The sequence below is a fragment of the Legionella sp. JM-2024 genome, from assembly GCF_055389095.1.
The window spans coordinates 397501-455171 of sequence record NZ_AP039388.1 but is presented as its reverse complement, the minus strand read 5'-3'; the positions used below and the strand labels follow the sequence as shown (position 1 = coordinate 455171).

The following is a 57671-nucleotide window of genomic DNA, read 5'->3' as shown; positions in this document are numbered from 1 at the left end:
TTAAGAAATAAAAATTATCTTACTACTGAAGAGCTCAATGAATTACATTTAAAGGCCAAAAAGGGAACTGTTACTATAGAAAACATCATTAAAAGTTCAAATTCCTATTTCAGGCTATTCTTACAAACACCTGCTATGTACTCCCTCTATAGAGAAATGACTAATAAATTGAATGAGTTTATCAGTACTTCTCATGACGCAGTAATGAATAATCTGGATCAATTCCGATCTAAAATTTTTACTCCCATGTTGATGGAGGCTGATGAGTGGGAAGATAAATTAGGCCTGATGCCAGGAACTATCTCTGGGCCATTAAAAACAATAATTGATGAATATTACAAAGGTTTATTACATCCTCTGGAGCTACATTCAAAAACACATATTCAAATGATATGTGATAAAGCCCCAATAGAACAAAGAATAAAAATCACCAATAAAAAACTTGAAAGTGCAACTCAACATTTAGATAAATTAGAAAAAAATTATAAACACATCATTAAATTATATGAGCTTACTCAAAGCTTGAATAACTTTAAGGGCGGTTTTTTGCCTGCCTCACCTTCGGTCATAAAATTCACTGAAGAACAATTAATTCAAACCTATAAAAAGGCTTTATATAAATTAGTAAAACTACAAAAACGATTACCGCCGAATAGCGACCCAGATCCTAAAGATTATGAGTTAGATACTCTTTTAAATTCAGGTCTTAAAGAATATGAACCCAAATTAACTCTTCTCAAGAGTCTAATTACCTCAAGTTATCATCACTATCTGGGCTTAAAAGCGACCTACCAGATGAAGACGAATATTGCCACAGAAAAATTAAAATATCTCAATGAATTAAAATTAACTCAGGAAAAAGCAGATCTTCTCTATATCGAAGAATACACTACCGAATCATTTAACAAACAAATGAATGCCTTGTGTAACCGACATATAGGCTTACAATATACTGATAAGGAATATCGCACTAAACTCAGAGAATATTTACTGTCATTCAAAGACGATATTATTAAAAAATCCAAATTTAAAGATGATATTAATTTAACTATAAAAAAATTACTTAAAGAAAAAATCAAAAATTTTGAAAAAGATAATTTTGTTAAATATTACCACCTTGACGCCGTTAGAGTTGCTTTAGCTCAATTTAAAAACTATTTCAGTCTTTCAACCCTGGCTATTGAACGAAATAATTCCATATTTGAAAGTGAAGAAACCCTGGCAAAAAAGACGGAACTTATCAATAAGTTGGTTGATATTAGTGAAAATGAAACACTTGCTATAGATGAACGTGTAAAACAAATATCGGTTCAGGTGAAGAATCCTAATTTTGAAAGAATTATCCTGGATTATAAACGCGAAGATTATTTCAGCTGGAATTACTTAAAACAGTGTATCTTGTCCTTATTGGAAGTTCTTTACTTATATACACCGGACAGGAAAAAATTATTTAATAATTTGCAAAGCTCGGTCGACACCAAACCCAAAATTAATGAACTTACCAAACGTTTTGGATTATTTGCCGAAGCTGAGCCTGCAAAGATTACTCCTGCAAAATCAGTAGATAAAGATGAAACTGGAGACCTATCTCCAACTGTTTCACCTGCATAAAAATATTTTGCGTTGATATCCAATGTATCATAATTTCATTCAGACTCATGTCAGATACTAAATGCGGCTGTTGCTTCTAAACCTTCTGTAATAAAAGTCTCTACTTCGGCAAAATGCTTTAAATTATCAGGGTTTGCCAACAAAGTCTTATATCCCAACTCTTTGGCGGGACTTAAATACTCTTCAATATCATCGACCAATAAAATAGCTTCATGAGGTAAATAACTGTATTTCTCCTGATGTACTGTTTGAATAACTTGCGCCTTGGTTGCTACTTCCTTTCTAACAAGCATCCCTTCCTCTATAACCATTTTGCTAATAAAAAACAGAGAGTCTTTTTTAAATCCTCCAAGACCAGAATGGAATCCATCGACACCCGCAATAAAATCAGTCATTAAATCAATACAAGATTGAAGATCAGGGCGACCACTAACAAAATAGAGAGGTATATCACACTGAATCGCACGTTGTACTAAACTTCTGAATTTTTCTTTATCCAGATGCGTGGCACCAATTGAACCATCCGGCTGAATATCATACTCACCATTGGCTTTCATTGCAGGTAGAGCAACAGTCCCATCAAAATCAAGAAAAATAACTTTTTTGGGCAACCGACCTAAATCTTTCATTAGAAAAAATGATGAATACATTTTTCTTTCCTCCTGAATATCCGCATCCTAATTTATTCAAGAAAATCATTGGGATTGATGATATGGATTTTCCAGAGTATCCGATTATGCTATTTGAAACAATAGACACCATAGTTTATTGAGCACACAATATCGCTGAATTAACTTTCTACAGGTAATTTGTATAAGCTATTTTTCGGAAATAAAAAACAAGATGATTGTTTAATAGTCATTGATTTCCTATAATTCAACTCCCTGTATAATAACAAGAAGAAGGTATTTTCATATGAAAAAATGGATGGGACTGGCTGCAAGTAGTCTTTTAATGATGAATGCATACGCAAACGAATCATTTTGTGGATATAAAGATTTCTTTCATTTAAGTGATAAAACACACCCAGGTATTTATGTAGTAAGTGGCTATAATGATTCCGATGTCATATTGCAGATTGTCGGTCCCCGCAGTTTTGTAATCAGAGATGGTTTTGATTGTCGTGCCGGTTATGCTCATGTCACCGTGGCTTACGATACTGCTAATTGGTGTGTACTGGATATTAATGACGGTCCATTTATGAATCACCCTGTAGTTAGTGCTTCCTGTAATGGCATTCGCTATATAAATACCACTTATGATGGGTTTGGAAGTTACTCCTATTCTATTAATCTTGAATAGAAATTAGCTAATTCAAGCTCTATATTCGACATAAGAAGAAATCTGCTTTCTTATGTCGAACATTCCGTAATGAGATTCAAAAGTTATTATCCAGTCTTAATAATTATTTTGTATGATGCTTTTTAATAAATCATTTCAAAATATAAGTAGCTTTACCCCTTTTCAAATTGACTTACTTTTTCAGTTCTCACATTAATTCAGTATATAACGAGTTGCTTGCTCAGCAATCATCATTGCAGGAGCATTAGTATTACCCGAGACAACTTGTGGCATAATAGAAGCGTCTGCAATAACCAAGCCTTCTATCCCATGAACATGAAGTTGTGGATTCACTACTGACATTTCATCATTGCCCATACGACAACTCCCTACAGGATGATAAACTGTATCGGTACGTTGTCTGATTAAATGAATAAGCTCTTCGTCTGATCGTGCTTGATATAGAGGTTTCGCTTTATAAGGAAAGAAAAGGCTATGCTCCATAATTTCCATACTCATTTTATAAGCTCGCTTCATAATTTCGATGTCGTCTTCATGGGATAAAAAATTAGGATCTATTGCCGGCGCATGCAGTGGATTTGCAGATTTCAATTGGATTCGACCACGACTTTTAGGACGTAATACACAAAAATGAAGCGACATACCTCTAGAAAAATGCCAAGTATGGCAATGATTATCCACTATCCCTGGAACAAAATGTAACTGAATGTCCGGCCTGGCATTGTTATGATTAGAAGATAAAAAGCCTCCTGCCTCTGCAAAATTGGATGTCATCAATCCTATAGCATCTTTTTTATACAAGCGGAATGCTTTGAACATATCCCATAGGCCAGTGGGATTTAAACCTAGAAGTTCTGGGTGCTTTGATTTATAGATATGTACATAATCAGGATGATCGTGAAAATTTTCTCCGACCCCGGGTAATTCATGAACACAATGTATCCCATGTTTTGATAACTCATCTCGTGGACCAATTCCAGACAATAAAAGCAAATGTGGGGAATTGATTGCGCCCGCACTTAAGATAACCTTTTTATTTGCTCTGAACTCGATTACTTTCCCTTTATGCTTGACTTGAACCCCTTGGCAACACTTACCATCAATCAACAACTTCAACACATGACTTTTTGTTAATACTTTTAGATTTGATCTAGGCAAAACAGGATCTAAAAAAGCATCCGCTGCTGAATGTCTTTTGCCTTCTTTTTGCGTGACCTGATAGAAACCAACTCCAAATTGATCAGCCCCGTTAAAATCAAGATTTTCCTTGTAACCACAGGCTACTCCAGCCTTTACAAATATTTTCGATGCGGGGTTTGGACTTATTAAATTATTAACTGATAATTCGCCCTCTTGACCGTGATAAGTGTCATGGATAGTACAATTTTGTTCAATTTTTTTAAAGATTGGTAAGACGGAATCATATGCCCAATCTTTTGAAGTAGTCTGAGCCCATTCGTCATAATCCTCTCGCTGCCCACGAATATAGATCATAGCATTGATTGCACTAGAACCACCAAGAGCTTTTCCTCTTGGTTGATATCCTCGTCGATTATTAAGCCCGGGCTGTGGTTCAGTATAATAATGCCAGTTCTTTAACCAAAATGGCATAGTTAGTACCGTAAAAAATGGGATTTGAATCAGGGGCGATTTGTTGCTACCTCCAGCTTCCAACAATAATACTTTATTTGCTGGATCCTCACTTAATCTTGACGCTAAAACACATCCTGAGCTACCACCCCCGACAATAATATAATCAAATTCCATATTAAATCCTTAAAATAATAGGGCATTATTCATCGCTTCATAAAAACATTCTGTAAATATTGAAGCGATGAAAAACTATATCGGGATACTTAAAATATCCATCGAACATCCAGCGAAGTGGCAAGCTAAACTAATTCAAATACTTAGCCTAGAGACATTGAGGGCAAATACCATAAATATTTAGAGCATGATCTGTCATTTTAAAATGAGCACGTTCAGCAATTGTTTTTTGCCTTTGCTCTATTACTTCATCTACAAACTCCTCTACACGCCCACATTTAACACAAACCAGATGATCATGATGCTCACCCTGAGACAACTCAAATACAGAGTGCCCCCCCTCAAAATTATGACGAGCCACTAATCCGGCTGCCTCAAATTGGGTAAGTACTCTATAAACAGTAGCTAGACCAACATCCTCTCCTGATTCCAATAAAGCCTTATAGACTGCTTCTGCACTTAAATGATGATTGCGTGATTGTTCCAATATTTGCAATACTTTAATACGGGGCAATGTGATTTTTAATCCCGCATCCTTTAACTGCTGACTTTCTTCCACTTGCGCTCCTTAACAGTAATGAATTCCGAACCTTAATCATTTTTTCGTCAAAATCACTCTGTTTAACAAAAACATGGGGCCGTTCCTGCTCTTAACGCCCATATATGACTTTTGAATGTTTTTAAAAACCAGCTTTACCAAACAATAACAAATGTCAAATTCCACATTAGGACAGGTGCCTTTCAATAAATGACATGTTATTATGGCGAAATTTTTCATAGTAGGCAAAAAAATGCGAATAATAACTTTTTTTATTTGTTTCATTTTAACATTAACCTTAACACAATGCGCATCATATGATTTCTCGAGACGCATTATTCAACAAGGTAATTTATTGCCTCAATCAAAAATTGCCCGATTAAAAATAGGAATGAGTAAAAATGACGTTGCAATTTTAATGGGCACCAGTTTGATGAGTCCGACGTTTAACGATAACCGATGGGATTATGCATACACCAGGCGTCGAGGAAAAGGAAGTATAGAAATCCGTACTGTTGTTTTATACTTTGCTAAAGGTTCTCTAATACGGATAGAGCATAGACCATAATCTCTAAACCTTTCGCATAAGCTATAATTTTTGTTTTACAGCAAAACGCGAAGTGTTTCGATGAGTCAAAATTTATTAATCATAGAAACACTTACAATGATGTTATAAAGGCAAAAATGCAGATTACATAAATGGCTTATCATTATAAATAAGTGAGGTTTGTCTCTTTAAAAAAACCTAATCCCTTCTATTTTTTTAATTGCGCCAAGTGGCGGCGTTTCTCTTTAGGATCTCGTACCAAAGGCCTATAAATCTCAATCCTATCCCCGTCTTTGAGCACTAAGTCCATAGAAACTTGTTTCCCATAAATTCCTACAGGTAATCCTTTTGTTTCAGGATGGGTAGAATAGATATTTGATTCAGTTAATGCCTTTTCAACTGTAGTACCCTGTTTTAAATCCATTTGGCAATGTAAGAAACTATTTCTTCCATTGGCAATATACACTAATTCAACTTTTACCATAAATGACCTCGGCTCTTTCGCAAAATGCATCAACCATTTTATCTGTTATCTGATCAAATATAGGTCCAAGGAGCATGGAAAATATTCTTCCAGCAAACTCAAACTCCAAATCAAATGAAATTTGGCAGCCTTTATCCATCTCATCAAAACGCCAAAACCCCTCCAGATGACTAAAAGGTCCATCAACTAAACGAATTTCAATCATCTTATTAGCTTGTAGTCGATTACGAGTAGTGAATGACTTACTCATTCCAGCAGCGCCAATGACTAGAGTAGCTTGCACCTCATCATTATCACGGTGAAGTATCTTGCTTTCTGTACAATAAGGTAAAAATTCAGAATAATGTTCGACATCATTAACCAATCCATACATTTGCTCACAAGAATAAGGCACTGTTCGTGATCTTTTTACTACTGTCATTGTAAAACTCCTTGAACCTGCTTATTAAGCCAAAGGCTGAGGTCTTTAATTTCTTCAAAACATATGGAATGTTCCATGGGGTACTGATGAAAAGAGACGTCCATATACCCTTTATCTAGCAACCAATCCTTACTATGTTGAGTCCATTTTGGTAGTACTAAAGGATCAAATTGTCCTCCCCCCATAAAGATTGGGGTATTTTTATCCAGTTGTGGCTTACTGTGTTTCGCTAAGGGTAAATAAGCTGATAATGCAATAATCCCTCCCAATCGACCAGCCATATGAAGGGCCGTATGCAAAGCCATAGCCCCACCTTGAGAAAAACCAGCTAAAAAAATCTGATGACGTTTAAAACCATAATTAAATTGAGCATCTATTACTTTACGAATTAATGACTCTGATTCCTCTATCCCGTCTTTATCCTCTTTGTTTACTAATTCCAATCCATAAATATCATACCACGCCGGCATAACCATGCCTCCATTTAAGGTAACTGGTCGTGCAGGCGCATCAAGAAACACATGCCTTAAAGCCACATCCTGGATAGTGAGCTGATCAGCTAAACCCATCATGTCTGATGCATCAGCTCCCAATCCATGCATCCAAATGACGCATGCTTGTGCTTTCTCCAAGGGTTCTTTCATATAAACGCTCAAAACAAATTCTCCAAACAAAAATAGAAATTATCGCCAATGCAAGAGAGCAGTGCAAGTTTAGCATTTAAAAATATAATGAACAAATATTTAACATGATGTTCTTGTATGTGTCACATAATGTTCTTGTTAAAATCGCGTCCAAATAAAGGATTAAATTAAGCTGGTAGAGAAGAGCAATCACCTTCTCTTCCCCATTTAGAAACACATCTTGCCATATTTAGAGAAGTATAGGACGCTACGCCTTCCTTTAGAAGGCTTTCCATGATAATCCATTTTAAATTGACTATTAGAATACCAAGTGTAAAATGTTTTGGCCAAATAAATTCGATAGGTAATATCATGCCCAATATTAAAATAAGTGGGATAGGAAAATATTTACCTCGAAAATTAGTTTCATCTATAGAATTAGATAAAAATCTTAATTTACCCTAGGTTCTGTTGTTGGAATGATCCTGGAGTACTAACAATACATTGAAAACAGCACCGCATCCAATCCAGATTTTATCCTGAAATGGACTGTTTATAAGAGGAGAAATCAATGAACGTACTAGTGACTGGGGGCCGAGCTCCAGCAAGCATGGATGTCATGCGCAGCCTGATTCATCAAGGGTATACCGTTTATAGTGCTGACAGTATGAATTTTCCTCTCGGACGCTTTGTAAAAGGATTACAAAAACATTTCACTCTTCCTAAACCCAATACGCAACTTCAACAGTTCATTCAAGCACTTAAAACAATAATCATTGAATATCAAATTGATCTACTAATTCCCACCTGTGAAGAAATTTTCTTTATCAGTCAGGGATATGAAGAGTTGTCACAACATGCTCGCCTATTCTGCGAACCATTTTTACGACTTAATGCGTTACATAACAAATTTATTTTTAATCAACTTGCTCTAGATTATGGATTAGATGCCCCACAAAGTTGGCTTTTAACAACTGATGAAGACAAAGCCAGAGTCCCATTAAACCAAGACATCCTATTGAAGCCTGTTTATTCTCGTTTTGGCTCTCATTTAATAATTAAACCATCACCTCAAGCCATTACCGAGCTAAAGCTCACTGTTCCTTATGTGGCCCAACTCTTCATTACTGGTAAAGAATACTGCAGTTATGTCATAGCGGAAAAAGGCAAGATCCTGGTTCAAACAACCTATCATCCTAAATATACTTCTGGTCCGGCGGCAGGGATTTATTTTGAATCCGCAAATATAGAAGCAATCACTCATTTTGTTACAATTTTTTGCAAAAAATATTGCTTTAGTGGCCAAATTGCCTTTGACTTTATAGTGAGAGAAGGAAAGGCTTTTGCTTTAGAATGCAATCCAAGAATTACCAGCGGATTTCATCTGATTTCGGAGCAAATAAACTGGTCTACGCTCTTGCAAGGTCAAGAACAAAACTGTCTAATGCCCAAACACCCCTATATGCTCGGTCTGGCAATGAAACTTCAAGGACTCCATTATTTTTTAAAAAACCCCAAAGGATTTATTAATGATTATAAAATGGCTCATGACGTATTAAAAAGCAAAGATTATCCATGGCTAGGTCTAAAAAGTTTCATAACCATTACCAATATTTTTTGCCGCATGATTAAGGAAAAAAAGAATTTCCATTGTGCTTCGACGGATGATATTGAATTTAACGGTGAGCAATAAATAATGACTTTTAATGATAAAAGTATCTTATATAGCAATCCTTTTATACATGGGTTGAGCAAAGAATGGATATTGAATGTTGAAACCAGAATGACCACTGAAGAAATGGGGGGATTTCTATTCCCAGCCACCTTAAATGATACGGAATATAATTCCTCTTATGTTTGCTCGCCTTACAACGCACTGATTACATACAGCAAAGATGAACTGTTTAAAATTAATAATAGACTGTTACGTTTATGTTTAATTCTATTAATTAATTCCATAGGTGGGCTGCTCAGGCTGGGTAAGGTTAATAAAAATTATTTTATCAATAATTTCTTATTGTCAACTAATCCCTACCCAAATTGGCATGGGGACGGAGCGAAAGAGCAATTAAAGCGTGCCATAGAGAAATATCCTCAACATGCCATCATGTATCGCTCATTAAACGAACACACCAATAATGATTTAATTGAAAATTTAAAAAAAGAAGGTTTTATCCTGGCAGCCTCACGACAGGTTTATATTTTTGATGCTAGTTTCTACGAATTCATTAATCGCAATAATACTCGAAATGATCGCCGTGCCTTGGCTAAAAGTGAATATGAGCTGGTTCTTCATGACCAAATCAGAGAATCAGATTATCCCGATATTGTAAGACTTTATAATTTATTATATTTAGAAAAATACTCTAAACATAATCCGCAATTTAGTTTAAAGCTTATAGCTTATTGGCATCAAAATCGATTATTAACCATGATGGGGCTTCGTGATAAACAAGGGGTATTACAAGGAATAGTAGGATTATTTGAAAGTGAACAAGTCATTACTGCACCACTTGTCGGATATAATACTAAATTGCCCAAATATAAATCACTCTATCGGATCCTGATTTATCTGATCCTTGATTATAGTAATAAACAAAATCGTTGCTTAAACCTAAGCTCAGGCGCGTCTCATTTCAAATTATTAAGAGGGGGCCAACCATTCATAGAATACACGGCCGCGTATATAAAACATTTACCCTTATATCGTAGAATTACCTGGAGAGCCATACAAATTTTACTCAATACAGTTTTCGTTCCGCTTCTCAAAAGGTATAAATTATGATTATAGAACGACTAAAACATCAATGGATGCCTATTACTACAGTAAAAAAAATATCAAGTAAACCACAACGATTCGTTTTGCTTGGTATCCCTATTGTAATCTATAAAATTAATAATCAAATAATAGCACTACAAGATAGATGCCCACATCGCGGTGCCCCTCTCTCATCGGGAAAGTTGGAAGGTGTATTATTACAATGCCCTTATCATGGCTGGCGTTTTAATCAATCAGGCAAATGCATTAAAATCCCTGGTCTGGAAAAAAAAATAAACCTTGCAGATAAAAACGTACCTGCTTATCCGACCCAAATTTATATGGGATTGGTCTTTGTTTGTCTCAATAAAAATGAAACAACGCTGCCGCTTTATAATATATCGGTATTGAATTCCAGGAAATATAGCTCTTATTTAATACAATTTGAATTAGAAGGGGATATTTTGAATATCATAGAAAATACCCTTGATGCTACCCATACACATTATATTCATGCAGGCCTGCTCAGACATGACAATAAAAGACAAACTATAAAAGCCAATTTAAAAGTCAATGAACACTTTGCTGAAGTTTATTATGAAGATAAACAAAAACAATCAGGCCTAATCAGTTCGCTTTTTGAAAGAAACCGAAAATCATCCGTAGGACGATTCCATTTTCCTTTAATAGTTGAACTTGAATATTATAGTAAGGAGTATTTAACGGCTTCATTTACTTTTTATCTAAGTCCCATAACCGAGAAAAAACACCGCGCATTCCTGTTAATCAGTTACAGATATCATTGGTTGACAAGTTGGGTAAAAAAACTTACGTTCCTTCCTTTTATCAAAATGGCATTAAAGCAAGATATTTCTATTTTGACAAAACAAGAAAATAATAGTATCTATTTTCCATCAGCACCATATAAATCAACCGAATTGGATTTGTTACGCCCCCATATAGAACGGATTTTTGAAAATAAAGCACAGATTTATCAAAAAACGATTTCTTTAAATATTTAGATAACGTCCCTAATTATATACCATTGTGTATGAAGCGAACCCATTATCAGACAATAAGCAAAACATTTCTCATTTTGCTCTTATAATTAAACAAGAAACCAAACACTACTAAACAACTCGAAAATGCCATCAATTTCATTAAAAAAATGTAAAAAATATTAACAATACTTGATTTTTAATGTATAAAATTTTATCATAGTGCTTGTTTGGTAAATTATTATGCTGTTTTATGAGTATTTTATTCTTAGCAAGAAAACTGGTCTCTGATTATGGGCTCATTGAGCAAGTTCGGGAAAATCAAAATCGTAATCAATTTAGTTATCGATTCTATTCTCCCAAGCCTGACTTCAATAGTTCGAATATAAACAATTTATATGGATCCCCAGGTTCAGGTGTTATTTCACAAAAAAGCACCCTTTTATACTGGTATAGAGATGGAAAAAACAGTTACATTATTGAATCAACCAATGGATTAACGAAAGACGAGCTAGATACTTTGCATCCATTACTCATGGACGACCAGCATTCCTTGACTGAAATCATTGAAGCATCTGATAACCACAATTTATCTTTAAAATGACATCCAATCCCTAGTGCTTAATTTCAGAACAACTAGCCTATAGATCATGTTCATTCTAAGGTTCTATCAGATCCATAGTGCAATTCAAGATGAGATAATTTTGTTTATAATATAGACAAAGTATGATTTTGCCCTGTAGTATGACTAAGGTAACCTGCATTAAGTCAGAAAATAAGAATTATCAATCTTTGAGTTTCACTCCAAATCTCATATAATTAAAATTTAATCTTATATTAGTGCTTAATGAAACACTCTTATTTAGTTTTATTATTCTTGGTTGCCACAATCCCATTCTGTTTGTCTGCCTGTGGGCAAAAAGGTCCTTTGTATTTACCTAAACAAGAAGCAAAAACGACTGATGATCCAAAGAGATAGAGATTACAAATGGGAATAAAATTTACCAAAATGCATGGTTTAGGCAACGATTTTATTGTACTTGATGGAATCAACCAGCCTATTCAATTAACTCCCGAACGGATCAGAGAGCTAGCCCATCGCCACACTGGAATTGGCTTTGACCAATGTTTATTATTAGAGCCTAGCCAACACGAAGGAATTGATTTTAATTACCGAATCTTTAATGCCGATGGACAAGAGGTAGGGCAATGCGGTAATGGAGCACGATGTATAGCTCTTTTCGCCAAACATTATGGTTTAACCGTAAAAAGCAAATTAACTGTAGCAACAAAAACCACACTCATGGACTTAATCATTAATGAAGATAATTCTGTAAGCGTCAATATGGGTGTGCCAAAACTAGTTCCAAGCGAAATCCCCTTTCTTAGTGATGAACAATTAGATGAGTACTCGCTTAAATTAAATAACGGTAAGTCAGTCAAGCTTCATACAATAGGGTTAGGTAACCCACATGCTGTATTATTGGTTAAAGATATAGAAACAACCCCAGTAGATAGTTTGGGACAACAGATTAGTCTTCACCAACAATTCCCAGAACAAGCCAATGTAGGATTCATGCAAATTATTAATCCTGAAAAAATCAATTTACGTGTTTACGAACGTGGTTGCGGTGAAACGATTGCCTGTGGCAGCGGCGCTGTTGCAGCAGCAGCAATAGGACGCTTATTTTACAATCTTTCTGCAAATATTACGGTTCATTTGCCGGGGGGTGATTTAAATATCTATTGGCCTGATTGCAATAATGCTATTGTATTAACGGGTCCTGCTACTTTTGTTTATGAAGCTGTACTACTTTCATAGCAAAATTCACAAAATTAAAACAACTATTGAATTTTTTTTTCAAACAGTTATTCTGAATTAATCCACACATGGGAAAGTTCCATTAAAGGAACCCTGAATATTACTTTCCCGGCCTAATGTGAATAATAGACTTCTTCAGAAACTCGCTGCAGTGAGTGAAGTGCGAGAAGAAACGGAGCGCAGAACCGGATTGTGCACGACAGTACATGAGGATTCGGGCACCGTATCGGCGAAGCAATTCATCACCGCAGTAGAGCTTCCAAAGAAGTCTAATGGACATAAAATTGATAGAAGAGTTTTGACGTATGGGTCAAGGAGGATCTGGTGGTTGATTTTGATAAGCCTATCTCAGAAAAGGAAATTCTCGCCAGCTTGTTACTTATCGCAGATTTAAAAAAACAATCATCCGATGAAACTCTGTCTTGGGAACAAGCCTTAGAATCTTTTTTTACCCTAGATAATCCAATTACTAAAACTAATGTATTAATAAAATGGCTCAGTCAATTAAATGATGATCAGCTTCAATCTTCCTTGGAAATACATCTCCTGTTGAAACATATTGCTGATCAAGGATTGCTACCTTATACCTTTAAGAAGATTCTAACTATGCGAGAAAATTTTACAACTTCACAAATCACTTGGCTTTGTGATCATTGCCTTACAGTTGCACCAGTCCAAACCATTTTATCTGATATTATCAAACTCGGCTCATGGAGCTGGCTGGAGAATCATATGAAAAAAAATGAACCATTAAATTTTGATTTATTACAAATAGCAATATTAAATAAAGATTATTTAGCCAGTATCAATAAAAGCAAAGAAAGCCAACTTGATTTTATATATGCCCTAAACGCCAATCAATTTAACCACCTTCAAATACTCGAATTGATTGCCTTAGTTCAAGACAGCCAGGTCAAGTCATTATTAATTATCTGCTTATTAAGCCAAAAAGAATATTTGGACAGTTTAAAAGATGAATCATTTTTGGTTCATTTAAATACAAATGATTTTCACTCGCCTTCTCGTCTTAATACCTTGGTTCACCAATTAGACAAAAATTGTTTGACTATGGCCCAAATTGAACTCCTCCGACCCGAAGCTTGCGCCACGTTGCTCTGTTCCATTCCTCACTTTCATCAATTATCAGAAAAACAAGTTGAAAAAATACTACTTAAATATCCTAAACCTAATATGATTGCATATTGGTTAAATCACTATTCATCTATGCCAAATTCACATTTTATTCTAGCCCATCTGATGAAATTGGTAGATGTTCATGTCGTTGATGAACTCAGTAAAATGGATGCCGTAAAAAAGGAAGCCATCATCACTAATATGATTGAGCATCTGGAATTATTTGATCCAATACATCCTCTGTTGATAAATCAAGATGAAGAAAAACGACTCATTTTTGCTATTCAGCGCTATCTTTACGGCCATCATCACGAATCTTATGTCAATTATATAAAACAATTAGTTTATAGATTATTAAATATCAATTACCAATTCTCTCCGCAAACTATGCAACTTCTTATTTCTTTAAATAACATAGAAGAATTTAGAGAGCTAAATAATAAAATTGCACATTTGACAAATTATTACTTAAGAGCGTCCGCCCAATCTGGTGATACCAGTTTATTTTATAATGATTCTCGAATAAATATTACGAGTATGACTCAGCTGGTTCAATTAGCTCCCTCATTGCCCACTAAATCAAAAGAAAAGAGTTTTTTAAGTAGTTTGCTCTGTGGTATCAAAATAGGCGACACTTCTATTGAAGAGGTTTCTACGATAAAGCCTTCCAATGATATACCGGAACACTCTTTAGTGAAGAAATTAATAGAGAACAAAAGGACTGTAAAATCCCTTGACTATTTCTTAATGCATTTTAAAGGAGACTATAAACAGCTTTCCAAAATAATTAATGATTATTTAAGTTACTACGCTCAAGAAGGTTGCACGGGAACTCACAGGCGTTCGCTTTATCATTTAGTGGTTCTTATGTCCCTTAATGATATTTCAACACCACTCAGAGAAGCGATATTTACATCTTTTTTAAATTACCCCGAATTATATGATGAGCAAATTAGCTACTCTTTACTCGTATATGATGCCAAAAGAACCATCCGTTATTTTGGTATGCAAGAAGGTGAAAATAACTATACCAAAATTATAGATTTGTGCGATTCCGCTTTAAAAAAATTAAATCCAAATAAACACAAAGAAATTGTTAGCATAGCAACAAAAGCTTTAGTAGAAGCGAAACTGGAATTAAGTTTTAGTGAAGGTTCCGGATTTATTGCTCAATTGATTAGACGACTGAAAAGATGCTGGTATTATGGCTGGACTGGTTTTTTTTCACCCAATCCACCTACATTTGTTGTTCCGATGGATAACCCGGTAAAACCGGCCGAGAATAAAGAGGAGCCCAATCTCCAGCAAAGGAAGTACTTTACTAATTATAAACCTGAAACAACTCTGGAGATTATGCTCAAGGATCTGAAATCGGGTTACACACAACAAAAACTTAATGAACTGATTGAGGCATTAAGTGTCTTTTCAATGCAAAAAAACCCTAAACATGAGCTTAAAATCCGAATGGAACTCCATCACTTATTTCATCAACTTTTGTTAGAAAGCAAAAATGATCTAATCTTAGACTCCTGGCTAGCAAAGAATCAACAATTTTTAATTAAAAACCGTTTTCGTTTATTCGAAATGTTGCTTATAAAAGATTCTCGAGCTGAAATGGAATCCTTTCTTAAGGAGATTGATGAAGACTCTACCCACTTCACTTCCATTCGTAATGAATTTACCAATGCTTTACCTGAGTTGAATCCCATTAATAGTGAACCGGTATCATCAAATAAAGTCACAGGACCAACTATTATAGATACTGCGACCGAGCTTGCCACTAACTTAAAAAACACATTACATAGTTTGGGCGGTTTCTTTTCCAGTAATATAATGTCAACCTTTTATCCAAATCGCCACACGTCGTCCCATCATACCACGTCAACTGGAATTTCGCCTTAATTTGTCTTCCGGCTGCACGCAGTCGGATTATTTTATCTATCCTAACTATAAAGCATCATTTGAGAATTCGGATTTCTTTTACTAACATGACTTTCTAAATGACTAAATTAAAAACTTTTTAAACGAAGAAATTGGGGTTTTTCGTAAGTCATGACTAAATTCAACAGATATAGTTTTTGTGTATTGACCTGACAAGAGTAATAAACCTAAAATAAAAGTATTAATTAAACTTTTGGCTAAATAATGGATGAAAGACGGCAATATTTCCGAGTAAAAAATAATGGAGAGATTCATGCCAGCTTATTTAATAATTCGCTTGATGTAGTTGATATCTCATCTAAAGGTGCTTTAGTAGTTAAAAATAACATTGATATTCCAAAAACAGGAACAGTTACATTACAAATTCATAATTTTATGATGGAACTTAGTTATGAACTTCTCCAAGTTGAAGATGAAAAATTGATTCTTCTTTTTAACAAAGAAGAAGAAATTAATAAATTATTTGTGGTGTTAAAGCGACTAAGAGACGAACGAAACAAGAAAATATAATATCAAGATTCAATCATCCTTTCTAAATCCAGAAGCACTCTGAATACCTCCGGTATTTCAAAGGTGCATTCGTCTTACAAGATACAAAAAATACGTAATCATTCATAAGCCGTGTTTAAAAATAGAGTTCATATACTGCACAGTATAGCTGGTTATTTTACGTGTCAACTATATTCGAACAAGGAAGCGGATGTATAATAACCCAGCGTGAGCAGTATATACCCATATGGTATAATTAACCGAACAAATCAGTTAAGGTTAACATTAAAAGACGCTATATTTAACAAGGGCGCCAACGACTAAGAAAATACAGCTTTTCAGGAGAGTTTCCAACGCCTATGCATCCAATTCCACTGTTCAGGATGCTTCAAAATAATCTTTTCCAAAGCCTGATTATATGCCAAGGTATTATGATATAAGGATTCTTGTGTTGTTTTATAATCTTTCCAAGAGATGGGATCATGGAACTCTAAAACATGCTTACCATTGGGCAACCTATAACTGGCTGCTGGTATTACTGGAATACCAGTATGACGAGATATTGTAGCCAGGCTTCTGTATGTACCTGCTTTTTTTCCAAAAAACTCTACTGCTATTCCATCTCTATTGACTAATGATGCATGCTGATCTAATACAAAAATTACAGCATGATTTTTTTCTAGAGCCATGCAAACTTGTTCCAGAGAGTTTTTTTTGGGAATAACATTTAAGCCTGCTTGATAGTAATTTTTAAACATAATTTGCTCAATGAACTTAAAGCGCAAGGTACGTCTAATGAAATGAAATTGCCCTTTGAATTCTTTGAAATTTAACACGCCACCCAAGGGAGCAAACTCCCAATTACCAAAATGACCAGTAACAACCAAAACACCTTTTTGCTGTGCTACGACTGCTAACATCTTTTCATGGCCAATTACTTCGACTCGATCTCGTAATTTTTTTTCACTGATAAATCTTAGTTGTATCGCTTCTTTTAAAGACGTTGCAAGATGTGAATAATAAGATTTTACTAAATGCTTCTTTTGAGACTTATTAAGTCGATTGTTATAAACTTGGTTAATATTTGAAAAAATTAATCGGCGTCTATATGGGAAAAACAAATAGATGAGGCGACCAGCTATCGTAATTGGTAATGCTTTGATTTGTTGAGCTAAACTATCCACAGGCTTTGATCACCAAACAGGCATTCATACTGGCAAACCCTCTATTGATCATCATAGCATAAGGTTTAGAATTTATGGCTCGATGCTCTCGAGTTATTGACAACCCTTCACACGCTGATGCAATTTGTTGCAAATTAGCGATACCTGGTACACACCTGGTTTCAAGAGCATAGGTGGTCAACACAGCATCCAGGATACCAGAAGCACATAGAGTATGTCCCATAGACCATTTAAATGCAGTAGCAGGAATCTCATATTGATTAAATACCGATTTAATGGCTTCGGCTTCACTATCATCTGATTTACTGTTTCCATTGCCATGTGTTACTACAAGACCTATTTCATCAGGATTCACTTCTGATGCTATCAATGTTTGTTCCATTAAGGCTGTCAAATGTTGGCCATCTGCTTCAATGGAAAATAATCCTGCTGCTTCACTGGCTGATAAACCACCAATTATCTCACCATAGCAAGCCGCTGCACGAGATTTGGCACTGGTTTCACTTTCCAAAACTAAGGCAGCCGCACCTTCAGCAAGAATAGTACCATCATGATCTTTATCAAATGGTTTCAAATGACGATGGCTCACAACACCTAATTTTTCATAATAAAATAATGCTTGAGGTTCTGTGCCTATATCATAGGCCACAACAACAGCACGCTCAGCTTGCCCGCTACGAATGGCATGATATGCCTCTAAAAGAGCTTGCGTGCCACCTACAGCATGATTCGTCACATTATGATTTGGACCTTTAAAACCGTAAGTTATTCCTGTATAAGCAAGAACATTGTTAGGCAAAATCCTTAATAGCCACATTGGATGTACTTCATCAAACAACTGACCTCCAAAACTACGCATATCTCCATGAGTCTTAGCGAGCAAAGGTAAAAAGTCATATTGTTGAAAGTACTTATTCCCTGGAGAACCAACATAAACTGCTGTTTGCTCATTAAATAAATCAGCGTTATCAAGACTATCCCTATGAGCAATCATTTTGCTATGCTCTACGGCTTGCACTGCTGCATTAATCCCCATTGCATCCTGCCGGGAAATCACTTTTATCAATTTTCTATCAGGTAACATCTTGGCGGGTTGAAAATCCTTGATTTCCCCACCTAAACGATGTGACCATTTGGACAAGTCCCAATAATTAATCGCGTCAATTGCGCATTGACCTGCCAGTACGGTATTCCAAGTTTCATCGGCTGTAGCACCAGAAGCAGTTAAGGCACTGCGACCTGTGATAAATACTCTATTAGCTTGACTCATTTATCTGCCTCTTCAAATTCTGGATGCTTAAATAACAAACAGCTATTGGAACCTCCAAAACCAAATGAATTAGATAATACTACCCCTAACGATTTTTCACGAGGTCCATCAACAACATAATCCAAATCACATTCAGGATCAGGATTTGCTAAATTTGCTGTTTTAGGAATTTGTGCTTGCTCTATTGACTTAACAGACAGCACCGCTTCAAGAGCACCAGCAGCGGCAATTAAGTGACCGGTTTGGCTCTTGGTGGAACTGACGGGTAAATTTGCAGTTCTCTCTCCAAACACAACCTTGATTGCATTGGTTTCGCTCAAATCATTCATTTTGGTTGATGTACCGTGTGCGTTAATATAATCCACATCTCGTGGTTGCACTCCTGCATCCACAAGTGCTCGTTCAATTGCCTGGATAGCACCATCACCATTTGGGTGTGAATCGGTAATCCGATAGGAACTCAAAGAATTTCCTTCTCCAGCTAATTCAGCATAAATTCTTGCTCCACGTGCTTTTGCTTTACTCCATTCTTCAAGAATCAAAAATGCAGCACCCTCTCCTAATACAAAACCATTACGTGTTGCATCAAAAGGTCTACTCGCTGTTTGCGGAGTATCATTATAAGTTGATAGAGCTCCTAAAAGACAAAAGCTTGATAAACCCAATGGATTAATCATAGAATCAAATCCACCAGCCAACATGTAATCTGCTTCGCCTCGGCGAATAACCTGCATGGCCAACCCTAATGCTTGACCACCCGAAGCACAAGCCGTATGAACTGAAGAGGCATAACCAGTAATTCCATAATGCTGTATTAACAAAGACAGACCAGAGTTTGAGGTGGTTTTGCCAAAATCAACTAACTTATAAAAATCCCTTGTATTGGCTTGCAACTTTCCCCAATCAATCTCACCATCTTCAGCACAAGTTTGTTGAAAACGTTGCAAATAGTCAAACTCAGAAGTCATCATTCCACTGCCAGTGACTATTCCCCAACGTGCTGATGTCTGTTTGGTAGGTAATATAGAAGCGTCCTCAAAAGCCTGGCGCGCGGCCTCCAAAGCAAAATGAGTAAATGACATGGCAAAGCGGGTATGTTTACCAGACAAAGACACATCAGGTGCGAAATTCTTTACTTCCGCTGCAATATATGCAGGAAAAGCACTGGCATCAAATTGTTTAATCACATCAACTCCGGAATGCCCTGCAATTAAAGTATTCCAAGTAGTGGACACATCATTCCCTAGCGGTGAAACAGCTCCTAAACCTGTAATAGCAACTCGTCGTTTCATAATCTCATTAACCCTTGGAGATAAGCACTACATCGACAACACAAACCCTCTTGCCATCAACCTCACACCTATATGACAGTATTAGCTCTTGTTCAGTCTGTTGCTTAACTTTGACATGGCAAATAACTACATCTCCAGGCTGAACAAACTCATTCATTTTAATTTTTCGTAATTCACTCACTTGATAGGCCTTATCATACCCTGCTCTAGCAATAAATTTCTTAGCTAAATTCAATTGGCATTCCAAAAGTACAGTCATCGGCAAAACTGGTTTGTTAGGAAAATGATCCGGGAAATACGATGCCGCACGAGTTATCCTTTTTTCAGCCATCATGCTTACACCAGGTTCATATGCAAGGATTCTATCAAATTGCATGGAAGAGTTAATACGTTCATAATCAGATCGAATCTCTTCTTTCAAAATATCCAAATTCGTATTAGCAGAAACAGAAAACCAATCACCTGGTCGGTAAATCTCTAAATACTGCTGTCTGATCTCATCTGATCCAATAAAATCTGCCATAGGCAGCAAAGGGCCTAAAGCACCTTCAATAGTAAAAACAACATCATTACCTACTTTCGCAATGCTATGATATTGAACTGCCCTATCATCAAGTGCGTCAATATTTGATTCAAGCAATAGCGTTTCACCAACATAAGCTGGACGATGCAGCCGTGCACTGGAAACCACGCCGGCTACTGGCCTTAAGGTAAATTTATTGTGCTGCATCACATTCCATGCAGCCAATTGCCCTAGTGTTTCACCAATTAAAGAAGGCATAAAACAAAGCCTTCCTTGGTCATCAACGGTTAAGTACGCATCGTCTCTTGTTATATGCTTTATCCCCTTAATCCATTCACCGGGAGACAATTGCATAATGCGATCAACAAATAAAAACCGCATCAGGCCACAATTTCCGCTGTTTGCTGGTGTGCTATTGCTGAAATAACCAACTTACAAAAGGTTTCAACGGTAAACAACATGGGTATCTCATTAACTTTCATGTCTGTTTTAAAACGATCTGAAGGGACTTCACTCAAATAATTTTTCAAGGCTTGCAATCCCAAGGTTGTTAAAACACCACCTTTCTCAAACTCATCTTCAGCCAACTCACCACGTGCATTTTTTTCCAGCTGGCCTCTTGGAATTTTAATTTTAAACTCTTTTTCCAACTGAAAAACTAAATCCAGAAAATCTATGGATTCCGCTCCCAAGTCTTCAATCAAGCTACTGTTTAGGGAAACTTCATCTTCATCAATCACTAATACATCAGCAACAATTTCCCTAACCTTAGGGTAAACTTCAGCTACATTCATATTTTATCCTCTGAACCAACAAAGCTCTTGCAAAGCTTGAAATTATATCACAAAAATTATTTTTATCATCTACTAGCCAACCTGACTATAGCCGGCATCAACATATAGGGTATGAGCATTAATCATCGCTGCTTCAGGCAAGCAAAGCAAATAGATAGCATTGGCTACATCTCCCGGTGTTAACGGTCTGTCCGCCAAAGCATGGGCCTGATATTCATCCAGAAGCTGTTCTCTGTTGGGAAAATGCTTCAAAGCATCCGTATCAACTACCCCCGCAGAAACTGTATTCACAGTAATACCATAACTGGCCAATTCAAGACTAAGCGAACGAACCAAAGCCTCTAGTGCTGCTTTGGAAGCACCAATAAAAGCATAATTTGGAATTGCCCTTGACGCACCAAGGCTAGATAAAGCAATAACCCTGCTATGCTTTGGCATCAAATCAAGACCTTCGGTAACTAAATGGTTCAATGCTAAAGCATTCGTCTCTAAACACCAGCGCCAATGTTTAGTTGACATTTTCAAAGCGGGTTTAAGTACCCCACTCGCAGCATTACTAACTAAAAAATTTAAATGATTAAAATGTTCCCTGAATTGAACAAACATTCCTTTTACAGATTGATGATCAGCCACATCAGCCTGTAGAGCAATTGCTTTTCTGCCTAAATTATTAATTTCATTAACCAAGCTTAATGCCTCATCTGAGCTATTATAATAAACGATAGCAATATCACAGCCAGCATGTGCCAACTTTAATGCAGTTGCTTTTCCTATTCCACGAGCACCACCAGTGATTAACCCCACCTTTCCTGAAAATACAAACGAAGTCATACAATAACCCTATAGTATAAAATGTCATCAAACTACCGATAATCTGTTATGCTGTCAATGGTTATATACCATTCTATAAATCTGAATTTCACAATTTATCTTGTTTCCAAAGCACTAACTTTGTACCATCTGCACACCACATTATTTAAGTTTGCAATGAATGAAGTATTCCTGGAACAAAACTGTTTTTCCTATTGCAGCGATATTCTCTTTTCGCTTATTAGGGTTATTTTTACTTATCCCGGTTTTCACCCTCTATGCAGGTCACCTAAATGGATCGACCCCGACATTAATTGGTTTTGCCCTAGGTAGTTATGGATTAACTCAGGGATTGCTGCAAATTCCCTTTGGTATGCTCTCGGATAAAATAGGTAGAAAGCCCATGATCACCGTAGGTTTATTGCTATTTGCCAGTGGAAGTTTATTAGGGGCAGTAACTGATTCAATCAATGGTATGATAATAGCTAGAATACTCCAAGGTGCAGGTGCTATAGGTAGTGTATTAATCGCTCTTCTTGCCGATTTAACCCTGGAGGAGCATCGCACCAAAGCAATGGCGGTAATAGGCCTGACGATTGGGACATCTTTTAGCCTTGCTATGATAATCAGCCCAGCCATAACACACTACTATGGACTGTCAGGGATATTCTATCTCACCACAATTTTAGCTATTTTGGGCATTATCCTGCTTTATCTAATTATCCCTAATCCCGTTAAAGAAAAATTTCATGCGGATAGCGAAGCTAATCTATCATTGATTAAGCCCGTAATACATAACCTACATCTGCAGCGTCTTAATTTTGGGATTTTTTGTCAACATTTTATTCTTACCTCAACTTTCTTTTCTATACCAATGCTCCTGAAATACCAGGTTGAGAATGGACAGTTAGATCAACAGTGGCATTTCTACTTACCACTAATGTTATTCTCATTTGTGTTAATGATACCGTTTATAATTATTTCAGAGAGAAAAAAACTCTTAAAGGCTGTATTCATTATATCTGTTATGCTCACCTCATTAACACAAGGCCTACTTGCATGGACTTCGCAGAATTGGTATTGGTTATGCCTATTAATGTTTATTTATTTCGTTTCTTTTAATGTATTGGAAGCGACATTACCTTCTTTAGTATCAAAGCAGGCCAGCCCTAATACCAAAGGCACGGCAATGGGTATCTATTCGACCAGCCAATTCTTAGGAATTTTCTTTGGGGGTTCGCTAGCCGGTGTCCTATATCAGTGGCACAATAATCAAGCCATTTTTTTAATTAACATGCTCTTAGGTTGCATATGGCTTATTATTTCGTTGAGCATGAAACCAAATGTCTACTTTTCTACCCTAGTTCTGCGCTACACGGCAGAGAATCAGCAACCAAACTTGATTGTTAAAAAACTCTTAAAACTTCCCGGTGTTAAGGAAATAGCGTTAGTTGAAGAAGAGCTGATACTTTATATTCGAATAGATAATGAACAATACTTGCCTGGCAGCGCCGAAAAAATTATCTATCAGTCTAAATTAGGTTGATAAATTCATTCTCATTTGATTGCTACGAAATAATTCTTAAATTGGGTATAATGTCAAACTAACTTTCGCATACAGGAGATCATTTCGATGGCAAGAGGAATAAATAAAGTCATACTTGTGGGTAATGTAGGTGCCGATCCCGAGGTACGCTATTTACCCAATGGAAACGCTGTTACAACTCTTTCTGTTGCCACCAGTGAAACATGGAAGGATAAAACTACTGGTGAAAAACAAGATAGAACCGAATGGCATCGTGTCGTTTGCTTTAATCGCTTAGGCGAAATAGCAGGTGAATATATTCGTAAAGGCTCCAAACTTTACGTTGAGGGAAGTCTGAGGACAAGAAAATGGCAAGATCAACAGGGCCAGGACAGATACACAACTGAAATCATTGCTACTGATATTCAAATGCTTGATAGCAAAGGGAGTAGCTCGACTGGCTATGAAGATATGCCTCAAGTTCAAGCATCTGCAGCTCCTCAGAAAAGCTCAGCAAAATATCAAACAAACCAAGCCTCTACTGCACAAGATGCCTTTGATGAACTGGACGATGATATACCCTTTTGAATGATAAACAAAAAGCCCGCATTATGCGGGCTTTTCAAAGAAGATAAAACTAACCTGTACTATTCTTCAGTTTCATCACTGACAACAGGCCTATCCATTAATTCAACAATGGCCATAGGAGCATTATCACCATCTCTATATCCGCACTTAATAATACGAATATATCCGCCAGGTCGTTTTTCAAAACGTGGACCTAAATCAGTAAATAATTTACCTACAGCTGATTTAGATCGTAAAATATTAAAAGCACGTCGACGTGATGCTACTGAATCAGATTTACTTACAGTAATTAAAGGTTCAATATATCGACGTAAATCTTTCGCTTTTGGCAAAGTTGTTTTAATTAACTCATGCTCAATTAAAGAACAACACATGTTAGAAAACATAGCCTTGCGGTGGCTGCTTGTACGGCTAAAACTACGGCCTGAATTACGATGACGCATAACAAAAACTCCTAAATATTACTCGCCAAGGTTTGCTGGCGGCCAATTCTCAAGTTTCATTCCCAGCGATAATGATCGTGATGCCAAAACATCCTTAATCTCGGTTAATGACTTCTTACCAAGATTAGGAGTTTTTAATAACTCACTTTCCGTTCTTTGAACTAAATCGCCTATATAATGAATATTTTCAGCTTTCAAACAATTAGCTGATCGAACAGTTAACTCTAGATCATCCACTGAACGCAACAAAACAGGATCAAAATCATTACGTTCTTTGTTATCAGTACGTGATTCCTCAAACTTCATATCAACAAATGCATGAAGTTGTCTCTGCAATATGCTAGCGGAGATTCTTATTGCTTCCTCTGCATCGATAGTGCCATTCGTTTCCAATTCAATAGTGAGTTTATCCAAATCCGTTCTATTTTCTACACGAGCACTATCAACAAAGTATGCTACTTTTTTTACTGGTGAAAAGCTGTTATCAATTTTTAGCTTACCAACAGTCTTTTTCTCAATTTCATCATCATGATACCGAACAAAGGCATCAGTGTTATGAAACCCAATTCCTCTTTCAACTTTAAGGGTCATGTTTAACTTACCCTTTTCATTTAAGTTGGCAATGACAAGTTCAGGATTAATAACTTCCTGACCATGAGTCAGTTGTATATCTCCTGCTGTAATTTGGCAAGGACCTTCTTTATTAAGAGTAACTTGTGCTTCATTTCCAACAGTTAATTTGACAGCAACTGATTTAAGGTTAAGCAACAAATCAACTACATCTTCCTGTACCCCTTCGATAGTACTATATTCATGCAAAACGCCATCGATCGAGGCTTCAGTAATAGCACTACCAGGCATGGATGACAATAAGATTCTTCTCAAAGCATTGCCGAGGGTGTGACCAAAACCTCGCTCCAAAGGCTCTAGAACTATTCTAGCTTTATAGGGCGATTCAGCCTGTACCTTAAGAACCTTGGGCGTCAACATTTCATTGATTTCAGTATACATTCAGCTATCTCTCCGAGCTTACTTAGAGTAAAGTTCTACAACAAGGTTTACGTTGTAGTCTGACGATAAATCAGTTAACGTTGGAGCTGTAGAAAATGTGCCTTTAAAAGAGGCGTTATCTACAGTAATCCAATCACATGGAGCTCGCTGTTCGGATAAAGCTAATGCAGCTTGAATGCGACCTTGGTTTTTAGCTTTTTGCCGAACTGATACAGTGTCCCCAGGATTAACCAGAAAGGAAGGAACGTTAACCACTTTATCATTTACGAGTATTGCCTTATGCGCAACCAGCTGTCTAGCTTCAGCACGCGTGCTAGCAAACCCCATACGGTAAACAACATTATCAAGACGTCTTTCTAAAAGAGCCATAAGGTTTTCACCCGTTGAACCCTTTTGTCTAGCAGCTTTTTTGTAATAGTTACTAAATTGCTTTTCAAGAATTCCATACAGTCTTCTAATCTTTTGCTTCTCTCTAAGCTGTATTCCATAACTATTCAAACGTGGCTTTTTATCACCATGTTGTCCAGGCAACTTTTCAGATTTACACTTGGACTTATGATCACGAACACCACTTTTAAGTAATAAATCACAACCTTCACGACGTGATAATTTACATTTAGGACCAAGATATCTAGCCATTAATTACTCCTGAGTCTTACACACGACGTTTTTTAGGCGGTTTACAACCATTATGCGGTATGCCTGTAACATCGGTAATTTCAACAATTTTAAAATCCTGGGTTATTAATTCACGAATAGTGGACTCTCGGCCAGGACCAGGACCATGTACAAAAACTGCAACAGATTTCATACCATATTCTTTAGCAACGGCAGCAGCTCGCTCAGTTGCAACTTGCGCAGCATAAGGAGTACTTTTTCTAGAACCTCTGAATCCAGAGCCACCAGAAGTTGCCCAACATAATGCGTTACCCTGTCTATCTGTAAAGGTAACTATAGTATTATTGAATGATGCATGTATATGCACTATGCCATCAGACACTACTCGTTTTACCTTTTTTCGTGTTTTTTGCTGCTTTGACTTTGTTATTGCCATCTTTTATTTTCCTACATGAAAAATCAACTACTAGTGCCTTTTCTACGGCCTTTTCTGGTACGAGCATTAGTCTTCGTACGCTGCCCGCGCAACGGCAATCCTCTTCTGTGCCTTAATCCTCTATAGCAACCCAAATCCATTAATCTTTTGATATTCATTGTTACCACACGACGAAGATCACCTTCTACAGTAATTTTTGCAATTTCAGTTCTCAATGCCTCTAGCTGAGTATCTGATAATTGAGAAACTTTAACTGAAGGATCTATATCAACTGATTTACATAATTTTAATGATGTTGTTTTACCAATACCATAAATTGCTGTTAAAGCGATTACCACATGTTTATGATCAGGTATGTTAACTCCTGCAATACGAGCCATTAGTTTCTCCGAACGTTATTTTGTTCTGTCGAAAGGGACAGAAGGATACTATTTTAATAAAATAAAATCAAGCAGATATTATTAACCTTGCTTTTGTTTATGTCGGGCATCCTTACAAATTACTCGTATAGTGCCACTTCTTTTTATTATTTTACAATTGCGACAAATTCGCTTTACTGATGCTCTTACTTTCATTCCTAACTCCGATATAATCATAGTAGACCAGGTAATTTAGTACCTCTAAAATTAGCCTTTTTTAACAAAGAATCATATTGCTGGGTCATTAAATGAGCTTGTACCTGAGCTACAAAATCCATAATAACAACAACTATAATCAGCAACGATGTTCCACCAAAATAAAACGGAACATGCCATGTATACATTAGAATTTGTGGTAACAAACATACTAAGACTAAATAAAGCGCTCCCACCAAAGTTAATCGAGTCATAACTGAATCAATATACTTAGTCGTTTGTTCCCCTGGACGAATTCCAGGAATATATGCACCAGACTTTTTCAGGTTATCTGCTGTGTCCTTAGGATTAAATACTAAGGCCGCATAAAAAAATGCAAAAAACAATATCGCTGCAGCATACACAATCAAATATAAAGGCTGGCCGGGTGATAACGCCATTCCAATATCAGACAACCAACCCAAACCCTTAGTTTGTGAAAAAAATTGGGCTAAAGTTGCCGGCAACAATATAATGCTAGATGCAAATATTGGTGGAATCACACCAGACATATTTATTTTTAATGGTAGATGACTAGTTTGCGCTGCATATACCTTTCTACCTTGCGTTCTCTGTGCATAGTTAACACGAATTCGTCGCTGAGCACGTTCCATAAATACGACAAATCCTGTGACTACAACTACTACCACTGCAATTATAACTAAAGTCAAGGCTTGCATCTGTCCTTCCTTAACTTGCTGAAGAACAGACCCAATAGCATTCGGCATACTGGAAACTATACCTGAAAAAATGATTAATGAAATACCATTACCAACACCCTTTTCAGTAATTTGTTCACCTAACCACATTAAAAACATCGTACCCGTAACCAAAGTTACAACTGCAGTAAAATAAAATGAAAAATCTGGCTGCAGAGCAATTTGTTGGCTTGCGAGCCATCTAGCCATACCCATAGATTGAAATATAGACAAAACTAGCGTTAAGTATCTGGTATACTGATTTATTTTTCTGCGACCAGACTCACCTTCTTTCTTTAATTGTTCAAGCTTTGGAGAAACCACAGAGAACAACTGTATGATGATTGACGCAGAAATATAGGGCATAATACCAATTGCAAACACCGTCACACGCGACAATGCACCACCAGAAAACATATTAAACAACCCAAATATTGTATTTTGTTGTTCACTAAAGAAATTAGCTAATTTCGTAGGGTCCAAACCTGGGACAGGTATATGAGCCCCTAATCTATAAATTAATATTCCCAAAACAACAAACATCAACCTTGATTTTAGTTCGGCTAATCCACCACGTGATTTATTTCCGTTATGCTTTTGGTTTTTCATAGTCACTCTTCTATACTGCCACCCAGACCCTCAATAGCTAAACGAGCTCCCTTGGTGACTCTTAGACCTTTAAGCTTAACAGCTGATGTTAACTCACCGGATAAAATTATCTTTACAGCCTTAATCGAGTTATTAATTAACCCAGCTTTGCGTAAAACTGATAAATCGATTACTTCATCCTTCAATTTAGCTAGTTCACCCAAGCTTACTTCATCAATAGTACGTCCTACCCTAGACTTAAAGCCCATTTTAGGTAAACGTCTTTGAATAGGCATTTGTCCGCCTTCAAAATTAATCTTATGATAACCACCAGCTCGTGACTTCTGTCCTTTATGACCTTTACCACATGTTTTACCCAGCCCAGATCCGATGCCTCTACCTACACGTTTTTTTGGTGGCCTAGAACCTAGATCAGGTGATAGTGAATTTAAATTCATTATGCACTCTCCTCAACCAGCAACAGGTAATTAATTGCATTTACAAGGCCACGAATTGCAGGTGTATCACTATGGATTACACTTGAATTTGTTTTGCCTAAACCCAGTTGCTTGGCTATAGCGATATGTTTTGGTTTTCTACCTATTGTACTTTTAACCAAAGTTATTTTAATCTTTTTTCCCATAATTAGCCTGCCATTACTTCGTCAACGGTTTTACCACGCTTGGCTGCAACATAGTCAGGTGTACCAATATGAGTTAATGCACCAATAGTTGCACGAACAATATTACTTGGATTGGTTGAACCAATACTTTTTGCAAGAATATTTTGCACACCTAAAACTTCCAGCACAGCACGCATAGCGCCACCAGCAATAATTCCAGTACCTTCACTTGCTGGCTTCATAAATATCTTAGATGCACCATAATTCCATGTAATCTCGTGGAATATTGTAGTACCAGAAAGAGGAATATAAACCATATTCTTTTTAGCCTGATCCATAGCCTTTTGAATTGCTATTGGAACTTCCCTAGCTTTACCTCTTCCAAACCCAACTTTACCCTTTCCGTCACCTACAACAACCAAAACGGCAAATCCAAAAACTCGTCCACCTTTCACAACCTTAGCCGTACGAGTTACCGATACCAATTTTTCTTGGTATCCATCTGACTTGGGTAATTCATCGAATGACATAATCGTTCCTTAAAAATCTAAACCGGCTTCGCGAGCACCTTCTGCTAGTGCTTTAACTCTGCCGTGATATTTATAACCTGCTCGGTCAAATGCAACCTGAGTAATACCATTTTCTTTGGCTCGTTTACCTAATAATTGACCAACCAAATTGGCTTGCTCAACTTTATTTTTACCGGACAAACTTGCTCTTAATTCCTTATCGATAGTTGAAGATACAACTAATACTTTGTCACCAAGTTGATCTGACTTAACAATTTGCGAATAAATATGAGTACCACTTCTATAAACAACTAATCTTGATCGGCCTGACTTTCGAATTAAGGCTTTAGCTTTTAATCCACGTCTGTTTCTAGCGTTATGCTTATTCATAGTTTACACCCTATTTCTTTTTCGCTTCTTTTCGAGCAATTTGCTCTCCAGCATACTTAACACCTTTTCCTTTGTAGGGTTCAGGTGGTCTAAATGCTCTAATTTCAGAAGCTACTTGCCCTAGAATTTGTTTATCAACACCTTTCAGTAAAATGGTTGTATTACTGGGAGTTTCTACTGTAACACCTTTCGGAAGACTATATTCAATCGAATGTGAATAACCCAGAGATAAACTAATGGATTTATCTTTAGACTGTGCTCTATACCCCACACCAACTAATTCTAAAGTTATTGTAAACCCCTCAGTTACTCCATGAACCATATTTCTTACCAAAGCTCTTGCTGTACCAGCTTGAGCCCAGCCAGTTGGATCATTAGAGGCAGGTGAAAACTCTAATTTGTTAGATTCTTTACTATGTTTAATATTAACTAACTTATTTATTTTTTGAGTTAGTGTTCCCTTTGGCCCTTTTACTGTCACAACTCCATCAACAAATGTTACATCAACATTTGGGGAATGCACTACTGGGGCCTTTGCTACTCTAGACATATCATTCCTCGCAAGTATTAAGCCACTTCACAAATGACTTCGCCACCAACACCTTTTAGTTTTGCTGATACATGGGTCATTATACCTTTTGACGTAGATAGAATTGCTACGCCAAATCCAGGAATAGAAGTTAAATCTTTATAAGACTTATATACCCTTAAACCTGGACGGCTAATCCGCTTTATAAGTTCAATCACAGGTCTTCCGTGATAGTACTTAAGCTTTAAAGTAATGGATTTCAACCCATTAGGTAATGCTTCTATAAAATAATCTTCTATATAACCTTCTTCCTTTAAAACTCGAGCTATTTCTTCTTTTAATTTAGAAGACACTAATGTTACTTGCTGATGTTTCGCTTGTTGACCATTTCTAATTCTAGTCAGCATATCAGCAATTGGATCATGCATACTCACAATTCTTCTCCAATCAAAATAATTTACCAGCTTGATTTTCTACCACCAGGTATATTGCCAACCATAAGCTGTTGTCTTAAACAAATTCTGCAAAGATTAAACTTGCGATAAACTGCGTGTGGTCTTCCACATTGCTTGCATCGAGTAACATAGCGAACAGGATTTGAGTTGACTGGTAACTTTGCAAGTTTTGCCTGACTATCCATTATTACTTGGAAATCATCAGATGATTTAATCAATTTTTTTAATTCGTTTCTGCGTTGTCTGTGTTTTTCGACCAGTTTTGCACGCCTTAACTCTCGCATCAGCATTGATTTTTTAGCCACAATTTCACCCTTTTATTTTCTATCTTTGTCTTTCAGTGGAAGATTAAACGCTTCTAACAAAGCCTTAGCCTCTTCATTTGTTTTAGCACTTGTTGTAATACAGATATCCAATCCTCGTATTCCATCCGTTTTATCATAATCAATTTCAGGAAACACAATTTGTTCATGTATTCCCATACTATAGTTACCAGTACCATCAAAAGATTTTGGGTTTAAACCACGAAAATCTCTTACACGTGGTAACGTAATAGAAATTAATCTATCCAGAAACTCATACATACGTTCCTTTCTCAGTGTCACCTTACATCCTATTGGCCAACCTTCTCTTATTTTAAATCCTGCAATTGATTTTTTTGCCTTAGTAATCACTGGCTTCTGGCCGGAAATCAAAGTCATATCTTCAATTGCATGATTCATAACCTTTTTGTCGCCAACAGCTTCACCAACACCCATATTCAGAGTTATTTTAAGAATCTTTGGCACTTCCATAACACTTGAATAGTTGAACCGTTTCATCATCATTGTGACGACGTCTTTTTTGTAAAATTCTTTAAGTCTCGCCATTTCAATCACCTAATTATATACGGTCAATTATTTCATTGTTAGATTTATAGTATCTAACTTTTTTGCTTACACCATTATTATCAAGATATTTAAAGCCTATTTTATCAGCTTTTTTTGTAATGGGATTATAGTGAGCAACGTTTGAAATATGTAATGGAGCTTCGAGTGTAATTATACCGCCCTTATTTTCGGGTTTTTGTGGGTTAGGTTTAATGTGCTTCTTAATTAGGTTACCACCTTCCACAACAACGGCTTCATCAGTTACTCTTAGAACTTTACCTATATGACCTTTACTTTTTCCGGCAATTATTATTACTTCATCGCCTGATTTAATACGTTTCATATCTAATCCTTCTCACAAAACCTCAGCAGCCAGAGATATTATCTTCATAAACCTTTCTCTTAACTCCCGAGTAACCGGGCCAAATATACGTGTACCAATTGGCTCGTTTTGGTTGTTTAAAAGAACTGCTGCATTATCATCAAAGCGAATCAGTGAACCATCATCTCTTCTTACACCTTGAGCTGTTCTTACAACAACCGCTCTCATTACAGCACCCTTTTTTACTTTACTTCTTGGTATAGCATCTTTTACGCTTACTTTAATTACATCACCTACACGGGCATACCGTCTGTGTGATCCACCAAGTACTTTAATACACATTACCTTACGTGCCCCGCTGTTATCAGCAACTTCAAGCACTGTCTGCATTTGGATCATTTTTTTCTCCAGATCTAATTTCGACCAGAAAAAGGCTGCTGATTATATCAGGCCTTTTAGGGTTTTAAAAGTAAAACAATTAAGTTACTTATGAAATTACTTCGACTAATACCCAGCTTTTCGTTTTAGAGAGTGGTCGTGACTCACGGATCTTTACGGTATTACCAACTCGGCAAACTTGATTTTCATCATGTGCGTGCAATTTAGTTCTTCGTTTCATGATCTTTCCATACTTAGGATGTTTCACAGTACGCTCAATCATCACTACAATAGTTTTATCCATTTTGTCGCTAACTACTTTTCCAATCATTGTTCTGGCATTTGATTCACTATTAGTAGACATTTCACTTACCTGCCTTTTCAGTCAAGATTGTTTTAACTTTCGCCACTGATTTACGCACCATAGTGATCAGATGTGTTTTATCTAGTGAGCCACTCGCTTTCTTCATTCGTAAATTAAATTGATCTTTACGTAATGAAAGCAATTCATTTTGCAATTCTTCAACTGACATATTGCGCAATTCATCTATTTTTTTCATTACATTACCGTCCGTTCTTCAAACATCACTTTGAAAGGAAGTTTTGCTTTTGCAAGGTCAAATGCTTCCATTGCAAGCTCTCTACTAACACCTTCCATTTCAAATAAAACTTTACCTGGTTGTATTTGTGCGACCCAATACTCTACACTTCCCTTACCTTTACCCTGCCTAACTTCTAGAGGTTTTTGTGTGATAGGCTTGTCTGGGAATACTCTAATCCAAATTTTGCCACCGCGTTTGATATGACGTGTCATAGCTCTTCGCGCTGCTTCAATTTGTCTAGCAGTTAAACGACCACGTTCCATCGCCTTCAGACCAAATTCACCGAAACTAATTTTACTTCCTCTAAGAGCCAAGCCTCTATTACGACCCTTCATTTGCTTTCGGTACTTAGTACGCTTTGGTTGTAACATAATTCTTAATCCTCACTCACTGGGCGCTTTCTGTTGATCTTTTCTTTTGTGGGAGAACTTCACCCTTAAAGATCCAGACTTTTACACCAATAATTCCGTAGGTGGTCTTAGACTCAGCAGTACCATAGTCAATATCAGCTCTGAAAGTATGTAGTGGTACTCTTCCTTCTCTATACCACTCACTTCTTGCAATTTCAGCTCCACCTAATCTACCACTAACACAAATTTTAATACCTTTTGCTCCAGCTTTAAGTGCTGAGGTCACAGCTCGTTTCATTGCTCTTCGAAACATTACACGTTGCTCTAATTGTTGAGCAATTCCTTCAGCCACTAAAGTAGCATCTAGCTCAGGCTTTTTTACTTCCTCAATATTTAAATGAACTGGAACTCCCAAGTCATCGGAAATCTCTTTACGCAGCGTTTCGATTCCACCACCCTTCTTACCAATAATAACTCCAGGTCTTGCTGTTAAAATAGTCACAACAGCATTATTAGCTGGACGTTCAATAAGAATTTTACTAACAGCAGCAGCCATCAATTTCTTTTTCAGGTCATTGCGTAGTTTTATATCTTGAATTAAAAATTCAGCATAGCGCTTTCCAGCAAACCATTTAGAATTCCAATCTTTAATAATTCCAAGGCGTATACCTATTGGGTTAACTTTTTGTCCCATTGCTATTCCTCGTCAGACACTTTAATAGTAATATGGCAGGTACGTTTGCAAATTCGATTTGCTCTACCCTTAGCTCTGGGACTAATACGTTTTAAAGTTGTTGCTTCATCAACGCATACCATACCTACTTTTAGATCATCAATATCAGCTCCATTATTATTTTCAGCATTTGCAATAGCCGACTCTAATAACTTAAGCATTAATTTAGCACCCTTTTTTGGTGTAAACTTGAGGACATCAAGCGCACCAGATACATTCATGTTGCGTATCATATCGGCTACTAATCTACCCTTTTGTGCGGATAAAGGAGCACCTTTTAATTTAGCTGTTACTTCCATAATATCCTCTTACTTGCCTTTAGCCTTTCTGTCTCCAGAATGGCCCTTGAACGTACGAGTCATGGCAAACTCACCTAACTTATGACCAACCATATTATCTGTAATAAATACAGGGACATGGTCCTTACCATTATGAACGGCTATTGTTAAATCAATCATTTCTGGAACGATTGTAGAACGTCTAGACCAAGTCTTAATTGGTTTCTTAGATTTTGATTCGATTGCAGCCTCTACTTTGCTGATCAAATGATGGTCAATGAATGGACCTTTTCTAATGGAACGAGTCACTTGATATCCTCTTATTAATTATTTCTTCTTACGCCTTCTGACAATAAATGTGTCAGTACGCTTATTGCTTCTAGTTTTATATCCCTTCGTAGGCAATCCCCAAGGAGAAACAGGATGACGTCCACCTGAAGTGCGTCCCTCTCCACCACCATGAGGGTGATCAACAGGGTTCATAGCAACACCTCGAACAGTAGGCCTTATTCCTCTCCAGCGCTTAGCCCCAGCTTTACCTAAAGCTCTTAGACTATGTTCGCTATTGCTTACCTCACCAATTACAGCTCGACATAAAACATGTACTTTACGCATTTCACCGGAACGAAGTCTTAGTGTTGCGTATGTTCCTTCTTTTGCAACTATTTGTCCACTGCATCCTGCACTTCGTAACAACTGAGCACCTTTACCAGGCTTCATTTCCACACAATGGATTGTTGTTCCTACAGGTATATTTTTAAGCGGTAGACAATTACCAATACTGATAGGTGAATCAGCACCGCTTAAAATGGTAGCTCCAACTTCTAAATTGGCAGGGGCTATAATATAGCGCTTCTCACCGTCTTTATACGAAATTAACGCAATTAAAGCAGTTCTGTTTGGATCATACTCTAATCGTTCAACACGACCTGATATACCATCCTTATTGCGTTTAAAATCAATAATTCTATATTTTTGACGTTGACCACCACCAATATGTCTAACTGTGATTCTACCTTGATTGTTTCTTCCACCTGTCTTTTTTAGCTTCTCAACTAATGCAGCATGTGGCTTTCCTTTGTGGATATTGTGATGTACAACACGCAGCTCACCTCGTTTACCAGGCGACGTCGGTTTAGATTTTAGTAGTGCCATCTTTATCTGCCTTATTCGGTAACTGTAAAGTCTATATCTTGGTCTTCATGAAGAGAAACAAAAGCCTTTTTCCAGTCGCTTCGTTTGCCGCTAGTTTGTTTAAAACGTTTCGATTTACCCTTCACATTGACTACAGATACACTTTTAACTTTAACATTAAATACATGCTCAACAGCTAACTTAATTTCAGTTTTAGTTGCATTTTTCAGTACTTTGAAAGTGAACTGTTTGAACTTATCCGCCATGACAGTTGCTTTTTCAGAAGTATGTGGCTCTCGAAGAACCATCATCAATCTCTCAGCGTTCATTGTAACTGTTCCTCAATTTTTTTAATTGCAGTTTCTGTAACAACAACCTTCTCAAATCGTAGTAAGGAAACAGGATCTATAGTTGTAACATCACAGATATCAAAATCTATCAGGTTTCTTGAACCCAGGTATTCATTTTCACCTACTTCACTCATAATGATCAGTGCATTATTAATATTCATCTGATTCATTTTTTTGAGAAAATCTTTAGTTTTGTGGCTTTCACATTGGAAATCGCTTACAACAACTAGATTACCAGTACGGCAAAGTTCGGAGATTATACTACGTAATGCACGTTTGTACATTTTTTTATTAAGTTTTTGTGAATAATCTCTTTTTTTAGATGCAAACGTGACCCCACCGCTTCTCCATATAGGGCTACGTATAGTTCCTGCTCTGGCTCGGCCTGTACCTTTTTGATTCCAAGGTTTTTTTCCACCACCACTTACTTCAGAACGGGTTTTTTGCGCACTATTACCACTTCGCGCATTATTCATAAATGCTACTACAGCCTGATGGACTAGACCTTCATTGTAAGTATAGGAAAAAATGGCTTCATTAAGTTTCAATTTTGAGTTTGTATCTATTGTAGTAATTTCCATCACTCACCTCTTGCTTGCTTTTTAACTGCAGGCTTTATTTCTACTTTTGTGCCTGGAGCACCAGGAATGGCGCCTTTAATGAGTAATAGGTTTCTTTCAGAATCCACTTGTACCAATTCGAGACTTTGAATGGTGCATCGAGCATTACCCATATGACCAGCCATTTTCTTTCCTTTGAATACACGACCTGGAGTCTGATTTTGCCCTATCGAACCAGGAACTCGGTGCGATCTGGAGTTACCATGCGATGCATCTTGAGTTCTGAAATTATATCGTTTAACAGTTCCTGCAAAACCCTTTCCTTTAGATAAACCAGATACATCCACATATTGCCCTGCGGTAAATACATCTGCTATAGAAACAACTTGACCAAGTGTATATGCTTCCTCTGAGTCAATACGAAATTCAACTTGCATATCACCAGCATCAATTTCTGCTTTTGCGAAGTGCCCAGCCATTGGCTTGCTCACTTTGCTTGATTTCCTTGCTCCACCTGTCAATTGAACAGCTGAATAACCATCATTGGCTGCTGTTTTTAACTGTGAAACACGATTTGGCTGAACTTCTACAACAGAAACAGGAATTGAAACCCCTTCTGGTGTGAAGACGCGCGTCATACCGATCTTACGGCCTAATAAACCGATCATCATTGTAACACCTCTTTAATATCCTCTACCTTGAATAATTAGTCATCAAGGCTTATCTGAACATCAACCCCGGCTGCCAAATCCAATTTCATCAAAGCATCTACAGTTTTTTCAGTTGGATGAACAATAACGACCAGGCGTTTATGAGTACGTAATTCGTATTGATCTCTTGCATCTTTATTAACATGTGGTGAAGTCAATACAGTAAATTTCTCTTTCCGAATAGGCAATGGAATTGGTCCACGTATTTGTGCACCAGTTCGCTTTGCTGTATCAACGATCTCACGGGTTGATAGATCAATCAGCCGATGATCAAACGATTTTAATCTTATTTTAATGTTTTGATTGCTACTCATTATATTTACTCGATTATTTTAGCGACAACACCGGCGCCAACTGTGCGGCCACCTTCTCGAATTGCGAATCGTAAACCTTCATCCATCGCAATTGGTGCATGCAAGTTAACAACTAATTGTACGTTATCTCCTGGCATTACCATTTCAACTCCTGATGGCAGGTCACAGGTACCTGTTACGTCAGTCGTTCTGAAATAAAATTGGGGGCGATAGCCATTAAAGAATGGAGTATGACGGCCGCCCTCTTCTTTTGATAACACATATACTTCTGCTTCAAACTTCGTGTGTGGTTTGATGGTACCTGGCTTTGCCAATACTTGTCCTCGCTCCACTTCATCTCGCTTCGTACCACGTAATAAAACACCTACGTTATCACCAGCTCGACCCTCATCAAGCAATTTACGGAACATCTCAACACCTGTACATGTCGTCTTTTGGGTGTCTCTTATTCCAACAATCTCTACTTCTTCACCAACTTTAACAATACCGCTCTCGACTCGTCCTGTTACCACTGTTCCGCGTCCAGAAATTGAGAAAACATCTTCAATCGGTAACAAAAATGGCTTGTCTATGTTTCTTACTGGCTCTGGAATATAGGAATCCATCGTCTCAACCAACTTTTCAATGGCTTTAATTCCTATATCACTATCATCGCCTTCCAATGCCTTTAACGCTGAACCCACAATAATTGGAATGTCATCACCAGGAAAATCATAACTGCTTAGTAAATCACGAACTTCCATTTCAACTAATTCTAACAATTCAGGATCATCAACCATATCCGCTTTGTTCATGAATACTACAATGTATGGAACTCCAACCTGACGAGACAATAGTATATGTTCCCTCGTTTGTGGCATAGGACCATCTGCTGCTGATACTACTAATATCGCTCCGTCCATTTGCGCAGCACCGGTAATCATGTTCTTGACATAGTCGGCGTGGCCTGGGCAATCTACGTGAGCGTAGTGCCTGCTCGCTGATTCATATTCAACATGCGCTGTTGATATGGTAATACCTCGCTCTCTTTCTTCTGGCGCAGCATCAATTTGATCGTACGCTTTTGCAGTACCGCCATATTTCTTCGCCATGATCGTTGTAATAGCCGCTGTCAGTGTTGTCTTGCCATGGTCTACGTGACCAATTGTTCCCACGTTTACGTGCGGCTTCTTACGCTCAAATTTTTCCTTCGCCATTTCAATAACCTCGTTAACTTTTTATTGTTTCTTTATAATTGCTTCAGCAATGTTTGTTGGTGCTTCAGCATACTTAGAAAATTCCATCGTATATGTTGCTCTTCCTTGAGTAGCAGAACGCAAATCGGTTGAATAACCAAACATTTCTGCAAGAGGAACTTCTGCTCTAACTATTTTACCTGCTGGTGAGTCTTCCATACCTTGAACCAATCCACGGCGTCTGTTAAGGTCTCCCATAACGTCCCCCATATAGTCCTCAGGTGTTACTACTTCAACGCTCATAATTGGTTCAAGAAGAACTGGTTTAGCCTTTAATGCACCTTGCTTAAAGCATTGAGAACCAGCAATTTTAAATGCCATTTCACTTGAGTCAACCTCGTGGAATGAGCCATCGAATAGTGTCACTTTAACATCAACAACAGGATATCCAGCGATCACACCATTCTGCATTTGCTCTTGTACCCCTTTATCTACAGCAGGGATATATTCTTTGGGAATCACACCACCAACGATTGCATTAATAAATTCATAACCCTTTCCAGACTCTTGAGGTTCAATTTTCAACCATACGTGTCCATATTGACCACGTCCACCAGATTGTCTTACGAATTTACCTTCTTGCTCGATCGCCTGCTTCAATGTTTCTCTATAGGCAACTTGTGGTTTACCAACATTAGCTTCTACATTGAATTCTCTTTTCATACGGTCAACAATAATTTCAAGGTGTAGCTCTCCCATACCTTCAATGATTGTTTGACCAGATTCTTCATCGGTATGAACTCTGAAAGATGGATCTTCTTGAGCTAACTTACCTAATGCAATTCCCATTTTCTCCTGATCGGCCTTTGTTCTTGGTTCAACGGCCACTGCAATAACAGGATCAGGGAAATCCATTCTTTCTAAAATAACTACTTTACTTTGATCACAGAGTGTATCACCAGTAGTGACTGTTTTAAGACCAACTGCTGCTGCTATATCTCCCGCTCTTACCTCTTTTATTTCTTCACGAGAGTTAGCATGCATTTGTAGTAAACGTCCAATACGCTCTTTTTTATCTTTAACTGAATTAAGTACTGTATCACCACTTTTGAGAATACCTGAATAGGCTCGAAAGTAAGTTAATGTACCAACAAAGGGGTCAGTTGCAATTTTGAACGCCAAGGCGGAAAAAGGCTCATCATAACTTGTTTTTCTGTGTGTTTCGTTACCGTATTCATCTACTCCTTGAACATCAGGAATATCTGTGGGAGATGGGAGATATTCAATCACTCCATCAAGTACTGCTTGTACGCCTTTATTTTTAAAGGCTGAACCACAAAATACTGGTACTATTTTATTTGTAACAGTCAGATGTCGCAGAGCTTTCTTAATTTCAGCCTCGGTAAATGCCTCACCTTCTAAATATTTTTCCATTAACTCTTCTGAGTCTTCTGCAGCTGCTTCAATAATATGTGCACGATACTCTTCGCAAGTTTCTCTTAAATCAGCAGGTATATCAAGATACTTGAATGTCATACCTTTATTTTCTTCATCCCACTCAATTGCTTTCATTTTAATGAGATCGATTACACCTTTAAATTCTTCTTCAGCTCCAATAGGCAATTGAACTACAACTGGGTTTGAACCTAATCGTTGTTTGATCTGAGTAACCACTCTCAAAAAGTTCGCGCCCATTCTATCCATTTTGTTTACGAAAACTATGCGAGGAACACCGTATTTATTGGCTTGGCGCCATACTGTTTCAGATTGAGGCTCAACGCCTGATACGGAGTCAAATACAACAATTGCACCATCCAGTACACGTAAAGAACGCTCTACCTCAATCATAAAATCAACGTGCCCAGGAGTATCTATAATGTTGATACGATGTGGCTCAAATTGCTTATCCATTCCTGGCCAATAACAAGTTGTTGCCGCAGAGGTAATGGTTATACCGCGTTCCTGCTCCTGAACCATCCAGTCCATAGTTGCAGCACCATCGTGAACCTCACCAATCTTATGAGACATCCCTGTATAATATAGAACACGTTCAGTAGTTGTTGTTTTTCCGGCATCAACGTGGGCCGCTATGCCTATGTTTCTATATAGTTTTAGTGGAGTTGCCACGGCTTATCTCTCTCTAATTCCATCGAAAATGTGCAAATGCTTGGTTAGCTTTTGCCATTTTATGTGTATCTTCACGTTTTTTCACTGCAGAACCTTTGCTTTCATAGGCATCCATCAGCTCTCCTGCCAAACGTAGCATCATCCCTTTTTCACCGCGTGTGCGCGCAGCTTGAACAATCCATCGCATTCCAAGTGCTATGCTTCTGTCATGTCTTACTTCTACTGGCACTTGATATGTTGCTCCACCTACACGACGTGAACGCACTTCCACACTTGGTCGAACATTATCTAGTGCTTCTTCAAAATAACGAAGTACTGATCCGGCATTTCCACTGCTTCCAGCTTCACCACCTTCATCATCAGTCTTTTTAACTTTTTTAACGCGCTCTTCCATGATAGTTAGAGCACCATAAATTATTTTTTCAGCAATTGATTTTTTACCGCTAACCATTAAAACATTAATGAACTTAGCTAGTAGTTCACTATGATGCTTTGGATCAGGTAAAATTTCTCTTTTGGGTACTTCTCTTCTTCTTGGCATCTCAATTTTCCTACAATCGGTTATTTTTTATCTTTTGGCTTTTTTGTACCGTACTTAGAACGGCCTTGTTTTCTATCATTTACACCAGATGTATCTAAACTACCTCTAACTGTGTGGTAGCGCACACCAGGTAAATCCTTAACACGACCACCTCTAATTAAAACAACTGAGTGTTCTTGTAAATTATGTCCCTCACCACCAATATAGGATGTGACTTCAAATCCATTGGTTAAACGTACACGAGCAACCTTACGCATAGCTGAGTTAGGTTTTTTAGGTGTAGTAGTATATACGCGAGTACATACACCGCGTCTTTGTGGACATGACTCTAGTGCTGGTACGTTACTTTTCTTCTTTACGTCCACACGAGGCTTTCTTACTAACTGATTAATAGTAGCCATTTATACTTAACTCCGATCTGTCACTTGTGAATATTTTGAATGCATAAGGAGGCCGGATTCTATATAGGTACGGCAGATTTGTCAAGTTTAAATCTGCCATTTTTGAATCCTGATTAATGTTCATGATTATCCGCGTTTAATGCTTCACTCAACGCGTGCTCAACATCACTTGCAGTAACCGTATGTGTTGCTGAAGTATCTCCACCTGCTGCAGCCCTTGCTCTTTTTGCCTTTCGGCTTTGGTGATATGTATATCCTGTTCCCGCCGGGATCAGGCGACCAACCATCACATTTTCTTTTAAGCCACGTAGTTCATCAACTTTACCACTAACCGCAGCTTCAGTTAATACTCTTGTCGTCTCTTGGAATGAAGCGGCTGAGATAAAGGACTCCGTTGCCAAAGAAGCTTTCGTAATACCCAATAGTATAGGTGTGCCTCTAGCGATTTGTTTTCCTTCGTCTATAAGCTTGTCATTTTCTTGAAGCATGACGCTTTCTTCTACTTGCTCTCCTACCAGGAATTTGGAATCCCCAGCAAAAGTAATGACTCGCTTGCGCAACATTTGTCTTACAATTGTTTCTATGTGCTTGTCATTTATTTTTACACCTTGCAAACGATATACATCCTGAACTTCATTCACAATGTAATTAGCAAGTGCACCGACACCTAATAGGCGCAATATATCATGAGGATTGAGTGCTCCTTCTGCAATTATCTCTCCTCGCTCTACGTGCTCTCCTTCGAACACTGAAATATGACGCCATTTTGGAATTAATTCCTCGTGACATTGATCTTCAGTGACATTTATTATCAAACGACGTTTACCCTTTGTTTCCTTACCAAAATTAACTAAACCTGATACTTCTGCCATTACTGCCGAATCTTTTGGCTTCCGTGCTTCAAATAAATCGGCAACTCTTGGTAAACCCCCTGTAATATCGCGAGTTTTCGAGCGCTCTTGCGGGATACGTGCGATAACGTCTCCTATACCCACCAGATTACCGTCTTCAAAATTAACAATGGCATCTACAGGTAAATAATATTGTGCTGGAACATTAGTACCCGCAAGGTAAATATCATCTCCTTCATTGGTAACTAATTTAACCATTGGACGTAAATCACGCCCTGCTGCACTACGCTGCTTGGCATCTATAATTACTATATTGCTCAAGCCTGTTAATTCATCTGTTTGTCTATTCATGGTTATACCATCAATTAAATCAACAAACTTTAAGTAACCTGATACTTCGGAAATAACTGGGTGAGTATGCGGATCCCATGTTGCAATAACCTGCCCTGCTTCAACGGGTGAATTATCCTGAGCAGAAATTACAGCCCCATAAGGAACCTTATATCGCTCACGCTCACGTCCAAATTCATCAACAATTGTAACCTCACCAGAGCGGGAAACAGCAACTAAATTCTTATTTTCATGAGTTACTGTTTTTATATTATGTAAACGAATAACCCCTTTCGTCTTGATTTGAATATTGTTTGCCGCAGTTGCCCTGGACGCAGCTCCTCCAATGTGGAAGGTACGCATGGTCAGCTGTGTTCCCGGTTCTCCAATTGACTGCGCAGCTATAATACCTACGGCCTCACCTGTATTAACAAGGTGACCTCTGGCTAAATCTCTACCATAACATTTTGCACACAATCCAAATCTTGTTTGACAAGTGATTGGTGACCTAACCATAATTTGGTCAACCCCATGCTTCTCTAATTTTTCAACCCAATCTTCATCCAAGAGAGTACCCGCTTTAACAACAGGATCAGTTTGGCTGGGGATATAGACATCGGAAGCAACCACTCGTCCGAGTACTCGTTCATGCAATGGCTCGACGATATCACCGCCTTCAATTAGCGGCTGCATTAAAATACCTGTATCAGTGCCACAATCATCTTCGGTGATTACAACGTCTTGTGCTACGTCAACCAAACGTCTGGTCAAATAACCTGAGTTTGCTGTCTTCAATGCTGTATCTGCTAGACCTTTGCGAGCTCCATGGGTAGAAATAAAATACTGGAATACATTCAAGCCTTCACGGAAGTTGGCTGTAATAGGTGTTTCAATAATTGAACCATCTGGAGCAGCCATCAACCCGCGCATTCCAGCAAGCTGTCTTATCTGAGCTGCAGATCCTCTAGCACCAGAATCCGCCATCATAAAAATTGGGTTAAAAGATTCTTGTCTAACTTTCTTGCCCTTGGCATCGGTTACTTCTTCTGTGGCAATTTTAGACATCATTGATTTAGCAACTAATTCATTAGTTCTCGACCAAATATCGATTACTTTATTGTAACGTTCACCGTTAGTAACCAAACCAGATCGAAATTGAGATTCAATTTCTCTTACTTCATTATCAGCATGCTCAATAATACTAGCCTTATCATCAGGTATTTCCATATCTTCAATACCTATCGATGCACCCGAGCGAGTAGCATACTTAAAACCTGTGTACATCAATTGGTCAGCAAAAATTACTGTTTCTTTTAAACCAAATTTACGGTAGCAGCTATCAATAACTTTTGAGATAACTTTCTTCGTCATTGTTCGATTTATATAATCGAAAGACATACCTTTAGGTAAAACCTCAGCCAATATAGCGCGTCCAACCGTTGTTTCAACCAGGTGATGCCCAGTTGATCCTTCCTCTTCATTAGGCATACGAATTTTTATTTTCGCATGAATGTCAAGATGACCAGCTTCATAAAAATTTTGTGCTTCTTGCGCGCTTGAATATATTTTACCCTCGCCTAATGCATTAACTTTTTCCCGGGTTAGATAATATAAACCAAGAACAACGTCCTGACTGGGAACAATAATTGGCTCACCACTGGCTGGAGACAAAATATTGTTAGTAGACATCATCAGTGAACGAGCTTCCAGTTGCGCCTCTAAGGTTAAAGGTACATGCACTGCCATTTGGTCGCCGTCAAAGTCAGCATTATACGCTGTACATACTAAAGGATGGAGCTGGATTGCCTTTCCTTCGATTAAGACAGGTTCAAACGCCTGAATACCGAGTCGATGAAGAGTGGGAGCTCGGTTTAGTAAAATTGGATGCTCTCTAATAACATCATCCAGTATATCCCAAACTACCGATTCCTCACGCTCAACCATTTTTTTGGCGGCTTTAATAGTTGTAGCCAGACCTCTAAATTCCAATTTGGAAAATATGAATGGTTTAAACAATTCCAGTGCCATTTTTTTTGGCAATCCACATTGATGCAACTTTAAGGTTGGACCAACTACAATTACTGAACGTCCTGAATAGTCAACGCGCTTACCTAAAAGATTTTGTCTAAAGCGACCTTGTTTCCCTTTAATCATATCAGCTAATGATTTGAGAGGTCTCTTATTTGTGCCAGTGATTGCTCGACCGCGTCTTCCATTATCAAGTAAAGCGTCTACTGATTCTTGCAACATTCTCTTTTCATTACGAACAATAATGTCTGGCGCATTTAAGTCAAGTAAACGTTTTAATCGATTATTTCTATTAATGACACGTCTATATAAATCATTTAAATCAGAAGTAGCAAAACGTCCACCATCTAATGGCACTAATGGTCTTAAATCAGGTGGAAGAACAGGAAGAACATCCATGATCATCCACTCAGGTTTGTTTCCGGATTCGTAAAATGCTTCAAGAAGTTTTAATCTTTTGGTAATTTTTTTAATCTTCGTTTCGGAATTGGTTGTTGGTAGCTCTTCACGTAACCTTTTAATTTCATCTTCCAAATCAATTTGTCGTAACAAGTCACGAATTGCTTCAGCTCCCATACGAGCATCAAATTCATCTCCGTACTGTTCCATTGCATCGAGATACGCTTCGTCATTCAGCAATTGACCTCTTTCAAGTTCAGTCATCCCTGGATCAACAACAACAAAAGCTTCAAAATAGAGAACTCGTTCTATGTCTCTCAAGGTCATATCAAGCAATAAACCAATTCTGGAAGGAAGAGACTTCAAAAACCATATGTGCGCAACAGGGCTAGCTAACTCAATATGCCCCATTCTCTCACGTCTTACTTTAGCAAGTGCTAACTCAACACCGCATTTCTCACAAATAACACCACGATGCTTTAATCGCTTATACTTTCCACATAAGCACTCATAATCCTTAACTGGACCGAAGGTCTTAGCGCAAAACAATCCATCTCTTTCAGGCTTAAATGTCCTATAATTAATAGTTTCTGGTTTCTTTACTTCTCCATAGGACCATGAGCGTATTAGTTCAGGTGACGCCAGTGCAATTTTGATTGCATCAAATTCTTCACTTTGACCTTGTTGCTTAAGAATGCCTAGTAAATCACTCATTACCGGCGCTTTTTTCATTGGGTCGTTGTTTAGAGTAGCCAAGTCTGTGCCTCCAAAAAATGTTTAGTCAGTATGTATCGCTGAAGAGTTAGTCATGCTCTAACTCGATGTCAATTCCCAGCGCTCTAATTTCTTTCAACAATACATTGAAGGATTCAGGCATCCCTGGGTCCATACGATGGTCTCCATCGACTATATTTTTGTAGATCTTTGTTCGACCTCCAACGTCATCTGATTTTACAGTTAGCATTTCCTGCAATGTGTATGCGGCACCATATGCTTCCAGCGCCCACACTTCCATCTCACCAAAACGCTGACCACCAAATTGAGCTTTACCACCTAGCGGCTGCTGAGTTACCAAACTGTAGGAGCCAGTTGAACGTGCATGCATCTTGTCATCAACTAAATGATTTAATTTCAGCATATACATGTATCCTACAGTGACTGGATTATCAAATTTATTCCCTGTTCTACCATCTATCAGTACAGTTTTACCATCAGCCGACATCCCTGCTAATTGCAGCATGCTTTTAATTTCCTTCTCAGTGGCACCGTCAAAAACTGGTGTCGCCATTGGAACACCTGATCTCAGGTTATCTGCTAATATCATTAACTCTTCATCATCGAGGCATTTTAAATTAACACGTTGTACACCATCATGATTGTATATTTTCTCAAGAAATGCTCTTACTTCTGAAGGTGATTGTTTCTCTTCAAGCAATTGAGCAACCTTTCTTCCCAACCCTTTAGCTGCCAATCCTAAATGAGTCTCAAGAACCTGACCAATATTCATCCGGGATGGTACCCCTAATGGATTAAGAACTATATCTACTGCTGTTCCATCCTCCATGTGTGGCATATCTTCTACTGGCACAACTATAGAAATTACTCCTTTGTTTCCATGGCGACCTGCCATTTTATCGCCAGGTTGAATTCTTCTTTTAACCGCCAAATAGACTTTAACAATTTTCAATACTCCAGGAGCTAAATCATCACCCTGAATAATTTTTTTACGACTATCATTAAAGCGCTTCTCCATTTCTTTAGTTAGGAGTTCCAATTGCTTAGAAAGTTGCTCTAGTTGTTGACTTACAGTGTCATCATCCAAGCGAATATCGAACCACTTCTCTCTTTCTATTTTATCTAAATAATCTTGAGCAATTTTGGATCCTGGCTTTAAGCTTGCAGGACCACCGGTGGCAACTTTGCCCAAAAGTAAATGAGAAACTCTGTGATATATGTCTTCTTCGCGAATACGGCGCTCATCTATCAAATCTTTACGGACTCTAGCCAGATGCTCTTCTTCAATGCTCTTTGCTCGCGCATCCTTTTCCAGCCCATCTCGTGTGAAAACCTGTACATCAATAACAGTACCATTCATTCCGGATGGGACTCTTAGTGAAGAGTCTTTAACATCAGATGCTTTTTCACCAAAAATTGCTCTTAAAAGTTTTTCTTCCGGTGTAAGTTGTGTTTCCCCTTTAGGTGTCACTTTACCTACGAGAATATCACCGGCTTTTACTTCTGCCCCTATGTAAACCACACCAGACTCATCCAGATTGGACAGTGCAGACTCACCTACATTGGGGATATCCGCTGTAATTTCTTCTGTACCTAATTTGGTATCACGTGCGATACAAGTTAACTCTTCAATATGGATAGTAGTGAATCTATCGTCTTGTACGATACGTTCTGATATAAGAATAGAATCCTCAAAGTTATAACCATTCCATGGCATAAAGGCGACTAATAAATTTTGACCTAAAGCCAATTCCCCCATATCAGTACATGGTCCATCCGCTAATACATCACCACGTTGAATTCGATCGCCAGTAGACACTATAGGCCTTTGATTAATACAAGTATCCTGGTTTGAACGAAAGTATTTAGTCAAGTTATAAATATCTACCCCTGTTTCACCAGCTGTTGTCTCATCATCATTCACTCGGACCACGATACGTGAAGCATCTACGAGATCAATTACTCCACCTCGTTTTGCTACAACCGAAACCCCGGAATCAGAGGCAACAATTCGTTCCATTCCAGTTCCAACTAGTGGCTTCTCTGATCGTAGGGTAGGAACTGCCTGGCGTTGCATGTTTGAACCCATCAGCGCTCTGTTTGCATCATCGTGTTCTAGAAATGGAATTAATGATGCTGCAACAGAAACGATTTGTTTAGGTGAAACATCCATATAATTAATATTATCTGGAGTAGTTAGAGAGAATTCATTTTGATGTCTACATGGTACTAAATCAGCAAGTATATTGCCCTTTTCATCAAGTTCTACATTCGATTGAGCTATATATTGGTCAACTTCTTCAATAGCTGATAAATATTCAATTTCATCTGTCACACGTCCATTAACCACCTTACGGCAAGGTGTCTCAATAAAGCCGTATTCATTAGTTCTCGCATAGACAGATAATGAGTTTATCAAACCAATGTTTGGACCTTCAGGAGTTTCAATTGGGCATACTCTACCATAATGAGTTGTATGCACATCGCGCACTTCAAATCCAGCCCGTTCGCGAGTTAATCCACCGGGGCCTAAAGCAGATACACGGCGTTTATGGGTAACACCCGATAATGGATTCACTTGATCCATAAATTGAGAGAGCTGACTGGATCCAAAAAACTCTTTGATGGCTGCTGAAACTGGTTTGGCATTAATTAAATCCTGCGGCATCAGATTTTCAGATTCAACCAGGCTTAAACGCTCTTTAACAGCACGCTCCACACGAACAAGACCAACTCTAAACTGGTTTTCAGTCATTTCGCCAACACTTCGTACCCGGCGATTTCCAAGATGATCGATATCATCTACCATTCCGATCCCGTTTCTAATGTCAATTAAAGTTTTAATTACTGACAAAATATCTTCTTTAGCCAAGGTTCCAGGACCTTCGTCATTCTTAATTCCTACTCTACGATTAAATTTCATCCGTCCAACTGCGGATAGATCATATCGTTCTTCAACAAAGAATAAATTTTTAAATAGGGCTTCAGCGGCTTCTTTAGTTGGCGGTTCTCCAGGGCGCATCATTCTATAAATTTCAACTAGTGCTTCTAATTGTGAAGCTGTAGGATCAATTTTTAATGTATCTGAAATGTAAGAACCATGATCTAGATCATTAGTATAAATCATATCAAACTGCAGAATGCCACGATTAGCCATAGCATCAAGCAATTCTTCGCTTACTTCTTCATTGGCTTGAGCCAAGAATTCACCTGTTGATGTATCTACAATATTTTTTGCTAGTGTTTTTCCAATGAGATAATCACTTGGTACAACAAGATCCTGCATTTGGCTTTTTTCCATTTGCTTAATATGCCTCGCAGTAATTCTACGGCCTTGTTCTACTATGAGCTCTCCTGTTTCAGGAACATGTATGTCAAATGAAGCTATTTCCCCACGCAAGCGCTGAGGAATCAGATCAATGTGATACTCGCCATTTTTTAGATGGCAGCTGGTTGTTTCAAAAAACTCACTTAAAATATCTTCTGCTTCATAGCCTAATGCTCTGAGCAATATTGTTACAGGTAGCTTACGGCGTCTATCAATACGCACATAAACGCAATCCTTAGGATCAAATTCAAAATCCAACCATGAACCACGATAGGGAATTATTCTTGCAGAATAGAGTAATTTGCCTGAAGAATGTGTTTTACCCTTATCATGTTCGAATATAACACCCGGAGACCGATGTAATTGTGAAACTACTACTCGTTCAGTTCCATTGACTACAAATGTACCAACATCAGTCATCAAAGGGATTTCACCCATAAATACATCTTGCTCTCTTATATCTTTTATAGGTTTTGGATCATCGCTTGCGTCTTTATCAAGAACAACAAGTCTAATTTTGACCCTGAGAGGGGCTGAATAAGTTAATCCTCTCAACTTACATTCACGAACATCAAATGCTGGCTCACCTAGTTTATATCCGACGTATTCAAGCCTAGCATTACCTGAAAAACTTTCGATAGGAAATACAGAAGAGAACGCAGCGTGCAATCCTGTATTCAGTTGTTCACTTAATTTAGTGTCAGTTTGGAGAAAATCCCTATAGGATTTAAGTTGAATTTCAAGCAGATTCGGTATAGGCATTATATCTGTCTGCTTACCAAAGCTTTTGCGAAATCGTTTTTTCTCAGCATGCGAATATTGAGGTTTAGCTTCTGCAACTGCCATGGTGGTTCCTCTGTAAATTATTGATGATTTTCAAACGAGTAAACCCAGCCATGTGAACATGGCTGGGTCCTAAAATACTGCTATGTCTTAATTATTTAACTTCTACTGTAGCACCAGCTTCTTCAAGCTCTTTCTTGATGCTAGCAGCTTCATCTTTTGATACACCTTCTTTAACTGTTGATGGTGCACCTTCTACTAAATCTTTAGCTTCTTTCAAACCAAGACCGGTGATGCCACGAATTGCTTTGATAACGTTTACTTTATTTGCACCAAAGCTGGACATAACAACAGTAAATTCAGTTTGCTCTTCAGCAGCAGAAGCGGCAGCAGCACTTGGTGCAGCAACAGCTACGGCAGCAGCGGCAGCAGAAACGTTGAATTTCTCTTCCATTGCTTCAATTAATTCTACAACTTCCATTACTGACATTTTAGAAATTGTATCTAATATTTCATTTTTTGATACAGCCATTACTAGCTCCTAATTAAAATTAAATAATGATTAAGCGGGAGTTCCTGCTTTTTTGTCTTTCACTGCTGCTAGAGTTCGAACCAATTTGGCGTGTGGCTCTGCAAGTGTACGGACAAACTTCTCAATTGGCGCTTTCATCACATACATTAGCTTGGCTATAGCTTCATCGCGTGTTGGTAAACTTGCAACAGCATCAATTTGATTTGCATTGTATACTTTACCACCAACTGATAATGCTTTAATCTCAAGCTTTTCAAATGTTTTTGCGAATTCTTTTAGTAGTCTTGCAGCGTCACTTGGTGCCTCAAGTGATAATGCAACAAATAACGGACCTACAAGTAGGTCGTTCAAGCATTCAAATTCAGTGTTTTTAAAAGCTCTTCTAGTAAGTGTGTTTCGCACTACTCGAAGATATACACCTGATTTACGTGCTTCACTACGTAACTGCGTCATTTGATTAACAGTTAACCCACGATAATCAGCAACCACTGCTGAAATAGCCTTAGATGCGACTGCAGTCACTTCTTCAACAACGGCTTTTTTTGCAGCTAAATTTAATGTCACGTTACTGACCTCCTAATATGACAAATCGCATAGATTTGACAGTTATGGTGGCCGTCTCTTTATAAGGAGCCGGTTCACCGTCTGCGCAGGAAATTAAGCCTAGGCACCTGCGGTCTTCGACGGCATGGAACCTAGTCTATGCCGTGAATTCTTAAAAATGGGAAGAGATCTTACACAGGTATTGATGAAATATCAATAGGTAATCCTGGACCCATTGTAGTAGACAAGGATATTTTCTTTAAATATTGTCCTTTCGATGATGATGGCTTTGCCTTCTTCAGATCGTTAATTAACGCCACAATGTTTTCAAGCACATCCTCAGGAGCAAAATCAGCTTTACCTACAGAACAATGAATGATTCCATTTTTGTCAGTTCTGTATCTCACTTGACCTGACTTAGCATCATTAACAGCTGCTTCAACATTGGTTGTTACGGTTCCGACTTTAGGATTGGGCATCAGTCCCCTTGGTCCCAAAATCTGTCCTAATTGACCTACAATTCTCATTGCATCTGGAGTTGCTATAACAACATCAAAATCCATTTCACCTGCTTTAATTTTATCAGCTAAATCTTCAAATCCAACAATATCCGCTCCTGCAGCAGTAGCCTTAGCAGCATTATCGCCCTGTGCAAACACAGCAACTCGTACCGTCTTACCTGTGCCTTTAGGCAAATTGGTTGAAGAACGAACTACCTGGTCTGACTTACGTGGATCGACACCTAAATTAATGCTTATGTCTAAACTTTCACGAAATTTAGTGGATGCAAATTGTTTTAAAATAGCTACAGCATCAGTAATTGTATAGAAATGATTTGGTTTAATGACTTCCGCCATTTTCTTTTGTTTTTTACTTAATTTTGACATGGTAACCCCTTATTCCAACCCATCAACTTCAATACCCATGCTACGAGCAGTACCTGCAATACTTCTTACTGCTGCAGATAAGTCAGCAGCTGTTAGATCAGGTTTCTTAATTTTAGCAATTTCTTCAAGTTGACTGACTTTGAGTTTAGCTACTTTTTTAGTATTTGGAGTACCACTTCCACTCTGAATACCAGCTGCCTTCTTCAGAAGAACTGAAGCAGGAGGGGTCTTAGTTATAAAGGTAAAACTACGATCACTATAAACAGTAATAACTACTGGAGTAGGTAGTCCTTGCTCCATTTGTTGAGTCGCAGCATTAAACGCTTTACAGAACTCCATGATGTTTACACCACGCTGACCTAAAGCTGGCCCAACTGGTGGACTTGGATTTGCCTTCCCAGCAGGGATCTGCAATTTAATATATGCTTCTACTTTTTTTGCCATTTTTACTCCTTATGGGTCATACGCTAGACTTTATTGAATTAAATTTCAATTAGGTTCTAGCTCCCCGGTTTTTTAAAACTTAAATTTTTATACGCTCAATCTACACAAATTATATTAAAATTTTATATGCAATTTATGTTTTTTCTACTTGACTGAATTCCAGTTCTACAGGTGTTGATCGTCCAAAAATCAGAACAGCAACTCTTAATCTATTCTTCTCATAGTTAACTTCTTCAACAACACCATTAAAATCAACAAACGGACCTTCTTTAACTCTAACGACTTCACCAGGTTCAAACAGTATTTTTGGTCTTGGTTTAGTTACTCCATCCTCAACTCGTTGCATAATTGCTTGTGCTTCTTTATCAGAAATTGGTGTTGGTTTCTGACTGAGACTAGTTCCACCAATAAAACCTAACACTCTCGGAATTGCTCTGACCATATGCCATGTCTGATCATCCATAACCATATGAACCAGCACATAACCTGGAAAAAATTTGCGGGTACTTTTGCGTTTTTGACCTGAACGCATTTCAACTACTTCTTCTGAGGGTACAACAACCTCACCTATTTTATCTTGTAAATTATGGTGCTTTGCGCGAGATGTTATTTCACGCATAACAAAATTCTCATATCCTGAATAGGCATGTACAACGTACCACTGTTTTGTCTTGTGTTCCTCCACCATATTCACCCTAAATGCGTTAACTTAGCAATTACCCACATCATGATTGAATCTACTCCCCAGAGTATAAATCCAGTTAATCCAACCATAACCATTACTATTGTAGTTGTTTGTATTGTTTCTTGTCGTGTAGGCCAAACCACCTTTAATAGTTCAACTTTTGCTTCTTGTGCAAATACAAAAATTCGTTTACCTATCGTAGTTAGGTAACCAAAAAGTATAATTAAAATAAACCACACAAGCCATACTATTGACTGAATTGGACCTGTGAATGTGTAATAGTAAGTACATAAAAATGCGCCTGCTGTCACTAACACAATGGCTAGCCAGGACATTGTATCCTTTATCTTACTCTGATTTTCGTTTGAACTTTTCATATTCACTTGGTAGTTGGCAGGCCAGGAGGGAATCGAACCCCCAACCTGCGGTTTTGGAGACCGCCACTCTGCCAATTGAGCTACTGGCCTATAAACATATTCGGCATGAGCAGCTTATGCTCATGCCACTATACTATCTTACCTTTTTACTCGATTATTTTAGCGACAACACCGGCGCCAACTGTGCGGCCACCTTCTCGAATTGCGAATCGTAAACCTTCATCCATCGCAATTGGTGCATGCAAGTTAACAACTAATTGTACGTTATCTCCTGGCATTACCATTTCAACTCCTGATGGCAGGTCACAGGTACCTGTTACGTCAGTCGTTCTGAAATAAAATTGGGGGCGATAGCCATTAAAGAATGGAGTATGACGGCCGCCCTCTTCTTTTGATAACACATATACTTCTGCTTCAAACTTCGTGTGTGGTTTGATGGTGCCTGGCTTTGCCAATACTTGTCCTCGCTCCACTTCATCTCGCTTCGTACCACGTAATAAAACACCTACGTTATCACCAGCTCGACCCTCATCAAGCAATTTACGGAACATCTCAACACCTGTACATGTCGTCTTTTGGGTGTCTCTTATTCCAACAATCTCTACTTCTTCACCAACTTTAACAATACCGCTCTCGACTCGTCCTGTTACCACTGTTCCGCGTCCAGAAATTGAGAAAACATCTTCAATCGGTAACAAAAATGGCTTGTCTATGTTTCTTACTGGCTCTGGAATATAGGAATCCATCGTCTCAACCAACTTTTCAATGGCTTTAATTCCTATATCACTATCATCGCCTTCCAATGCTTTTAACGCTGAACCCACAATAATTGGAATGTCATCACCAGGAAAATCATAACTGCTTAGTAAATCACGAACTTCCATTTCAACTAATTCTAACAACTCAGGATCATCAACCATATCCGCTTTGTTCATGAATACTACAATGTATGGAACTCCAACCTGACGAGACAATAGTATATGTTCCCTCGTTTGTGGCATAGGACCATCTGCTGCTGATACTACTAATATCGCTCCGTCCATTTGCGCAGCACCGGTAATCATGTTCTTGACATAGTCGGCGTGGCCTGGGCAATCTACGTGAGCGTAGTGCCTGCTCGCTGATTCATATTCAACATGCGCTGTTGATATGGTAATACCTCGCTCTCTTTCTTCTGGCGCAGCATCAATTTGATCGTACGCTTTTGCAGTACCGCCATATTTCTTCGCCATGATCGTTGTAATAGCCGCTGTCAGTGTTGTCTTGCCATGGTCTACGTGACCAATTGTTCCCACGTTTACGTGTGGCTTTTTACGCTCAAATTTTTCCTTCGCCATCGGAAAGTCTCCCCGTTTGCTAATTTATATTACATGGTGCCCACAACTGGACTCGAACCAACGACCTCTTCCTTACCAAGGAAGTGCTCTACCGCCTGAGCTATGTGGGCTTATCATATCAGCTTACTAACATTAATAAATAGAGAGCAAGCAAATATTATATACTACATTGGAGCGGGTGATGGGAATCGAACCCACGCTATCAGCTTGGAAGGCTGAAGTTCTACCATTGAACTACACCCGCTTTTAACTTCTCACTTAACTGGTGGAGGGGGAAGGATTCGAACCTTCGAAGGCTGAGCCGTCAGATTTACAGTCTGATCCCTTTGACCGCTCGGGAACCCCTCCAAAAAGAACGCTATTGTCTTTTAAGATGAATGGATTGTCAACATTTTTAGTCAACGTTAGCCCTATTTAGATGGTGCTGGCACCAGGAATCGAACCCGGGACCTACTGATTACAAGTCAGTTGCTCTACCAACTGAGCTACGCCAGCATATTCGCTACATTACATAGGTTATCTCTGACTCTTATCTAATTTTGTCAGTTCAAAACCTACTTTACATTAATGCGATTATATCCGCATATTAAATAATAAAACCCTGGCGATGACCTACTTTCGCATGAGGAGACCTCACACTATCATTGGCGCGGATTTGTTTCACTACTGAGTTCGAGAAGGGATCAGGTGGTTCCAAATCGCTATAGTCGCCAGGAAAACTGGTTGCCATTGGCTTATGTATTAATTATTTTCAATAAGCCTTTGGTCTGGTAAAGAATTCGAGTCACACATTTTGTTTAGGTATTCAGTTCGCTTACTACAATCTGAAGTCACTCAGATTATATGGTCAAGACAATCAGCCAATTAGTACAAGTTAGCTTCACGCATTACTACGCTTCCACACCTTGCCTATCAACGTCGTAGTCTTCAACGGGCTTCATGGGAAAACTCATCTTGAGGGAGGCTTCCCGCTTAGATGCTTTCAGCGGTTATCCCGTCCGAACTTAGCTACCCGGCAATGCCACTGGCGTGACAACCGGTACACCAGAGGTTCGTCCACTCCGGTCCTCTCGTACTAGGAGCAGCTCCTCTCAATTTTCCTACGCCCACGGCAGATAGGGACCGAACTGTCTCACGACGTTCTAAACCCAGCTCGCGTACCACTTTAAATGGCGAACAGCCATACCCTTGGGACCTGCTTCAGCCCCAGGATGTGATGAGCCGACATCGAGGTGCCAAACACCGCCGTCGATATGAACTCTTGGGCGGTATCAGCCTGTTATCCCCGGAGTACCTTTTATCCGTTGAGCGATGGCCCTTCCATTCAGAACCACCGGATCACTAAGACCAACTTTCGTTCCTGCTCGAGCCGTCACTCTCGCAGTCAAGCACCCTTATGCCTTTACACTCTTGGTACGATGTCCGACCGTACCGAGGGTACCTTTGTGCTCCTCCGTTACTCTTTGGGAGGAGACCGCCCCAGTCAAACTACCCATCATACACTGTCCTCATCCAGGATTACTGGACCAAGTTAGAACCTCAATAACAACAGGGTGGTATTTCAAGGGTGGCTCCATGAGAACTAGCGTCCTCACTTCACAGCCTCCCACCTATCCTACACAGTCATCATCAAAGTCCAGTGCAAAACTATAGTAAAGGTTCACGGGGTCTTTCCGTCTAGCCGCGGGTACACTGCATCTTCACAGCGATTTCAATTTCACTGAGTCTCGGGTGGAGACAGTGTGGCCATCGTTACGCCATTCGTGCAGGTCGGAACTTACCCGACAAGGAATTTCGCTACCTTAGGACCGTTATAGTTACGGCCGCCGTTTACCGGGGCTTCGATCAAGAGCTTCTCCGAAGATAACCCCATCAATTAACCTTCCGGCACCGGGCAGGCGTCACACCCTATACGTCTTCTTACGAATTTGCAGAGTGCTGTGTTTTTAATAAACAGTCGCAGCCACCTGGTCTCTGCGGCCCTCTTTCGCTTCGCTACGCGTGGTAACTAACAAAAAAGGGCGTACCTTCTCCCGAAGTTACGGTACCATTTTGCCTAGTTCCTTCACCCGAGTTCTCTCAAGCGCCTTAGTATTCTCTACCTGTCCACCTGTGTCGGTTTGCGGTACGGTTCTCTATAAGTTATGGCTAGCAGCTTTTCCTGGAAGCCGGGCATCAATGACTTCTCTGTACCCCGAAAGGTCAGAACCACTTCGCACCTCAGAGTTATGGAA

General features: G+C 38.3%; 66 protein-coding genes, 5 tRNA genes and 2 rRNA genes (2 of these 73 only partly in view). 13 read left to right on the top strand and 60 right to left on the bottom strand.

The window, feature by feature from the left end; all coding sequences use genetic code 11:
* On the top strand, window positions 1-1611 hold the end of the coding sequence (locus ACZ5EK_RS01995; RefSeq protein ID WP_464431137.1) for a protein SdhA. 2703 nt of this gene lie to the left of the window's left edge; the window shows 1611 of its 4314 coding nt (coding positions 2704-4314); the start codon falls outside the window, past its left edge; its stop codon occupies window positions 1609-1611.
* 50 nt (window positions 1612-1661) lie between these two features.
* On the opposite strand, the gene ACZ5EK_RS01990 is transcribed toward ACZ5EK_RS01995, so the two are convergent.
* Entirely contained in the window at window positions 1662-2261 is a 600-nt protein-coding gene (locus tag ACZ5EK_RS01990) for a lpg0375 family Dot/Icm T4SS effector (protein ID WP_464431135.1), read from the bottom strand.
* A 265-nt stretch (window positions 2262-2526) separates the two neighbouring features.
* On the opposite strand from ACZ5EK_RS01990, the gene ACZ5EK_RS01985 reads away from it, so the two are divergent.
* Complete coding sequence (locus ACZ5EK_RS01985; protein ID WP_464431133.1) at window positions 2527-2913, top strand: hypothetical protein; 387 nt, start codon at window positions 2527-2529, stop codon at window positions 2911-2913.
* Between the two features lie 192 nt (window positions 2914-3105).
* On the opposite strand, the gene ACZ5EK_RS01980 is transcribed toward ACZ5EK_RS01985, so the two are convergent.
* On the bottom strand, window positions 3106-4680 hold the full coding sequence (locus tag ACZ5EK_RS01980; protein WP_464431131.1) for a GMC family oxidoreductase: 1575 nt from the start codon (window positions 4678-4680) through the stop codon (window positions 3106-3108).
* Window positions 4681-4828: 148 nt separating this feature from the next.
* Entirely contained in the window at window positions 4829-5239 is a 411-nt protein-coding gene (gene fur / locus ACZ5EK_RS01975; protein WP_464426260.1) for a ferric iron uptake transcriptional regulator, read from the bottom strand.
* A 202-nt stretch (window positions 5240-5441) separates the two neighbouring features.
* Here fur and ACZ5EK_RS01970 point away from each other — a divergent pair, with 202 nt between their 5' ends.
* The gene (locus ACZ5EK_RS01970) at window positions 5442-5786 is read left to right on the top strand and encodes an outer membrane protein assembly factor BamE (protein ID WP_464431130.1); all 345 of its coding nucleotides are present in this window, start codon (window positions 5442-5444) and stop codon (window positions 5784-5786) included.
* A gap of 187 nt (window positions 5787-5973) precedes the next feature.
* Here the strand turns inward: ACZ5EK_RS01970 and ACZ5EK_RS01965 are convergent, their stop codons facing one another.
* Genes ACZ5EK_RS01965 through ACZ5EK_RS01955 form a run of 3 tightly spaced genes read right to left on the bottom strand, consistent with a single transcriptional unit; the run spans window position 5974 to window position 7314 of the window.
* On the bottom strand, window positions 5974-6249 hold the full coding sequence (locus ACZ5EK_RS01965) for an RnfH family protein (RefSeq protein WP_464431128.1): 276 nt from the start codon (window positions 6247-6249) through the stop codon (window positions 5974-5976).
* A complete protein-coding gene (locus tag ACZ5EK_RS01960; protein WP_464431126.1) occupies window positions 6236-6670 on the bottom strand; it encodes a type II toxin-antitoxin system RatA family toxin in 435 nt (144 codons plus the stop codon). The genes ACZ5EK_RS01965 and ACZ5EK_RS01960 overlap by 14 nt, the downstream gene beginning before the upstream one ends.
* Complete coding sequence (locus ACZ5EK_RS01955; RefSeq protein ID WP_464431125.1) at window positions 6667-7314, bottom strand: alpha/beta hydrolase; 648 nt, start codon at window positions 7312-7314, stop codon at window positions 6667-6669. The genes ACZ5EK_RS01960 and ACZ5EK_RS01955 overlap by 4 nt, the downstream gene beginning before the upstream one ends.
* 550 nt (window positions 7315-7864) lie before the next feature.
* Between ACZ5EK_RS01955 and ACZ5EK_RS01950 the strand changes: the two genes are divergently transcribed.
* From ACZ5EK_RS01950 to ACZ5EK_RS01915, 8 genes are all read left to right on the top strand, one after another.
* Window positions 7865-8986 carry an ATP-grasp domain-containing protein gene (locus tag ACZ5EK_RS01950; RefSeq protein WP_464431123.1) on the top strand — a complete coding sequence of 374 codons (1122 nt, stop codon included), beginning with the start codon at window positions 7865-7867 and terminating at the stop codon, window positions 8984-8986.
* Between the two features lie 3 nt (window positions 8987-8989).
* Window positions 8990-10078: a hypothetical protein gene (locus ACZ5EK_RS01945; RefSeq protein ID WP_464431122.1), complete on the top strand. Its 1089-nt coding sequence runs from the start codon at window positions 8990-8992 to the stop codon at window positions 10076-10078.
* Complete coding sequence (locus tag ACZ5EK_RS01940) at window positions 10075-11073, top strand: Rieske 2Fe-2S domain-containing protein (RefSeq protein WP_464431120.1); 999 nt, start codon at window positions 10075-10077, stop codon at window positions 11071-11073. Before ACZ5EK_RS01945 ends, ACZ5EK_RS01940 begins: the two co-directional genes overlap by 4 nt.
* A 229-nt stretch (window positions 11074-11302) precedes the next feature.
* On the top strand, window positions 11303-11653 hold the full coding sequence (locus ACZ5EK_RS01935; protein ID WP_464431119.1) for a hypothetical protein: 351 nt from the start codon (window positions 11303-11305) through the stop codon (window positions 11651-11653).
* Window positions 11654-11896: 243 nt separating this feature from the next.
* Window positions 11897-12028, top strand: coding sequence for an LPS translocon maturation chaperone LptM (gene lptM / locus ACZ5EK_RS01930; RefSeq protein ID WP_464431117.1), 132 nt, complete (start codon window positions 11897-11899; stop codon window positions 12026-12028).
* A gap of 9 nt (window positions 12029-12037) precedes the next feature.
* Window positions 12038-12871 (top strand): diaminopimelate epimerase, encoded by an 834-nt coding sequence (dapF, locus tag ACZ5EK_RS01925; protein WP_464431116.1) that lies wholly within the window; start codon window positions 12038-12040, stop codon window positions 12869-12871.
* A gap of 324 nt (window positions 12872-13195) precedes the next feature.
* Entirely contained in the window at window positions 13196-15907 is a 2712-nt protein-coding gene (locus tag ACZ5EK_RS01920; RefSeq protein ID WP_464431115.1) for a lpg0365 family Dot/Icm T4SS effector, read from the top strand.
* Between the two features lie 243 nt (window positions 15908-16150).
* A complete protein-coding gene (locus ACZ5EK_RS01915; RefSeq protein ID WP_464431113.1) occupies window positions 16151-16456 on the top strand; it encodes a PilZ domain-containing protein in 306 nt (101 codons plus the stop codon).
* A gap of 317 nt (window positions 16457-16773) precedes the next feature.
* On the opposite strand, the gene ACZ5EK_RS01910 is transcribed toward ACZ5EK_RS01915, so the two are convergent.
* From ACZ5EK_RS01910 to fabL, 6 genes are all read right to left on the bottom strand, one after another.
* Window positions 16774-17619, bottom strand: a complete 846-nt coding sequence (locus ACZ5EK_RS01910) for a lysophospholipid acyltransferase family protein (RefSeq protein ID WP_464431111.1) — start codon at window positions 17617-17619, stop codon at window positions 16774-16776.
* The gene (locus ACZ5EK_RS01905; protein WP_464431109.1) at window positions 17612-18889 is read right to left on the bottom strand and encodes a beta-ketoacyl-[acyl-carrier-protein] synthase family protein; all 1278 of its coding nucleotides are present in this window, start codon (window positions 18887-18889) and stop codon (window positions 17612-17614) included. The genes ACZ5EK_RS01910 and ACZ5EK_RS01905 overlap by 8 nt, the downstream gene beginning before the upstream one ends.
* Entirely contained in the window at window positions 18886-20181 is a 1296-nt protein-coding gene (locus tag ACZ5EK_RS01900) for a beta-ketoacyl-[acyl-carrier-protein] synthase family protein (RefSeq protein ID WP_464431107.1), read from the bottom strand. Before ACZ5EK_RS01900 ends, ACZ5EK_RS01905 begins: the two co-directional genes overlap by 4 nt.
* Window positions 20182-20188: 7 nt before the next feature.
* Entirely contained in the window at window positions 20189-21085 is an 897-nt protein-coding gene (locus ACZ5EK_RS01895; protein WP_464431105.1) for a 3-hydroxyacyl-ACP dehydratase FabZ family protein, read from the bottom strand.
* Window positions 21085-21498: an acyl carrier protein gene (locus ACZ5EK_RS01890; RefSeq protein ID WP_464431104.1), complete on the bottom strand. Its 414-nt coding sequence runs from the start codon at window positions 21496-21498 to the stop codon at window positions 21085-21087. The genes ACZ5EK_RS01895 and ACZ5EK_RS01890 overlap by 1 nt, the downstream gene beginning before the upstream one ends.
* Before the next feature lie 72 nt (window positions 21499-21570).
* Complete coding sequence (gene fabL, locus ACZ5EK_RS01885; RefSeq protein ID WP_464431102.1) at window positions 21571-22329, bottom strand: enoyl-[acyl-carrier-protein] reductase FabL; 759 nt, start codon at window positions 22327-22329, stop codon at window positions 21571-21573.
* Between the two features lie 160 nt (window positions 22330-22489).
* Here fabL and ACZ5EK_RS01880 point away from each other — a divergent pair, with 160 nt between their 5' ends.
* Both ACZ5EK_RS01880 and ssb read left to right on the top strand, forming a co-directional pair.
* Complete coding sequence (locus tag ACZ5EK_RS01880) at window positions 22490-23854, top strand: MFS transporter (protein ID WP_464431100.1); 1365 nt, start codon at window positions 22490-22492, stop codon at window positions 23852-23854.
* A gap of 87 nt (window positions 23855-23941) precedes the next feature.
* Window positions 23942-24421, top strand: coding sequence for a single-stranded DNA-binding protein (ssb, locus tag ACZ5EK_RS01875; RefSeq protein WP_464431099.1), 480 nt, complete (start codon window positions 23942-23944; stop codon window positions 24419-24421).
* A gap of 59 nt (window positions 24422-24480) precedes the next feature.
* Here ssb and rplQ read toward each other — a convergent pair whose 3' ends face one another.
* The 48 genes from rplQ to ACZ5EK_RS01635 all read right to left on the bottom strand — a co-directional run.
* Complete coding sequence (rplQ, locus tag ACZ5EK_RS01870; protein ID WP_464431097.1) at window positions 24481-24864, bottom strand: 50S ribosomal protein L17; 384 nt, start codon at window positions 24862-24864, stop codon at window positions 24481-24483.
* Between the two features lie 18 nt (window positions 24865-24882).
* A complete protein-coding gene (locus tag ACZ5EK_RS01865; protein WP_464431095.1) occupies window positions 24883-25875 on the bottom strand; it encodes a DNA-directed RNA polymerase subunit alpha in 993 nt (330 codons plus the stop codon).
* Window positions 25876-25893: 18 nt separating this feature from the next.
* The gene (gene rpsD / locus ACZ5EK_RS01860; protein ID WP_464426240.1) at window positions 25894-26514 is read right to left on the bottom strand and encodes a 30S ribosomal protein S4; all 621 of its coding nucleotides are present in this window, start codon (window positions 26512-26514) and stop codon (window positions 25894-25896) included.
* Between the two features lie 16 nt (window positions 26515-26530).
* Entirely contained in the window at window positions 26531-26929 is a 399-nt protein-coding gene (gene rpsK / locus ACZ5EK_RS01855; protein ID WP_010946101.1) for a 30S ribosomal protein S11, read from the bottom strand.
* 23 nt (window positions 26930-26952) lie between these two features.
* Window positions 26953-27309 (bottom strand): 30S ribosomal protein S13, encoded by a 357-nt coding sequence (rpsM, locus tag ACZ5EK_RS01850; protein ID WP_464426239.1) that lies wholly within the window; start codon window positions 27307-27309, stop codon window positions 26953-26955.
* An 81-nt stretch (window positions 27310-27390) separates the two neighbouring features.
* Entirely contained in the window at window positions 27391-27504 is a 114-nt protein-coding gene (rpmJ, locus tag ACZ5EK_RS01845) for a 50S ribosomal protein L36 (protein WP_010946099.1), read from the bottom strand.
* Between the two features lie 17 nt (window positions 27505-27521).
* Entirely contained in the window at window positions 27522-28850 is a 1329-nt protein-coding gene (secY, locus tag ACZ5EK_RS01840; protein WP_464431093.1) for a preprotein translocase subunit SecY, read from the bottom strand.
* 2 nt (window positions 28851-28852) lie between these two features.
* Window positions 28853-29287, bottom strand: a complete 435-nt coding sequence (gene rplO / locus ACZ5EK_RS01835; RefSeq protein WP_464431091.1) for a 50S ribosomal protein L15 — start codon at window positions 29285-29287, stop codon at window positions 28853-28855.
* Complete coding sequence (rpmD, locus tag ACZ5EK_RS01830; protein WP_464431089.1) at window positions 29287-29472, bottom strand: 50S ribosomal protein L30; 186 nt, start codon at window positions 29470-29472, stop codon at window positions 29287-29289. Before rpmD ends, rplO begins: the two co-directional genes overlap by 1 nt.
* A gap of 2 nt (window positions 29473-29474) precedes the next feature.
* Window positions 29475-29981, bottom strand: a complete 507-nt coding sequence (gene rpsE, locus ACZ5EK_RS01825) for a 30S ribosomal protein S5 (protein WP_464431087.1) — start codon at window positions 29979-29981, stop codon at window positions 29475-29477.
* Between the two features lie 9 nt (window positions 29982-29990).
* Entirely contained in the window at window positions 29991-30350 is a 360-nt protein-coding gene (gene rplR / locus ACZ5EK_RS01820; RefSeq protein WP_464426234.1) for a 50S ribosomal protein L18, read from the bottom strand.
* A gap of 10 nt (window positions 30351-30360) precedes the next feature.
* Window positions 30361-30900, bottom strand: coding sequence for a 50S ribosomal protein L6 (gene rplF / locus ACZ5EK_RS01815; protein ID WP_464431086.1), 540 nt, complete (start codon window positions 30898-30900; stop codon window positions 30361-30363).
* Window positions 30901-30917: 17 nt separating this feature from the next.
* Window positions 30918-31307 carry a 30S ribosomal protein S8 gene (rpsH, locus tag ACZ5EK_RS01810; protein WP_464427626.1) on the bottom strand — a complete coding sequence of 130 codons (390 nt, stop codon included), beginning with the start codon at window positions 31305-31307 and terminating at the stop codon, window positions 30918-30920.
* Between the two features lie 29 nt (window positions 31308-31336).
* Complete coding sequence (gene rpsN, locus ACZ5EK_RS01805; RefSeq protein WP_464426232.1) at window positions 31337-31639, bottom strand: 30S ribosomal protein S14; 303 nt, start codon at window positions 31637-31639, stop codon at window positions 31337-31339.
* Between the two features lie 12 nt (window positions 31640-31651).
* Window positions 31652-32203 carry a 50S ribosomal protein L5 gene (gene rplE / locus ACZ5EK_RS01800; protein ID WP_464426231.1) on the bottom strand — a complete coding sequence of 184 codons (552 nt, stop codon included), beginning with the start codon at window positions 32201-32203 and terminating at the stop codon, window positions 31652-31654.
* 13 nt (window positions 32204-32216) lie between these two features.
* Window positions 32217-32546, bottom strand: a complete 330-nt coding sequence (gene rplX, locus ACZ5EK_RS01795; protein ID WP_464431085.1) for a 50S ribosomal protein L24 — start codon at window positions 32544-32546, stop codon at window positions 32217-32219.
* 12 nt (window positions 32547-32558) lie between these two features.
* Complete coding sequence (rplN, locus tag ACZ5EK_RS01790) at window positions 32559-32924, bottom strand: 50S ribosomal protein L14 (protein WP_010946088.1); 366 nt, start codon at window positions 32922-32924, stop codon at window positions 32559-32561.
* A gap of 88 nt (window positions 32925-33012) precedes the next feature.
* Window positions 33013-33267 (bottom strand): 30S ribosomal protein S17, encoded by a 255-nt coding sequence (rpsQ, locus tag ACZ5EK_RS01785; protein ID WP_010946087.1) that lies wholly within the window; start codon window positions 33265-33267, stop codon window positions 33013-33015.
* Window position 33268: 1 nt separating this feature from the next.
* Window positions 33269-33463, bottom strand: a complete 195-nt coding sequence (gene rpmC, locus ACZ5EK_RS01780) for a 50S ribosomal protein L29 (protein ID WP_010946086.1) — start codon at window positions 33461-33463, stop codon at window positions 33269-33271.
* Window positions 33463-33876 carry a 50S ribosomal protein L16 gene (rplP, locus tag ACZ5EK_RS01775; protein WP_464426227.1) on the bottom strand — a complete coding sequence of 138 codons (414 nt, stop codon included), beginning with the start codon at window positions 33874-33876 and terminating at the stop codon, window positions 33463-33465. The genes rpmC and rplP overlap by 1 nt, the downstream gene beginning before the upstream one ends.
* Before the next feature lie 16 nt (window positions 33877-33892).
* Complete coding sequence (rpsC, locus tag ACZ5EK_RS01770) at window positions 33893-34549, bottom strand: 30S ribosomal protein S3 (protein WP_464431084.1); 657 nt, start codon at window positions 34547-34549, stop codon at window positions 33893-33895.
* Window positions 34550-34551: 2 nt separating this feature from the next.
* A complete protein-coding gene (gene rplV / locus ACZ5EK_RS01765; protein ID WP_010946083.1) occupies window positions 34552-34887 on the bottom strand; it encodes a 50S ribosomal protein L22 in 336 nt (111 codons plus the stop codon).
* A 9-nt stretch (window positions 34888-34896) separates the two neighbouring features.
* Entirely contained in the window at window positions 34897-35175 is a 279-nt protein-coding gene (gene rpsS / locus ACZ5EK_RS01760; protein WP_464426225.1) for a 30S ribosomal protein S19, read from the bottom strand.
* Window positions 35176-35193: 18 nt separating this feature from the next.
* Window positions 35194-36021 (bottom strand): 50S ribosomal protein L2, encoded by an 828-nt coding sequence (rplB, locus tag ACZ5EK_RS01755; protein WP_464431083.1) that lies wholly within the window; start codon window positions 36019-36021, stop codon window positions 35194-35196.
* A gap of 11 nt (window positions 36022-36032) precedes the next feature.
* Entirely contained in the window at window positions 36033-36329 is a 297-nt protein-coding gene (gene rplW, locus ACZ5EK_RS01750; protein ID WP_464426223.1) for a 50S ribosomal protein L23, read from the bottom strand.
* Entirely contained in the window at window positions 36326-36931 is a 606-nt protein-coding gene (rplD, locus tag ACZ5EK_RS01745) for a 50S ribosomal protein L4 (protein WP_464431081.1), read from the bottom strand. The genes rplW and rplD overlap by 4 nt, the downstream gene beginning before the upstream one ends.
* Window positions 36931-37581 (bottom strand): 50S ribosomal protein L3, encoded by a 651-nt coding sequence (gene rplC, locus ACZ5EK_RS01740; RefSeq protein ID WP_464431080.1) that lies wholly within the window; start codon window positions 37579-37581, stop codon window positions 36931-36933. The genes rplD and rplC overlap by 1 nt, the downstream gene beginning before the upstream one ends.
* 35 nt (window positions 37582-37616) lie before the next feature.
* Window positions 37617-37934 (bottom strand): 30S ribosomal protein S10, encoded by a 318-nt coding sequence (gene rpsJ, locus ACZ5EK_RS01735; protein ID WP_010946077.1) that lies wholly within the window; start codon window positions 37932-37934, stop codon window positions 37617-37619.
* A gap of 5 nt (window positions 37935-37939) precedes the next feature.
* Window positions 37940-39130, bottom strand: a complete 1191-nt coding sequence (tuf, locus tag ACZ5EK_RS01730) for an elongation factor Tu (RefSeq protein ID WP_464431071.1) — start codon at window positions 39128-39130, stop codon at window positions 37940-37942.
* A gap of 21 nt (window positions 39131-39151) precedes the next feature.
* Window positions 39152-41236 (bottom strand): elongation factor G, encoded by a 2085-nt coding sequence (gene fusA / locus ACZ5EK_RS01725; RefSeq protein WP_464431079.1) that lies wholly within the window; start codon window positions 41234-41236, stop codon window positions 39152-39154.
* A 13-nt stretch (window positions 41237-41249) separates the two neighbouring features.
* Complete coding sequence (gene rpsG / locus ACZ5EK_RS01720; RefSeq protein ID WP_464426220.1) at window positions 41250-41777, bottom strand: 30S ribosomal protein S7; 528 nt, start codon at window positions 41775-41777, stop codon at window positions 41250-41252.
* 20 nt (window positions 41778-41797) lie between these two features.
* Window positions 41798-42178 carry a 30S ribosomal protein S12 gene (gene rpsL / locus ACZ5EK_RS01715; RefSeq protein WP_004450478.1) on the bottom strand — a complete coding sequence of 127 codons (381 nt, stop codon included), beginning with the start codon at window positions 42176-42178 and terminating at the stop codon, window positions 41798-41800.
* A 113-nt stretch (window positions 42179-42291) separates the two neighbouring features.
* Entirely contained in the window at window positions 42292-46500 is a 4209-nt protein-coding gene (gene rpoC, locus ACZ5EK_RS01710; RefSeq protein ID WP_464432434.1) for a DNA-directed RNA polymerase subunit beta', read from the bottom strand.
* A gap of 88 nt (window positions 46501-46588) precedes the next feature.
* A complete protein-coding gene (gene rpoB, locus ACZ5EK_RS01705; RefSeq protein WP_464431077.1) occupies window positions 46589-50695 on the bottom strand; it encodes a DNA-directed RNA polymerase subunit beta in 4107 nt (1368 codons plus the stop codon).
* A gap of 91 nt (window positions 50696-50786) precedes the next feature.
* Window positions 50787-51164: a 50S ribosomal protein L7/L12 gene (gene rplL / locus ACZ5EK_RS01700; RefSeq protein WP_464426218.1), complete on the bottom strand. Its 378-nt coding sequence runs from the start codon at window positions 51162-51164 to the stop codon at window positions 50787-50789.
* A 30-nt stretch (window positions 51165-51194) separates the two neighbouring features.
* Complete coding sequence (gene rplJ, locus ACZ5EK_RS01695; protein WP_464426217.1) at window positions 51195-51728, bottom strand: 50S ribosomal protein L10; 534 nt, start codon at window positions 51726-51728, stop codon at window positions 51195-51197.
* 170 nt (window positions 51729-51898) lie between these two features.
* On the bottom strand, window positions 51899-52594 hold the full coding sequence (gene rplA / locus ACZ5EK_RS01690; RefSeq protein ID WP_464431076.1) for a 50S ribosomal protein L1: 696 nt from the start codon (window positions 52592-52594) through the stop codon (window positions 51899-51901).
* A gap of 9 nt (window positions 52595-52603) precedes the next feature.
* On the bottom strand, window positions 52604-53038 hold the full coding sequence (gene rplK / locus ACZ5EK_RS01685) for a 50S ribosomal protein L11 (RefSeq protein WP_464426215.1): 435 nt from the start codon (window positions 53036-53038) through the stop codon (window positions 52604-52606).
* A 133-nt stretch (window positions 53039-53171) separates the two neighbouring features.
* Window positions 53172-53726 carry a transcription termination/antitermination protein NusG gene (gene nusG / locus ACZ5EK_RS01680; RefSeq protein WP_464431074.1) on the bottom strand — a complete coding sequence of 185 codons (555 nt, stop codon included), beginning with the start codon at window positions 53724-53726 and terminating at the stop codon, window positions 53172-53174.
* Window positions 53727-53728: 2 nt separating this feature from the next.
* A complete protein-coding gene (gene secE / locus ACZ5EK_RS01675) occupies window positions 53729-54100 on the bottom strand; it encodes a preprotein translocase subunit SecE (RefSeq protein WP_464431072.1) in 372 nt (123 codons plus the stop codon).
* Between the two features lie 14 nt (window positions 54101-54114).
* Window positions 54115-54190 (bottom strand) — tRNA-Trp (locus tag ACZ5EK_RS01670).
* 56 nt (window positions 54191-54246) lie between these two features.
* Window positions 54247-55437: an elongation factor Tu gene (gene tuf / locus ACZ5EK_RS01665; protein WP_464431071.1), complete on the bottom strand. Its 1191-nt coding sequence runs from the start codon at window positions 55435-55437 to the stop codon at window positions 54247-54249.
* Window positions 55438-55471: 34 nt separating this feature from the next.
* A tRNA-Thr gene (locus tag ACZ5EK_RS01660) sits at window positions 55472-55547 on the bottom strand.
* A 60-nt stretch (window positions 55548-55607) separates the two neighbouring features.
* Window positions 55608-55681 (bottom strand) — tRNA-Gly (locus tag ACZ5EK_RS01655).
* Window positions 55682-55700: 19 nt separating this feature from the next.
* Window positions 55701-55785, bottom strand: a tRNA-Tyr gene (locus ACZ5EK_RS01650).
* Window positions 55786-55856: 71 nt separating this feature from the next.
* Window positions 55857-55932 (bottom strand) — tRNA-Thr (locus ACZ5EK_RS01645).
* A gap of 104 nt (window positions 55933-56036) precedes the next feature.
* Window positions 56037-56152 (bottom strand): 5S ribosomal RNA (rrf, locus tag ACZ5EK_RS01640).
* A 128-nt stretch (window positions 56153-56280) separates the two neighbouring features.
* A 23S ribosomal RNA gene (locus ACZ5EK_RS01635) occupies window positions 56281-57671 on the bottom strand; it runs 1505 nt beyond the window's last position.

Bases quoted from the DNA above. Each gene is read 5' to 3' on its own strand.
- ACZ5EK_RS01990 (WP_464431135.1), bottom strand. From the start codon at position 2,261: ATGTATTCATCATTTTTTCTAATGAAAGATTTAGGTCGGTTGCCCAAA.
- ACZ5EK_RS01985 (WP_464431133.1), top strand. From the start codon at position 2,527: ATGAAAAAATGGATGGGACTGGCTGCAAGTAGTCTTTTAATGATGAAT.
- ACZ5EK_RS01980 (WP_464431131.1), bottom strand. From the start codon at position 4,680: ATGGAATTTGATTATATTATTGTCGGGGGTGGTAGCTCAGGATGTGTT.
- ACZ5EK_RS01970 (WP_464431130.1), top strand. From the start codon at position 5,442: ATGGCGAAATTTTTCATAGTAGGCAAAAAAATGCGAATAATAACTTTT.
- ACZ5EK_RS01965 (WP_464431128.1), bottom strand. From the start codon at position 6,249: ATGGTAAAAGTTGAATTAGTGTATATTGCCAATGGAAGAAATAGTTTC.
- ACZ5EK_RS01960 (WP_464431126.1), bottom strand. From the start codon at position 6,670: ATGACAGTAGTAAAAAGATCACGAACAGTGCCTTATTCTTGTGAGCAA.
- ACZ5EK_RS01955 (WP_464431125.1), bottom strand. From the start codon at position 7,314: ATGAAAGAACCCTTGGAGAAAGCACAAGCATGCGTCATTTGGATGCAT.
- ACZ5EK_RS01950 (WP_464431123.1), top strand. From the start codon at position 7,865: ATGAACGTACTAGTGACTGGGGGCCGAGCTCCAGCAAGCATGGATGTC.
- ACZ5EK_RS01945 (WP_464431122.1), top strand. From the start codon at position 8,990: ATGACTTTTAATGATAAAAGTATCTTATATAGCAATCCTTTTATACAT.
- ACZ5EK_RS01940 (WP_464431120.1), top strand. From the start codon at position 10,075: ATGATTATAGAACGACTAAAACATCAATGGATGCCTATTACTACAGTA.
- ACZ5EK_RS01935 (WP_464431119.1), top strand. From the start codon at position 11,303: ATGAGTATTTTATTCTTAGCAAGAAAACTGGTCTCTGATTATGGGCTC.
- lptM (WP_464431117.1), top strand. From the start codon at position 11,897: ATGAAACACTCTTATTTAGTTTTATTATTCTTGGTTGCCACAATCCCA.
- dapF (WP_464431116.1), top strand. From the start codon at position 12,038: ATGGGAATAAAATTTACCAAAATGCATGGTTTAGGCAACGATTTTATT.
- ACZ5EK_RS01915 (WP_464431113.1), top strand. From the start codon at position 16,151: ATGGATGAAAGACGGCAATATTTCCGAGTAAAAAATAATGGAGAGATT.
- ACZ5EK_RS01905 (WP_464431109.1), bottom strand. From the start codon at position 18,889: ATGAGTCAAGCTAATAGAGTATTTATCACAGGTCGCAGTGCCTTAACT.
- ACZ5EK_RS01900 (WP_464431107.1), bottom strand. From the start codon at position 20,181: ATGAAACGACGAGTTGCTATTACAGGTTTAGGAGCTGTTTCACCGCTA.
- ACZ5EK_RS01895 (WP_464431105.1), bottom strand. From the start codon at position 21,085: ATGCGGTTTTTATTTGTTGATCGCATTATGCAATTGTCTCCCGGTGAA.
- ACZ5EK_RS01890 (WP_464431104.1), bottom strand. From the start codon at position 21,498: ATGAATGTAGCTGAAGTTTACCCTAAGGTTAGGGAAATTGTTGCTGAT.
- fabL (WP_464431102.1), bottom strand. From the start codon at position 22,329: ATGACTTCGTTTGTATTTTCAGGAAAGGTGGGGTTAATCACTGGTGGT.
- ACZ5EK_RS01880 (WP_464431100.1), top strand. From the start codon at position 22,490: ATGAAGTATTCCTGGAACAAAACTGTTTTTCCTATTGCAGCGATATTC.
- ssb (WP_464431099.1), top strand. From the start codon at position 23,942: ATGGCAAGAGGAATAAATAAAGTCATACTTGTGGGTAATGTAGGTGCC.
- rplQ (WP_464431097.1), bottom strand. From the start codon at position 24,864: ATGCGTCATCGTAATTCAGGCCGTAGTTTTAGCCGTACAAGCAGCCAC.
- ACZ5EK_RS01865 (WP_464431095.1), bottom strand. From the start codon at position 25,875: ATGTATACTGAAATCAATGAAATGTTGACGCCCAAGGTTCTTAAGGTA.
- rpsD (WP_464426240.1), bottom strand. From the start codon at position 26,514: ATGGCTAGATATCTTGGTCCTAAATGTAAATTATCACGTCGTGAAGGT.
- rpsK (WP_010946101.1), bottom strand. From the start codon at position 26,929: ATGGCAATAACAAAGTCAAAGCAGCAAAAAACACGAAAAAAGGTAAAA.
- rpsM (WP_464426239.1), bottom strand. From the start codon at position 27,309: ATGGCTCGTATTGCAGGAGTTAACATACCTGATCATAAACATGTGGTA.
- rpmJ (WP_010946099.1), bottom strand. From the start codon at position 27,504: ATGAAAGTAAGAGCATCAGTAAAGCGAATTTGTCGCAATTGTAAAATA.
- secY (WP_464431093.1), bottom strand. From the start codon at position 28,850: ATGAAAAACCAAAAGCATAACGGAAATAAATCACGTGGTGGATTAGCC.
- rplO (WP_464431091.1), bottom strand. From the start codon at position 29,287: ATGAATTTAAATTCACTATCACCTGATCTAGGTTCTAGGCCACCAAAA.
- rpmD (WP_464431089.1), bottom strand. From the start codon at position 29,472: ATGGGAAAAAAGATTAAAATAACTTTGGTTAAAAGTACAATAGGTAGA.
- rpsE (WP_464431087.1), bottom strand. From the start codon at position 29,981: ATGTCATTCGATGAATTACCCAAGTCAGATGGATACCAAGAAAAATTG.
- rplR (WP_464426234.1), bottom strand. From the start codon at position 30,350: ATGAATAAGCATAACGCTAGAAACAGACGTGGATTAAAAGCTAAAGCC.
- rplF (WP_464431086.1), bottom strand. From the start codon at position 30,900: ATGTCTAGAGTAGCAAAGGCCCCAGTAGTGCATTCCCCAAATGTTGAT.
- rpsH (WP_464427626.1), bottom strand. From the start codon at position 31,307: ATGCATGATCCAATTGCTGATATGCTGACTAGAATTAGAAATGGTCAA.
- rplE (WP_464426231.1), bottom strand. From the start codon at position 32,203: ATGGCGAGACTTAAAGAATTTTACAAAAAAGACGTCGTCACAATGATG.
- rplX (WP_464431085.1), bottom strand. From the start codon at position 32,546: ATGAAACGTATTAAATCAGGCGATGAAGTAATAATAATTGCCGGAAAA.
- rplN (WP_010946088.1), bottom strand. From the start codon at position 32,924: ATGATCCAAATGCAGACAGTGCTTGAAGTTGCTGATAACAGCGGGGCA.
- rpsQ (WP_010946087.1), bottom strand. From the start codon at position 33,267: ATGTCTACTAATAGTGAATCAAATGCCAGAACAATGATTGGAAAAGTA.
- rpmC (WP_010946086.1), bottom strand. From the start codon at position 33,463: ATGAAAAAAATAGATGAATTGCGCAATATGTCAGTTGAAGAATTGCAA.
- rplP (WP_464426227.1), bottom strand. From the start codon at position 33,876: ATGTTACAACCAAAGCGTACTAAGTACCGAAAGCAAATGAAGGGTCGT.
- rpsC (WP_464431084.1), bottom strand. From the start codon at position 34,549: ATGGGACAAAAAGTTAACCCAATAGGTATACGCCTTGGAATTATTAAA.
- rplV (WP_010946083.1), bottom strand. From the start codon at position 34,887: ATGGAAGTAACAGCTAAATTAAAAGGTGCTCCTTTATCCGCACAAAAG.
- rplB (WP_464431083.1), bottom strand. From the start codon at position 36,021: ATGGCACTACTAAAATCTAAACCGACGTCGCCTGGTAAACGAGGTGAG.
- rplW (WP_464426223.1), bottom strand. From the start codon at position 36,329: ATGAACGCTGAGAGATTGATGATGGTTCTTCGAGAGCCACATACTTCT.
- rplD (WP_464431081.1), bottom strand. From the start codon at position 36,931: ATGGAAATTACTACAATAGATACAAACTCAAAATTGAAACTTAATGAA.
- rplC (WP_464431080.1), bottom strand. From the start codon at position 37,581: ATGATGATCGGTTTATTAGGCCGTAAGATCGGTATGACGCGCGTCTTC.
- rpsJ (WP_010946077.1), bottom strand. From the start codon at position 37,934: ATGAGTAGCAATCAAAACATTAAAATAAGATTAAAATCGTTTGATCAT.
- tuf (WP_464431071.1), bottom strand. From the start codon at position 39,130: ATGGCGAAGGAAAAATTTGAGCGTAAGAAGCCGCACGTAAACGTGGGA.
- rpsG (WP_464426220.1), bottom strand. From the start codon at position 41,777: ATGCCAAGAAGAAGAGAAGTACCCAAAAGAGAAATTTTACCTGATCCA.
- rpsL (WP_004450478.1), bottom strand. From the start codon at position 42,178: ATGGCTACTATTAATCAGTTAGTAAGAAAGCCTCGTGTGGACGTAAAG.
- rpoC (WP_464432434.1), bottom strand. From the start codon at position 46,500: ATGAGTGATTTACTAGGCATTCTTAAGCAACAAGGTCAAAGTGAAGAA.
- rpoB (WP_464431077.1), bottom strand. From the start codon at position 50,695: ATGGCAGTTGCAGAAGCTAAACCTCAATATTCGCATGCTGAGAAAAAA.
- rplL (WP_464426218.1), bottom strand. From the start codon at position 51,164: ATGGCTGTATCAAAAAATGAAATATTAGATACAATTTCTAAAATGTCA.
- rplA (WP_464431076.1), bottom strand. From the start codon at position 52,594: ATGTCAAAATTAAGTAAAAAACAAAAGAAAATGGCGGAAGTCATTAAA.
- rplK (WP_464426215.1), bottom strand. From the start codon at position 53,038: ATGGCAAAAAAAGTAGAAGCATATATTAAATTGCAGATCCCTGCTGGG.
- nusG (WP_464431074.1), bottom strand. From the start codon at position 53,726: ATGGTGGAGGAACACAAGACAAAACAGTGGTACGTTGTACATGCCTAT.
- secE (WP_464431072.1), bottom strand. From the start codon at position 54,100: ATGAAAAGTTCAAACGAAAATCAGAGTAAGATAAAGGATACAATGTCC.
- tuf (WP_464431071.1), bottom strand. From the start codon at position 55,437: ATGGCGAAGGAAAAATTTGAGCGTAAAAAGCCACACGTAAACGTGGGA.